General features: G+C 70.6%; 42 protein-coding genes (1 of these 42 running past the window's edge). 32 read left to right on the forward strand and 10 right to left on the reverse strand.

Annotated elements, in window-relative coordinates; translation table 11 throughout:
- Window positions 1-1,152 (forward strand): transporter substrate-binding domain-containing protein (locus ACGFH9_RS27125; protein WP_393224578.1); only part of this gene is annotated, 1,152 nt, incomplete at its 5' end.
- A 232-nt stretch (window positions 1,153-1,384) separates the two neighbouring features.
- Here ACGFH9_RS27125 and ACGFH9_RS27130 read toward each other — a convergent pair.
- On the reverse strand, window positions 1,385-9,721 hold the full coding sequence (locus ACGFH9_RS27130) for a hypothetical protein (RefSeq protein ID WP_393224580.1): 8,337 nt from the start codon (window positions 9,719-9,721) through the stop codon (window positions 1,385-1,387).
- A gap of 243 nt (window positions 9,722-9,964) precedes the next feature.
- Between ACGFH9_RS27130 and ACGFH9_RS27135 the strand changes: the two genes are divergently transcribed.
- The 3 genes from ACGFH9_RS27135 to ACGFH9_RS27145 all read left to right on the forward strand — a co-directional run bounded on the left by ACGFH9_RS27135 (window position 9,965) and on the right by ACGFH9_RS27145 (window position 12,910).
- Complete coding sequence (locus ACGFH9_RS27135) at window positions 9,965-11,194, forward strand: cytochrome P450 (protein ID WP_393224583.1); 1,230 nt, start codon at window positions 9,965-9,967, stop codon at window positions 11,192-11,194.
- Window positions 11,191-11,418 (forward strand): ferredoxin, encoded by a 228-nt coding sequence (locus tag ACGFH9_RS27140; RefSeq protein WP_393224586.1) that lies wholly within the window; start codon window positions 11,191-11,193, stop codon window positions 11,416-11,418. The genes ACGFH9_RS27135 and ACGFH9_RS27140 overlap by 4 nt, the downstream gene beginning before the upstream one ends.
- 178 nt (window positions 11,419-11,596) lie before the next feature.
- Window positions 11,597-12,910: a M48 family metallopeptidase gene (locus ACGFH9_RS27145; RefSeq protein ID WP_393224589.1), complete on the forward strand. Its 1,314-nt coding sequence runs from the start codon at window positions 11,597-11,599 to the stop codon at window positions 12,908-12,910.
- Window positions 12,911-12,963: 53 nt separating this feature from the next.
- Here ACGFH9_RS27145 and ACGFH9_RS27150 read toward each other — a convergent pair whose 3' ends face one another.
- Window positions 12,964-13,638 carry a response regulator transcription factor gene (locus ACGFH9_RS27150; RefSeq protein ID WP_393224592.1) on the reverse strand — a complete coding sequence of 225 codons (675 nt, stop codon included), beginning with the start codon at window positions 13,636-13,638 and terminating at the stop codon, window positions 12,964-12,966.
- Between the two features lie 253 nt (window positions 13,639-13,891).
- Here ACGFH9_RS27150 and ACGFH9_RS27155 point away from each other — a divergent pair, with 253 nt between their 5' ends.
- From ACGFH9_RS27155 to ACGFH9_RS27220, 14 genes are all read left to right on the forward strand, one after another.
- Window positions 13,892-15,655 (forward strand): acetyl/propionyl/methylcrotonyl-CoA carboxylase subunit alpha, encoded by a 1,764-nt coding sequence (locus tag ACGFH9_RS27155; RefSeq protein WP_393224693.1) that lies wholly within the window; start codon window positions 13,892-13,894, stop codon window positions 15,653-15,655.
- 158 nt (window positions 15,656-15,813) lie between these two features.
- Window positions 15,814-17,277, forward strand: coding sequence for an FAD-dependent monooxygenase (locus ACGFH9_RS27160; RefSeq protein ID WP_393224595.1), 1,464 nt, complete (start codon window positions 15,814-15,816; stop codon window positions 17,275-17,277).
- 47 nt (window positions 17,278-17,324) lie between these two features.
- Entirely contained in the window at window positions 17,325-17,654 is a 330-nt protein-coding gene (locus ACGFH9_RS27165; RefSeq protein ID WP_393224598.1) for a TcmI family type II polyketide cyclase, read from the forward strand.
- Complete coding sequence (locus tag ACGFH9_RS27170; RefSeq protein ID WP_393224601.1) at window positions 17,651-18,922, forward strand: beta-ketoacyl-[acyl-carrier-protein] synthase family protein; 1,272 nt, start codon at window positions 17,651-17,653, stop codon at window positions 18,920-18,922. The genes ACGFH9_RS27165 and ACGFH9_RS27170 overlap by 4 nt, the downstream gene beginning before the upstream one ends.
- Window positions 18,919-20,136, forward strand: coding sequence for a ketosynthase chain-length factor (locus ACGFH9_RS27175; protein ID WP_393224604.1), 1,218 nt, complete (start codon window positions 18,919-18,921; stop codon window positions 20,134-20,136). The genes ACGFH9_RS27170 and ACGFH9_RS27175 overlap by 4 nt, the downstream gene beginning before the upstream one ends.
- Window positions 20,137-20,193: 57 nt before the next feature.
- Complete coding sequence (locus ACGFH9_RS27180) at window positions 20,194-20,439, forward strand: acyl carrier protein (RefSeq protein ID WP_393224606.1); 246 nt, start codon at window positions 20,194-20,196, stop codon at window positions 20,437-20,439.
- A gap of 26 nt (window positions 20,440-20,465) precedes the next feature.
- The gene (gene fabG / locus ACGFH9_RS27185; protein ID WP_393224609.1) at window positions 20,466-21,248 is read left to right on the forward strand and encodes a 3-oxoacyl-ACP reductase FabG; all 783 of its coding nucleotides are present in this window, start codon (window positions 20,466-20,468) and stop codon (window positions 21,246-21,248) included.
- Between the two features lie 15 nt (window positions 21,249-21,263).
- Complete coding sequence (locus ACGFH9_RS27190; protein WP_393224612.1) at window positions 21,264-22,199, forward strand: aromatase/cyclase; 936 nt, start codon at window positions 21,264-21,266, stop codon at window positions 22,197-22,199.
- A gap of 2 nt (window positions 22,200-22,201) precedes the next feature.
- Window positions 22,202-24,457 carry an SDR family oxidoreductase gene (locus ACGFH9_RS27195; protein WP_393224614.1) on the forward strand — a complete coding sequence of 752 codons (2,256 nt, stop codon included), beginning with the start codon at window positions 22,202-22,204 and terminating at the stop codon, window positions 24,455-24,457.
- A gap of 34 nt (window positions 24,458-24,491) precedes the next feature.
- Window positions 24,492-25,706, forward strand: a complete 1,215-nt coding sequence (locus ACGFH9_RS27200) for an MFS transporter (protein ID WP_393224616.1) — start codon at window positions 24,492-24,494, stop codon at window positions 25,704-25,706.
- A gap of 4 nt (window positions 25,707-25,710) precedes the next feature.
- The gene (locus tag ACGFH9_RS27205) at window positions 25,711-27,276 is read left to right on the forward strand and encodes an acyl-CoA carboxylase subunit beta (protein ID WP_393224618.1); all 1,566 of its coding nucleotides are present in this window, start codon (window positions 25,711-25,713) and stop codon (window positions 27,274-27,276) included.
- Window positions 27,273-27,512 carry an acyl-CoA carboxylase subunit epsilon gene (locus ACGFH9_RS27210; RefSeq protein ID WP_393224620.1) on the forward strand — a complete coding sequence of 80 codons (240 nt, stop codon included), beginning with the start codon at window positions 27,273-27,275 and terminating at the stop codon, window positions 27,510-27,512. Before ACGFH9_RS27205 ends, ACGFH9_RS27210 begins: the two co-directional genes overlap by 4 nt.
- On the forward strand, window positions 27,509-28,375 hold the full coding sequence (locus ACGFH9_RS27215; protein WP_393224622.1) for an NAD(P)H-binding protein: 867 nt from the start codon (window positions 27,509-27,511) through the stop codon (window positions 28,373-28,375). The genes ACGFH9_RS27210 and ACGFH9_RS27215 overlap by 4 nt, the downstream gene beginning before the upstream one ends.
- Window positions 28,376-28,386: 11 nt before the next feature.
- Window positions 28,387-29,037: an antibiotic biosynthesis monooxygenase gene (locus ACGFH9_RS27220; RefSeq protein WP_393224625.1), complete on the forward strand. Its 651-nt coding sequence runs from the start codon at window positions 28,387-28,389 to the stop codon at window positions 29,035-29,037.
- 30 nt (window positions 29,038-29,067) lie between these two features.
- On the opposite strand, the gene soxR is transcribed toward ACGFH9_RS27220, so the two are convergent.
- Entirely contained in the window at window positions 29,068-29,514 is a 447-nt protein-coding gene (gene soxR / locus ACGFH9_RS27225) for a redox-sensitive transcriptional activator SoxR (RefSeq protein ID WP_355236350.1), read from the reverse strand.
- A 132-nt stretch (window positions 29,515-29,646) separates the two neighbouring features.
- On the opposite strand from soxR, the gene ACGFH9_RS27230 reads away from it, so the two are divergent.
- The 6 genes from ACGFH9_RS27230 (at window position 29,647) to ACGFH9_RS27255 (ending at window position 34,505) form a co-directional block, all read left to right on the forward strand.
- Window positions 29,647-30,867: a cytochrome P450 gene (locus ACGFH9_RS27230; protein WP_393224627.1), complete on the forward strand. Its 1,221-nt coding sequence runs from the start codon at window positions 29,647-29,649 to the stop codon at window positions 30,865-30,867.
- The gene (locus ACGFH9_RS27235; protein ID WP_393224630.1) at window positions 30,864-31,121 is read left to right on the forward strand and encodes a ferredoxin; all 258 of its coding nucleotides are present in this window, start codon (window positions 30,864-30,866) and stop codon (window positions 31,119-31,121) included. The genes ACGFH9_RS27230 and ACGFH9_RS27235 overlap by 4 nt, the downstream gene beginning before the upstream one ends.
- 3 nt (window positions 31,122-31,124) lie before the next feature.
- Window positions 31,125-31,895, forward strand: a complete 771-nt coding sequence (locus ACGFH9_RS27240) for a class I SAM-dependent methyltransferase (protein WP_393224633.1) — start codon at window positions 31,125-31,127, stop codon at window positions 31,893-31,895.
- Between the two features lie 83 nt (window positions 31,896-31,978).
- Window positions 31,979-33,256: an MFS transporter gene (locus ACGFH9_RS27245; protein ID WP_393224636.1), complete on the forward strand. Its 1,278-nt coding sequence runs from the start codon at window positions 31,979-31,981 to the stop codon at window positions 33,254-33,256.
- Window positions 33,246-33,878, forward strand: coding sequence for a DsbA family protein (locus ACGFH9_RS27250; protein ID WP_393224638.1), 633 nt, complete (start codon window positions 33,246-33,248; stop codon window positions 33,876-33,878). The genes ACGFH9_RS27245 and ACGFH9_RS27250 overlap by 11 nt, the downstream gene beginning before the upstream one ends.
- Before the next feature lie 48 nt (window positions 33,879-33,926).
- Window positions 33,927-34,505 carry an NAD(P)H-dependent oxidoreductase gene (locus ACGFH9_RS27255; protein WP_355236053.1) on the forward strand — a complete coding sequence of 193 codons (579 nt, stop codon included), beginning with the start codon at window positions 33,927-33,929 and terminating at the stop codon, window positions 34,503-34,505.
- Between the two features lie 3 nt (window positions 34,506-34,508).
- Here the strand turns inward: ACGFH9_RS27255 and ACGFH9_RS27260 are convergent, their stop codons facing one another.
- Window positions 34,509-35,180: a response regulator transcription factor gene (locus tag ACGFH9_RS27260; protein WP_393224641.1), complete on the reverse strand. Its 672-nt coding sequence runs from the start codon at window positions 35,178-35,180 to the stop codon at window positions 34,509-34,511.
- A 281-nt stretch (window positions 35,181-35,461) separates the two neighbouring features.
- Between ACGFH9_RS27260 and ACGFH9_RS27265 the strand changes: the two genes are divergently transcribed.
- Genes ACGFH9_RS27265 through ACGFH9_RS27280 form a run of 4 tightly spaced genes read left to right on the forward strand, consistent with a single transcriptional unit; the run spans window position 35,462 to window position 40,160 of the window.
- Window positions 35,462-36,799: an NAD-dependent epimerase/dehydratase family protein gene (locus tag ACGFH9_RS27265; RefSeq protein ID WP_393224644.1), complete on the forward strand. Its 1,338-nt coding sequence runs from the start codon at window positions 35,462-35,464 to the stop codon at window positions 36,797-36,799.
- A complete protein-coding gene (locus tag ACGFH9_RS27270; RefSeq protein WP_393224646.1) occupies window positions 36,796-37,992 on the forward strand; it encodes a hypothetical protein in 1,197 nt (398 codons plus the stop codon). Before ACGFH9_RS27265 ends, ACGFH9_RS27270 begins: the two co-directional genes overlap by 4 nt.
- The gene (locus ACGFH9_RS27275; RefSeq protein ID WP_393224649.1) at window positions 37,989-38,672 is read left to right on the forward strand and encodes an HAD family hydrolase; all 684 of its coding nucleotides are present in this window, start codon (window positions 37,989-37,991) and stop codon (window positions 38,670-38,672) included. The genes ACGFH9_RS27270 and ACGFH9_RS27275 overlap by 4 nt, the downstream gene beginning before the upstream one ends.
- 6 nt (window positions 38,673-38,678) lie before the next feature.
- The gene (locus ACGFH9_RS27280) at window positions 38,679-40,160 is read left to right on the forward strand and encodes a trehalose-6-phosphate synthase (RefSeq protein WP_393224652.1); all 1,482 of its coding nucleotides are present in this window, start codon (window positions 38,679-38,681) and stop codon (window positions 40,158-40,160) included.
- Window positions 40,161-40,206: 46 nt separating this feature from the next.
- Here the strand turns inward: ACGFH9_RS27280 and ACGFH9_RS27285 are convergent, their stop codons facing one another.
- Together ACGFH9_RS27285 and ACGFH9_RS27290 are read right to left on the reverse strand one after the other, a co-directional pair.
- Window positions 40,207-40,839, reverse strand: coding sequence for an NAD(P)-dependent oxidoreductase (locus tag ACGFH9_RS27285; RefSeq protein WP_393224655.1), 633 nt, complete (start codon window positions 40,837-40,839; stop codon window positions 40,207-40,209).
- A gap of 3 nt (window positions 40,840-40,842) precedes the next feature.
- Entirely contained in the window at window positions 40,843-41,808 is a 966-nt protein-coding gene (locus ACGFH9_RS27290; RefSeq protein WP_393224657.1) for an NAD-dependent epimerase/dehydratase family protein, read from the reverse strand.
- Window positions 41,809-41,894: 86 nt separating this feature from the next.
- Here ACGFH9_RS27290 and ACGFH9_RS27295 point away from each other — a divergent pair, with 86 nt between their 5' ends.
- On the forward strand, window positions 41,895-42,539 hold the full coding sequence (locus ACGFH9_RS27295; protein ID WP_355236077.1) for a ScbR family autoregulator-binding transcription factor: 645 nt from the start codon (window positions 41,895-41,897) through the stop codon (window positions 42,537-42,539).
- A 5-nt stretch (window positions 42,540-42,544) separates the two neighbouring features.
- Here the strand turns inward: ACGFH9_RS27295 and ACGFH9_RS27300 are convergent, their stop codons facing one another.
- Window positions 42,545-43,432, reverse strand: coding sequence for a ScbA/BarX family gamma-butyrolactone biosynthesis protein (locus ACGFH9_RS27300; protein WP_393224661.1), 888 nt, complete (start codon window positions 43,430-43,432; stop codon window positions 42,545-42,547).
- A gap of 485 nt (window positions 43,433-43,917) precedes the next feature.
- Between ACGFH9_RS27300 and ACGFH9_RS27305 the strand changes: the two genes are divergently transcribed.
- Window positions 43,918-44,613, forward strand: a complete 696-nt coding sequence (locus tag ACGFH9_RS27305) for a response regulator transcription factor (RefSeq protein ID WP_393224664.1) — start codon at window positions 43,918-43,920, stop codon at window positions 44,611-44,613.
- A gap of 243 nt (window positions 44,614-44,856) precedes the next feature.
- Here ACGFH9_RS27305 and ACGFH9_RS27310 read toward each other — a convergent pair whose 3' ends face one another.
- Together ACGFH9_RS27310 and ACGFH9_RS27315 are read right to left on the reverse strand one after the other, a co-directional pair.
- Window positions 44,857-52,773: a hypothetical protein gene (locus ACGFH9_RS27310; protein WP_393224667.1), complete on the reverse strand. Its 7,917-nt coding sequence runs from the start codon at window positions 52,771-52,773 to the stop codon at window positions 44,857-44,859.
- Between the two features lie 339 nt (window positions 52,774-53,112).
- Complete coding sequence (locus ACGFH9_RS27315; RefSeq protein WP_393224669.1) at window positions 53,113-54,348, reverse strand: PQQ-dependent sugar dehydrogenase; 1,236 nt, start codon at window positions 54,346-54,348, stop codon at window positions 53,113-53,115.
- A gap of 404 nt (window positions 54,349-54,752) precedes the next feature.
- On the opposite strand from ACGFH9_RS27315, the gene ACGFH9_RS27320 reads away from it, so the two are divergent.
- On the forward strand, window positions 54,753-56,213 hold the full coding sequence (locus ACGFH9_RS27320; RefSeq protein ID WP_393224671.1) for an endo-1,4-beta-xylanase: 1,461 nt from the start codon (window positions 54,753-54,755) through the stop codon (window positions 56,211-56,213).
- Window positions 56,214-56,359: 146 nt separating this feature from the next.
- Complete coding sequence (locus ACGFH9_RS27325; RefSeq protein WP_393224674.1) at window positions 56,360-57,133, forward strand: hypothetical protein; 774 nt, start codon at window positions 56,360-56,362, stop codon at window positions 57,131-57,133.
- A gap of 156 nt (window positions 57,134-57,289) precedes the next feature.
- Here the strand turns inward: ACGFH9_RS27325 and ACGFH9_RS27330 are convergent, their stop codons facing one another.
- On the reverse strand, window positions 57,290-57,671 hold the 3' portion of the coding sequence (locus ACGFH9_RS27330) for a copper resistance protein CopC (protein ID WP_393224676.1). It continues 167 nt past the right edge of the window; the window shows 382 of its 549 coding nt (coding positions 168-549); its start codon lies off the right edge, out of view; the stop codon is at window positions 57,290-57,292.

A 57,671-nucleotide genomic window follows, 5' to 3' on the forward strand; every position in this document is an offset into this window, starting at 1 on the left:
GCATGCTCCGCCGTCTCACCCGAGGCGAACCCGCCACCCGCCAACAACGCCGCACCTTCAACACACCCGACTGACAGCAATGTGAAACGCGCTCTCAGCAGGCAACTCTTCTGGCTGCTTCCCGTCGCCCTGGCTTCAGTGGGAATCTGCGTGTTGCTGTTCCAGAAAGAGGCGTGGGGTGCAAATGCCGCGGCCATCATCAGCGTTCCGATCAACATCGCGGCGATCGTGGTGACGATCCTGGTCGACCGGGGCGCCTTCAAGACCCCCGCCCTCCGCAGGCCACGTGGCAAGTCGTGGAGGATGAAGGTCGCTGTCTACTTCACCGCAGGTGCCCTCGTCCTCAGTGCCGCGTACTGGTGGTTTCAACGGGAGCCCGACCCGTTCGACTACCTGTCCGGTGAGGTCCGTAGCGGTTACACCGCGTTCCAGTACGAGGGCTGGCACACCGAAGGCAACGCCCGGACCGGGTTCGATGTCGCCCTGGCCAACGAGATCCAGTCGCATTTCGAGGACGCACACCTCACGTGGGTGGACCTGGGCACCCTGGACAACCGGATCAACGCGCTACGCGGAAAGTGGCGTGCTTCTGACCAGGGTCCGCTCCAGGAGCCTGTCAAGCTCGTGATCTCCAATTTCTCCATGACTCCGGCTCGGGCCCAGGTGATCGACTTTGCCGGCCCCTACTTCGTCGACACTCAAGGCTTTCTGAGCCGGAGCGATGCCGAGAACATCGCGGAAATCCCAATTGGCAAGGTGTGTGCCATCAAGGGCTCGACCACCTTGTGGAAACTGAAGCAGATCAACTGGAATCCGGTCGAGGCGCAGTCCATCGCCGAGTGTGTCAGCAAATTCACGAGCGCCAGGGTTGATGCGGTGTCGGGTGACCGTTCGGTCCTCGCCGGATACGCGCGGGCGGTAGGCGTGCAACCACCGATCTGCCTGGGGTACGGGCAGGAGAGATACGCCGTCGGTATACCGAACAACATGCCACGGCTGTGCAGGGCGATCAGCAAGGTGATCACCGACTACCTGGATTACAGCTGGCAGGACAACTTCAAAGCCACCCTCGCACCCCTGGGCCTGCCCGAGTCGTCCCGACCGCAAGCCGTCGACCCCTGTCAGCCGGCAGCGCCGTGGCTGGACCGTTAGCACCACCCCGCCGTACGCCTGCCGTCGCTGGTGGACGTCGGGCGAGCACGCCGCGATCCCGTGGAGTTTGCGCCGCCGACCACGATCGAGCATCCGTACGAGTTCCGGCAACTGCGGTCGTGCGTCCTCGGCCAGGACCGAGGTCACCGGACGCTGTCCACAGCCCGTACCCGAGCGGACCAGCGCGTGGCAGACGTGAGCTCGGCAGCGAACGCACGGCAGGTCACGGAGCTCAGGCCGCGTGCACAGCGGATCCCCGCGGAGGGCAGTTGTAGACAGCCTCGGACAGGAGCTTCAGGTGCGGCAGGTGATGTGCGGGCAGGACGAGCTGCAGGTCGGCGATGGCATTGACCCACTGAGCCTTCTGGTCCACGCTGATTCTGCCCCTGTTGGTCTCGATGAACTTCTGCGCGTCTTCGAACTGCCCGGTCTTGATGTCGTTGATCAGTTCGAGCAGATGGACGGTCACCGACACAGCGTCCGGTTCACCCCCGACCGCGGTGACCATCGCGGTCAGCCGGGCGGTGCTCAGGCCGCCATCGCCCGAGGTCGCGAACTGCCCAGCGGCCTCCAGCCGCCCTACCGAGCCGAGCAGCGTGGCTGGGCGATCCGCCTCGGTGGCGGCGGCGTAGTCGAAGGCGATGTCGGCGTGACCCGATACGCCGAGATCCAGGACGGGAACGAACACACCCAGCGCCGGCTGATCAGGCACCCGTTGGACCATCCGCTCGACGTGCGCGCGGTTGGCGGCCATCTGCTCCGCCGACCAGCGCTCCCGCAGCCGGCCGAAGACGTCGCGGCTCGCCCGTAGATCGGCCGCCCAGACCAGCTCGCCGAGGTCGTCGTCGACCCGGGCGACGGCGTCCGTGGGGCGGGCCAGTGCGCCTGCGGCATCCAGGGCAGCGGCGGAGATACCCGGCCAGATCTCACCTGACGTGACGGTCTGGCCGTCGGGCCGTACGGTCGTGGCCTTCCACCGGTAGTCGAGATGAACGTCGACGTCTCCGGTCTTTTCCAGCGTCGGGTGCAGCACCGCGGCGCCGTACCTCTCCACCACGCCGAGCACCGAGTCGATCGAGGCGAGGGTGACCACGAGCGGTAGCAGGTCACGTTGGGCGAGCTGCTCCAGGAGGTTGTTCAGGATGGCCAGCCCGGAGGCGAGCGCGGGCCGGCCGATCTGTGGACCGTCCAGCAGAATCACCGGGCGTTCTCCGGTGGCGGCGCCCTCCAGTTCCGCGAGCAGCGATGGCGACGCCTTCCCACCATGCTCGGAGATGACGTAGAAGTCGCCATGCCTGGTGACGGTGTGGGGGAGCCGCAGCGACCACCGGGGCGCGGCGAGCGGGGCGGCCTCGACGACATCCAGCGCGTGCCGTGCCACCGTCGCGTCGGTGACCTGCTCAGCGCCCGCGTCGACGCCCGCGTCGACGGCGACCGTCGGCAGCATGTCGGGAACCAAGCCGGCCAGCTCGGCCACGATACTGTCCAACGTCAGCTTCCGTGCGTACCACTCGCGCTGGGCCCGCACGTACCGGGCCCCAGCGGTGGTGTTGTGGCCGTCCGCGACCTCCTCCTCGGAGGGCCACGCGGGTGCCGTCGCGGGCCCGATCTGCCCGGTGTCGCGTCGCCGCTCCACCTCCGGGTCGAGTCGTTCCAACTCCAGCTCACGGCTGACCTGCTGCCAATGCTGGAACGCCTCATGCACGGCGAGCGCGGCCGAGTTCGCCTGGGACAGCCGGGCCAGCACCGTGGCGTCGTCACCGACACCGAGGTGCCGGGCGGCGTCCAGCAGATCCATCAGCACCTGCGTCGACTCGGGCAGGGTGACCTTCACCGCAGCGTAGCTGTCGCCCCAGGCGTGCGGAACCTTCGCCACGACGACGATCTCCTCGGTCCACTCGACCAGCGCGCCCGGTGGAGGCCCGTACGACAGGACGGTCTCGCTGGAGCCGCCGTGCGCCGCGCCGGCAGACGACCCCGCCGGCCCGCCACTCCACCACGCCGCCTCACCGCCCATCCGGTACGACGTCGGATTCCGCACGTCGGCGGCTCCGAACGCCTCGGCCACCCGCTCCCTGTCGGTCGGCGTCTGTCTGGGCGCCGAGTCCTGGGTGTTCGTGCCGACCTCGGCTGCCTCATCCTGCACGGCGCCGAACTGGTGGGCGCCGGCTCCGGCGACCGCGATGGAATCCACCCGGTTCGTGGCGTCGCTGACGCCGTCCATGCTGACCCGGAAGCGTCGTACGTCGCGGTAGTACGGCGGGACGACGTGTGCGAGGCGGGCGTGACCGACCCGGCTGTAGACCGTGAGAGTCAGGCGGCTCCCGGCGATGTGCGGATCCTCGATCGGGATCTCGATGGGGTTGGCGATCCGCCGACGGGTCATTCCCCACAGCGCGGTCTGTCCGAGCGCGGTGACCAGCTGATGAGCGGTGCTCCCACCGAGCCTGGTCACCCGGCCGGGGGCGCCGGCGAGGTGCAGTGCCCGCGCCGCCGCGGCCTGAGTCAGAGCCGCCCCGCGGAAATCGACCACCTGGTACTGCTCCGGAAGCGTCATCGGGGTGCGTTCCCCGGGGATCAGCACCGCCGTCCCTGCCTGCCAGCGCAGCAGTTCCGCCTGTGCGGGTGCGCGCGGCAGGGCCACGATGGTGGGATCCGGCAGCGGCCACTGCGGTGCGGCCATCGTTGTCAGGTGGCTGGCGAACTTCTCGACCTTCAGGTCATGCCCGATCCGGAGTACGCCCAACTGCTTGCCGGCGTGATAGGCGCGAAGCTCGATGGTGACCCGTTGACGTAGCTCGGCCCACGGACCGACCAGTTCGACGATGGTCAGATGCTGGTCGGTGCGGGACTCGATCTGGTTCACGCTGGTCGAGGCACCACTCCACCCGCCGACGTCGCCCGTGCCGCTCCGCTCGCCCTCTCTTCCACCCTGGCCCCCAGGCTGAAATCCGTACAGGTCGGTCCGGCTGTGGGCGACGGTGGCCAGCTTGCTGTGCGTGTAGGCGCCGGCCACGTCCATCTCGTGATTTCGCTGATTCGCCAGGACCCGGTGGACCGACGGCTCGGTCACCGACCCGTCGTCATCCGACGCCAGCACCTGCACCAGCACCTGCACGTGGTCGCGGCCGACCACGCCCGGGTAGGTGAGCAGGACGGAGATGGAGCCGTCGGTGGCCGCTCCCCAGTGGCCGGCCATGAATTCGACGCTCGTCTCGTCCAACACCGCCGAGGTGTTCGTCAGGCCGGCCTCGTCGTCCTGGATGACCCGGAGCCCGTCGCCCCACTCGACGAACTGCGGGAGATGAAGCCCGCGTAGCCATCTGATGATCGTGGCGCCCAGCGGCGGAAGGTCCACGTTCCGGCCCGCACCGAGGTTGCGGGGCGGCACCGGAAGTGGGCCCGCGGGCAGGGTGAATGGTGGTTGGAACACGCTGTTCGCCAACAGCGGCGCCCGCAGTGCCGGTTCGCTGGCGGTAGCCGTTCGCGGCCGGTCGAGAACGCCGCTGTGTCGGGCGTTGTCCTCCATGACCAGGCCGTGCGCGGCACCGCCGACGATCAGGCGGCTGGCCGCGTACCGCTTCGACGGCCCGATCGCCTGCGGGTTGATCAGCACGGCATGCACGACGAACCGGACCCGCGCCACCAGCGGCACCGCCAATCCGGCCCCGGGGTCCCACGAGTCGACGCGTTCCACCCCGGCGCTGAACGCCACCGCCTTGGCGTGGGTACGCCGCTTGGTCAGTCGCCGGACCGCCTGGCCTCCGAGGGAACTGGTGCCCACCTCCCCACTGCCGCCCACGCCGGTGGAGGCGGCGAGTGCACCCCCTGTCATACGGGACGCGCTGACACTGGTCAGACCGGTGACACTGTGCTCGCCACCGTGGTTCACCACGCCCAGAGGACCCGGGCGGGCCTGGTCGACGACCGCCTGGAGAAAGACCGCGCCGTGGACCGTCGGGCTTCCGATGATCTCGCCGAGGTCGTGCAGACGGATCGCCCGGCGGGAGATGCTGGGCAGGATGGCCGCCAACCGGTCCGGGTTGATCTGCCGGTACAGCTGCAGGTGCGACTGACTGCCCGGCGTGATGACGCCTACGCGGGTGCCCCGCTCGTACGCGCCGTCCTCGACCATCAGCCGGCGAGCTTCCACAACGGCTTGCTGGATCGCCAGCACCAGTTCCTCGGAACCGTGTACGTAGGAGACACTGTCCCAGTCGAGGACGCGGTGACCATCCACGTGCAGGTCGGCGAGCTGGCCGGCCAGTTCCTGCGGTGCCAGCGTGAAATCGCTGATCGCCGGCGTCGGTAGCGAAGGCTCCGTGGCCAGGTGGAGTTGGTCGACGCCCAGCGTCAGATCCTTGGAGACGGTGAACGCCAGCCACTGCTGGAAGGTCCCCAGATCACCCTGGACCAGTGACCGCGTGCCGGGCGTGCTGTCCCTCGATCGGCGCCACAGGTTCCGGAGCGCGCCGGTCGCCTCGTCGAGCGCGTGCAGCTCGACGGTGAACCGGAGTTCGTCGGCGAAGAGGGCCTGCGCGTTGTCGCCCAGATCCAGCCACACCTCCTCGCTGCCGCTGCCCAGTTGAATTCGGCGATGTCGCACGTATCGAGCGCGGACACCCGAGTGGACGACCCGGGCGGCCCGGACGTCGAGGTCCGGGCCGAGACTCGTGGACATCTCCGTGCCGACACGGGTTCCGGCCTCCATGGCGTAACGTCGGCGTACCGGGGTCTGGGGAAGCTTGCGCGCCCGGTGGAGCACGCTCCGCGACGGCGGGGTCGGCCTGGGCGTCTCCGTTGCGATCTTCGCGTCCGCCGACTCCTCCACGATCGTGTCGAGGTGCTCCTCGGCAGGATCCTGGGCGGTACGGTTCTCATCCCGCACGCCGAGGTATTCCGGCTCGTCGTCCGGCCGGACCCGTTCTGCCCGGATCATCAGGGTCAGATTGAGTCGCCGACTGCTCTTCGGCAACTCCAGTCGGATCACGACCTGGCCGGCGGTGAGGCTGAGGAACTCGGCGGCGAGGCGACTCTGTCCACCTTCAACGGCGAGGCTCTCCTCGTTGACCAGGGCGTCCATCACCTGCTGGATGATCGCCTTCTTGGTGCGCGGCGCGCTCCAGTCCGGCAGCACGGCACGTACGTCGGCGTTCTCGGGCAGCGCGAGGATCCGCCGTATCTCCCCCCCGACGCGGTCTGCGATCATCTCGGCGCCGAAGATGGTGGCTTGGCCGGTCCGTAGGCGGCCGCCCTCCCACATGTATTTCTGCAGGTGCCGGATCTCGCTACGCTCCACCATGGTCCGCAGCCGGGCGATCATCTGTGTGTCCGGTCGCTGCGCCCCCGCGAGGACGCTCGGATCGGCCGCGGGCATACGGTCCGCTGTCGCCACACCCTCGGCGACGGAGGTGGGCGTTGCGGCGGTAACCGCCCGGTACACGCCGGCGGGCACCTCTTCGAGCGCTGTGACGGTCAGCGTCTGGCTCGGGGGCGTCTTCCCACGGGTGACCCAGAAGCGGAGTCCAGCCCGGTACGTGGCCCGGGAGAGTGTCATGTCGTAGCTGGTCTCGACCAACACCGTCGGAACCGTGAGTTCCTGTCCCACCCGGGCGTTGGTCATCAGCGACGAGACGGTGGTGGCGGTGCTGGCACGGGTGAACGTCGCGGGCGCCACGTTCACCCGTGTGAAGGGAAGCCGGATTCCGATCGCCGGCCGCAGGCGTAGACCGGAGGTCGTCTCGCTGGTTCCGTTGGACTCGGCGAGGAACGTGGGCTGTTGTCGCAGTCGGGCGTCGCCGTCCGGTGTGCCGACCAGGCGCATCGAGGCCAGGCGAGGCTTCGCGGCCAGGCCAGCGGCGGCGGCAGGCATACCGATCCACTCCCGGCTCGCCACGGTCTGCGGTGCCCTGGTGCCGATGAGCAGCCGGATCAGTTCGGACGGGGACCACTTGTCGCGGACCGCCTGCCGCGTCCTGCTGCCCGGCTCGACCACCGGTACGTCGTGCAACAGGTCGACCGCGTGCTGCGCGGCGTTGCCGTCGCCCACCACCTGCAACGGGAACCGGTTCGACGACAACAACGCCCGGCCGCCGTCATCCAGGGTGAGCGTCGAGGCGTCCTGATCCGCGAGTTCCATCAGCGCGAATCTCCTGGTGATCCGGAACCAGTGGGGCCCGAGATCCTCGTCGACCGGCGTCGCGGTCGGCTGATCCAGCCGTAGCCGGAGAGTCACTCCGGCCGCTGTCAGGTAGGCCTCGGAGTCTCCGTACACCACCTGGTAGTCGACGGCGGTGCCCGACGTGCCGCCACTCTGGCTGGGCCGGGCGTCGAAGACGCCGGCCGACACCGACACGGGAACCCCAGCCACCTCGAACGGCACCGTCGCGTGCCACAGCCCACGCTGTCGAGACTGGCGGTTCCGGTCGCTGGTCACCCGGTCCCGGCGGGACTGGGTCATCTGGTTGCCCTGCTCTCGACGAACCTCGTCAGTGATCACCGGCGTGGGCACCAACTCGACCCAGACCGTTCGGTACTGCTTCCGGCGCCACCAGGATCTCCCCGCGACCTGGAGGTCGAACGCGCGGTGGGAGTGCAGGAAGGTGGCCGGCTGCTCACCCAACGCCCGCAGCAGCGGGTCATTCTCCGCCACGCGCAGTCCGAGTCTCGTCAACGCGTCGGTGGCCGCCCTCGTCAGTGCCGTGGACCAGGCCTCCGGATCGGCAGGCGTGGCCGGGGTGCTGAGCAACTGCGGGATGCGCGCGATGACCTTCCGGACCCTGACCGCCGTCTCCGCGTCGACCTTCTCGACCGACGACCAGATCGGGTTGGGCCCGGGCGGTGCGCCGTCGGAGACCGTGCCCACCTGCGCACCGACCAGGTCGATCGGCGCGGTGGCGACCTCGTCGACGGCGGCCGGCGCTCGGACCGGCGGTGTCGGTGTGAGGTGGGGGCGGCCCAGCGCCGGCATGCCATCGGCGAACGCGCGAGCCGGCAGACCAGGACGCGAGGTGGTCGCCATTCCGGCCGGTCGTCGGTCGAGGCGGACCGGATCGAGTTGAGCCTGCGCCGGCCGGCCGCCCCGGTCAGGAAGCCCTCCTGGTTCGAGCGCACCGTGCCTGCCCGGTGGGACAGTCAGCAGTGCCTCGGGGGTGGTCGGCCGGCCCTCCGGATTCAGCAGCAGCACGTGCGTGCCCGGCGTGGCCAGTGCCTGGGCCCAGGCGTCCGCACCCACGCCCACGGCAGCGGCGGGCCGGAGCATCGGTCCGGCCACGCCGAGGTCGACGTACCGGGGCACGATCACGCCATCGCGGTCCTCGTTGACCAGCCAGAACACCCGGTCCGGCTCGTCCGGCACCCGAAACAGGGCGCTCGATCCCGACACCCGGTGGACCGCCCGATAGATCGACCCGGCGTCAGCCACCGGAGTGAACGTGCCGTTCAACGCGGTCGCCAGCCCGGTCGGATCGGGCCGAACGAGGAAGTCGGCGGGGATGTGCCCGTTCGCGACCCGACCGTGCAGGACGGCGAAGACGGCGAGGGCGGCGACCAGGCGGTCCGGGGCGCTCATCGGTGCGGTTGTTGCCGAAGGCTCCACAGTGGCCATCCATCGTGCCAGCCGGGACACCGACGGCTCCGGGGTCGACGTCCGCGCGACAAGTGCCTCCACTCCCGCCGAGCGCAGGACCTCCCAGCCGCGCTCGGAGAGACCTGCCGGGTCTTCCGGGGCCTGTGTCCGGAGCAGCGGCGGTACCGAGCCGGCGGGGACCTCGACCACCCGCCCTGCGGTGTCCGGTCCGGCCAGGCCGACCTCCTGCAACGTCTCCAGATGCGCGTTGAGTAGGAGCGTCAGCTCCGTCCGGGCTATCCGAACTGCCCTGCGTTCCCGGTACCGCCGCCGCGCTGGCGGACGTTGACCGTCATCGGACGGGTGTAGTGACGCCCAGGCCGCCGTCAGGCCCTCACCCGCCGTGGTCGGTCGGATCGCCTCCCAGGCGAGCGTCGCGGCTACGCCCGCCAGCCCGTCGGACCAATCGGGCGACGTCGGCACCACGGCGTCGTCGAGGGTGGTCGTATCGGTGCTGACCGCCGCGACAGGGTACGGCGTTGCTACGTTCGTCGGCAGGGCCGCCGGATGGTCGGTGACGAGATGACGAGCCGGTGTCACCAGTACGTACTGCGCAGTGCCCGGAGCGGCGCGGTGACCCTGGCGATCGATCGGAACGACCCGATCGCTGTCGCTATCGGCGACCGCAGCGGCGGGCAGGCGCACGGGCAGACCGAGCGCGTCCGCTCGGGCGATCGCTCCGGCCAGGTCGAGACCGGCCACGGTCGCCGCCGACGGCGCTTCCACCATCTGCGCGACGACCGCTGGCGGCTGTGCCATCAGCGCGGCCAACGCTGCGGGGGACGTGAGCACGTCCGAAGCTACGTGGACCAGGTGCACACCCGGCAGCCGCTCAGCGGCGAGGACCTCGTCCGGCACCCGACCGGAGTCCAGGCTGAGGTATTGGCCCGATGGCAACCAGGTTGTGCTGAATTCGGGACACACCGCGCCGGTAGCTGCCACGAACACCTCCTGGCCGGGAGGTTAACGGCTCATCTTTTCGATCTCATGACGGAGTTCGGGCGAGGCGGACCCGGACAGGGCGGCCGCCCTGGCGATCATCGACGACGATCGCTACTATCCGACATGGCTGAATTACTGAGCGTCAATAGGTGCTGGTGGCGGGCCCCGGACGCCGGCGATCCGACGTCGCCACGAACCGGGCACGGGCCTGTGGATCGCGCCGCCTCGACGAAGGGAAGCCGGATGACGGAGAGCGTGCAGACCACCGAGAGTCGAACCGTTCCGCCCGCACGGGCGTACCCGTTCAGTGTGCCGGACCGCCTCGTCGTCGATCCCACCTACGGCGAGCTGCGCGAGAAAGAGCCGATGACCCGGGTCAAGCTTCCCTACGGCGAGGAGGCGTGGCTCGCGACCCGGTACGAGGACGTCCGTACGGTCCTCGGGGACGTGCGGTTCGGTCGGGCCCCGGCCGTCCAGCGCGACGAGCCCAGGCTCACCCCGCGCCAGCAGTACAGCGGCATGCTGACCATGGACCCGCCCGACCACACCCGGCTGCGCCGACTGGTGGCGAAGGCGTTCACGGCACGTCGGGTGGAGGCGCTACGACCCCGGGCGCAGGAGATCGCGAACGCGCTGGTGGACGACATGGTCCAGCTCGGGCCACCGGCCGACCTGGTGGAGCATGTCGCCACGCCGCTGCCGATCCGGGTGATCTGCGAGCTGCTCGGGGTCCCGTACGCCGACCGCGACCGTTTCCACACCTGGTCGGAGGCGATCGTCTCGACCACGTCGCTGCCGATGGAGACGATCCAGGAATACCTGAACAGTCTCTGGGGCTACATCGGTGGTCTGGTCGCCGAGCGCCGCCGCGACCCGGGGATCGACGACCTGCTCGGTGCGTTGGTGCGGGCCCGCGACGAGAATCAGGATCGGCTCAGCGAGACCGAGCTGGTGGAGTTGGCCGGGGGTCTGCTCGCGGCCGGCCACGAGACCACGGTGACCCAGATCCCCAACTTCGTCTACGTCCTGCTGCACAATCCGGACCAGCTCGCTCGGCTCCGGACCGATCCGTCGCTGGTGCCGGCCGCGGTCGAGGAGTTGTTGCGGTACGTGCCGCTGGGTGTCGGTTCGTCCTTCGCCCGGTACGCCAAGGAGGACGTCGAGGTCGGCGGGGTGCTGGTCAAGGCCGGTGAGCCGGTTCTCGGCTCACTCTCCTCGGCGAATCGGGACAGTACCGTCTTCGCCGACCCGGACCGCTTGGATTTCGGCCGCGAGCACAATCCGCACCTGGGCTTCGGGCACGGCGTACACCACTGCGTCGGCGCGCAGCTGGCCCGCATGGAGTTGCAGGTCGCCGTCGCCACCCTCGTGACTCGCCTGCCCGGACTGCGGCTCGCCGTACCGGAGGCCGAGCTGGAGTGGAAACGCGGCATGTTGGTGCGGGGTCTGCTCGGCATGCCGGTGGCGTGGTGAGCACCGCCTGGCGGATCGGGGTGGACGCGGGCCGCTGCATCGGCACGAGTATCTGCGCCGGTACCGCGCCCGAGCACTTCCGCCTGGTCGGTGGCCTGTCCGCGCCGTTGGCCGACGTCGTCGACCCGGCCGAGGTCATCCTCGACGCGGCCGACTCGTGCCCGGTGGAGGCGATCACGGTCCGCGACGCCACCGACGACCGGCTGCTCGCGCCGGGGGAGTGACCCGAGATCGATCGTGGCAGGAGCGGGGCCTCGGCGCAGGCGTTGGCATTGCCGCAGGTGCCGCCTATGGTGGGGACATGTCCCTCGTGACGTTCCGCTCTCCTGCCGACGGGCAGCGGGACCATGGGGACCGGCGCGAGCCGAGGCGAGTGGATCAGGCGCTCTACACTCCACCCTCGTGCCGACCACGACGACGACGCCGACCAGGTGCCCGGCCTGTGCTGGCGAGCTGGTCCTGCTGGATGCGGTGACGCAGGCCTGGTGCCCTGCGTGTCTCTGGAACCTGGACGTGTACGACCCCGCCCTGTCTCCGTGGCGCGGCACGACGGTTGTCGGACGGTGGGGGTTCCGGCGCGGGCTGGAGGTGGACCGGGCGACGCAGCAGGACCTGCTGGCCGACCCGGACGCGCGCCCGACTGGGACGTCGCCGGGTGAGGCCTGGCTGTTGGCGGTCTCCGTGGCGCTGGGCCTGCTGGGCGTGGCGGCGGTGGGCTACCTCGTCTGGCTCGTCGTGGCGAGCGGCCTGCCGCCGGGGGTGCGGCTGGCTCTGGCGATCCCCGCTGTGCTCGTCCTGCTGCTGGTCAAGCCGTCGATCGGGCGGCTGCCCAGGCATGGCGTGATCGCCGAGCGCGACGCCCCGCAGTTGCACCGTCTGGTCCGGGAGGTCGCGGATGCCGCCGGCACACCGGTTCCCGACGTGATCTGTGCGGACTTCGGCATCAACGCCGGTGTGGCGCGGCTGGGCTGGCGCCAGCGGTCGGTGCTCGTGATCGGGATTCCCCTGTGGGTGATGCTGTCGCGGCCGGCCCGGCTTGCGCTCCTGGCCCACGAACTGGGACACCTCGCCAACGGCGATCCACTGCGGGTACGCAGGACCCTGCTGGCGAGAACGTTCGGGGCCCGGGCGGTAGCCGCGACCGGAGGGCGGAACCCCTGGCGGCGGGCCATTCACTCGACCGAATCGCTGGCCGTGGAGGGAGGCGCCGGCGTCGTCCTCTTCGGGATGATCGTCCATGGGATCGTCGCCCTGGTGAACGTCGCCGGCGCGACCGCGCAGCTGCTCGTCGACAGCGTGGCGATGCCCGACAGCCGCCGCGCCGAATATCGGGCCGATCTGGTGGCCCGCCGCGTCGCCGGCAGCGCGGCCTTCCTCCGGTCCTCCGAGACGGTTGTGGTCGCCGACCGCATCTGGCAGGACCTGTGGCATCTCGCGCCGCGCATCGACGCCGAGCAACTGGAGGCCATGGCCGCCGAAGCCCAGCAGCGACTGGCTCCTGAGGTGCCGCTGGCCCGCCAGGTCAGCCGGCGAACCACCGATCTGTGGAGCACCCACCCGGGCGAAGACCAGCGGATGCGGCTGATCGAGGCTCTGCCTCAGGTCGACGGGGCCCTCGGTGTCGACGACATCCGTTGGCCGGAGGTCGACGCCGAACTCGCGCCGTGGCGGCGTACCGCACACAACGTCCTGCTGGGCACGCGGGACCGGTTCTGACGAGCACGCGTCACCAGGGCAGGCCCGGACGGCCCGCGCCGAGCCTGTCGTAACTACCCGGTCCGCAGCACGGCGAAGCGGAAGCCGACGCCGCGCATCGTGACGATCCAGTCGTCGTGGCCGAGTTTGCGTCGGAGGCTGCCGACGTGTGTGTCGACCGTGCGACTGCGCCGGTTCCACGGATCGGCCCAGACCCGGGCCATGATCTCGTCGCGGGGAACGACCGTGCCGGCCCGGGCGACCAGAAGTTGCAGCAGATCGAACTCCTTGCCGGTCAGACCGAGGTCGCGGTCGCCGATGCCTGCCTGCCGGGTCACCGGGTCGAGACGCAGCCGCTGATCGGGCACGGTGAGCGGAACGGGTCCGGCTCCGCTCATACTGGCGCTGGCGCGGCGGACGATGGCTTCCACCCGCGCGACCAGCTCGCGGAATCCGTACGGCTTGTCGATGCAGTCGTCGGCGCCCGCCCGCAGCGCCCCGACCCGGGTGGCCTCGGTGCGATCGCTGCTCAGCGCCAGCATGGGCACATCGCTGGCGGCTCGGATGTCCGCGCACAGCCGCAGGCCGTCCCGGTCCGGCAGGTCGAGGTCGAGCACGACGACGTCGGCCCGGCGCGAATCTCGTACGGTTTCGGTGCCGGTCGTGACGCGGTGCACGTCATACCCCTGCCGGCGCAGGCTGTGGGCCATGCCGGGGGCCTCGGCCCGCTCGGCGAGAAGCACCCGCATGCTCGCTCCCTTGCCTCGTCGTGCGGTGTCGTTCCGGGGAAATAGTGTCACCGCAGCTTCGGGCCAACACATACTTTGCAAAGGTCTGACACAGATTTGGGCCGGAACTTCTCCGCCTTGACGGGCTACCCGTGGGTGAGCATTATGGAGAGTACCGCCAACCCTTTCCGACGCAATCATGCGCGCTTCGGCTGCGCCCGTAAATTGCTCGATGCAGAGACGCGGAATTCCCCGAGAAAGGACTGTGCCGATGCTGCGCAAGATTCTTGTCGCGAATCGCGGTGAGATCGCCGTCCGGGTGCTGCGGGCCTGCCGGGACGCCGGCCGTACGGGGGTCGCCGTCTACGCCGACCCCGACCGCGACGCTCCGCACGTGCGCTGCGCCGACGAGGCGTACGTGCTGCGCGGGGACGTCCCGGCCACCACCTATCTCGACGCCGACAAGATCCTCGCCGTCGCGCGGGAGTGCGACGCCGACGCCGTCCATCCCGGATACGGGTTCCTGTCCGAGAACGCGGACTTGGCCCAGGCCGTGGTGGACGCCGGGCTGACCTGGATCGGCCCACCTCCCGAGGCGATTCGCCGGCTCGGCGACAAGGTGACCGCGCGGCAGGTCGCGCAACAGGTCGGGGCCCCGCTGGTGGCGGGCACCCCAGGCCCGGTGGCCGGCGTCGACGACGTGCTCCGGTTCGCCACCGAGCACGGGCTGCCGATCGCGGTGAAGGCGGCCTTCGGCGGCGGCGGTCGTGGCCTCAAGGTGGCGCACACGCTGGACGAGGTACCCGAGCTGTACGAGTCGGCGGTTCGTGAGGCCGTCGTCGCGTTCGGGCGCGGGGAGTGCTTCGTCGAACGTTGTCTGCCCCGGCCCCGGCACGTGGAGACCCAGTGTCTGGCCGACTTGCACGGCGGCGTGGTCGTGGTGTCCACCCGGGACTGCTCGCTGCAGCGACGGCACCAGAAGCTGGTCGAGGAGGCGCCGGCGCCGTTCCTCACCGACGCGCAGGTCACGCAGCTCCGGGAGTCGTCGAAGGCGATCCTGCGCGAGGCCGGTTACGTCGGCGCAGGCACCGTGGAGTTCCTCGTCGGCGCCGACGGCGCCGTCTCGTTCCTCGAGGTCAACACGCGGCTGCAGGTGGAGCATCCGGTGACCGAGGAGGTGACCGGCATCGACCTGGTCCGAGAGCAACTGCGGATCGCCGAGGGGGAGTCGCTCGGCTACGACGACCCGGTCCCGCACGGGCACGCCATGGAGTTCCGGATCAACGGCGAGGACGCGGGCCGCAACTTCCTGCCCGCGCCGGGCACGATCACCCGGTTCGCGCCGCCTTCCGGGCCCGGCGTGCGTCTGGACAGCGGGGTGGAGACCGGCAGCGTGATCGGGCCGGCCTGGGACTCGCTGCTGGCCAAGCTGATCGTCACCGGGCGCACGCGCGCCGAGGTGCTGCAGCGGGCGGCGCGGGCGCTCGCCGAGTTCGAGGTGAAGGGCCTGCCCACGGTCATCCCGTTCCATCGTCGGGTCGTCGCCGACCCGGCCTTCGCCCCCGAACTGACCGGCTCCGACCGGCCGTTCACGGTGCACACCAGGTGGATCGAGACGGATTTCGCGAACGACATCCCGCCGTACGCGGGCGGCGTCGAGGCCGCCGAGCCGCCGGACCGCGAGACGGTGGTGGTCGAGGTGGAGGGCAGGCGGCTGGAGGTGACGCTGCCGGCGGTACCGGTCAGCGCCACGGCGCCGGTCGCGGCCGGGGCGGTCCGGGTACGGCGAGGCCAGGACCGCCCCGCGAGCCGGGCCGGGTCCGGCGACGCGGTGACCGCGCCCATGCAGGGCACGGTCGTCAAGGTCGCGGTGGCCGACGGGCAGGCCGTCACGCCGGGGGAGGTACTGGTCGTCCTCGAGGCGATGAAGATGGAACAGCCGGTGACCGCGCACCGGGCCGGGGTCGTACGCGATCTGCGGGCCACCGTCGGGGACGCGATCGCGACCGGTGCCGCGATCTGCCGCGTCGTGGACTGAGCGGTCCGGGGCAGTTTGCATTCGCCGACGCGACCTTGCAGTTATCTGCACATGTTCCCGTTGACCCACGCGGTCAATCTGGTGACGATGAAATGGCGTCACGAATAGTCGCTCTCACCATTCTTGCCCGATATTCATCAACCGATGAGGGAGCATGCATGGATTCCGAAGTAATTGTCGTGGGCGCCGGTCCCGCGGGGCTGATGCTGGCCGGGGAACTGCGGCTGGCCGGGGTCCCCGTGACCGTCCTCGAACGGCTCGCGGCGCGCACCGGGGAGTCCCGAGGGCTCGGGTTCACCGCACGCACGATGGAGGTGTTCGACCAGCGCGGCCTGCTGAGCCGCTTCGGCGACGTCGACATCAGCAACCAGGGCCACTTCGGCGGCCTGCCGATCGACTTCGGGCTGCTCGACGGCGCGCACCAGGCTGCCAAGACCGTGCCGCAGTCGCACACCGAGAGCGTGCTCGAGGAGTGGGCCGTCGGGCTCGGGGCGGACATCCGCCGAGGTTGGGAGGTCACCGCGATCGCCGACGAGGGCGACGTGGTGACGGCCCAGGTCCGCGGACCCGACGGGGAGCAGCGGCTGAGCGCGCGCTACCTGGTGGGCTGCGACGGCGGCCGCAGCACGGTCCGTAAGGCGGCCGGGTTCGACTTCCCCGGCACGCCGGCCACGATGGAGATGTTCCTGGCGGACGTCAAGGGCCTCGACCTGGCCCCGCGCATGATCGGCGAGACGCTCCCGGGTGGGATGGTGATGGTCGGCCCGCTGCCCGGCGGCGTCACCCGACTGATCGTCTGCGAGCGCGGCGCGCCCCCGCAGCGGCGTACCGCTCCGCCCGAGTACGACGAGGTCGCCTCCGCCTGGAAACGGCTGACCGGCGACGACATCTCGCACGGCGAACCGGTGTGGGTCAGCGCGTTCGGCGACGCCACCAGGCAGGTCACGCGTTACCGCAAGGCTCGGGTCCTGCTGGCCGGCGACGCCGCGCACATCCACCTGCCGGCTGGTGGCCAGGGTATGAACGCCAGCATCCAGGACACGATGAACCTGGGCTGGAAACTGGCCGCGGTGGTCCGCGGCCGCGCGCCCGAACGCCTGCTGGACACCTACCACGACGAGCGGCACCCGGTGGGTCAACGGCTGTTGCTGAACACCCGGGCCCAGGGCCTGCTGTTCCTCAGCGGCCCGGAGGTCCAACCGCTGCGCGATGTCATCACCGAGCTCATCAGGTACCCGGAGGTCAGCCGGCATCTGGCCGGCATGGTCAGCGGCCTCGAGATCCGGTACGACGTCGGTGGCGGCACCAACCCATTGCTCGGCGCACGGATGCCGCACGTGGCGCTCGTCGGCGACGTGGCCAGCAGTACCGCCGCGTTGCACGGAGGCCGGGGCGTGCTGCTGGCCACCGAGGACAACGCCGCTCTGCGCCGCCGAGCCGCGGGCTGGCGGGACCGGGTCGACATCGTCACCGTGACCCCTGCCGGGGAGGCCGACATCCGGCGGCTCGCCGGCAGTACGGCGGTGCTGGTCCGGCCGGACGGCTACGTCGCCTGGGCCGCGCCCGGCAGCCACAGTGACCTGCCGGCGGCCCTGGACCGCTGGTTCGGCCCGTCGCGATGACCCGCCACGGCATCGCCGGCAGTCATCAGGAACAGCCAGGAGGAGACATGTACAGCGCGCTCATCGTCGCCCGGATGGACCCGGGCAGCTCCGACGCCGTCGCCGAGGCGTTCGGCGCGTTCGACCGCACCGAGATGCCGCATCTGATGGGTACCCGGCGACGGCAGCTGTTCACCTACCGCGGGCTCTACTTCCACCTCCAGGACTTCGCGTCCGAGGAGGGCGACCGGCGGATCGAGGAGGCCAAGACGGACCCCCGGTTCGTCGCGATCAGCACCGACCTCAAGCCGTACATCCAGGCCTTCGACCCGGCCACCTGGCGCTCGCCGGCCGACGCGATGGCCACGCGCTTCTACCGGTGGGAGGCCTCGGCATGAGCCAGCGGCGTGTGGTGATCACCGGCATCGGCGTGCTCGCGCCCGGCGGCCTCGGCACGAAGAACTTCTGGAGCCTGCTCAGTGAGGGCCGTACGGCCACCCGCGGAATCACGTCCTTCGACCCGGCGTCCTTCCGGTCCCGGGTCGCGGCCGAGATCGACTTCGATCCGGAGGCGCACGGCCTGAGCCCGCAGCAGATCCGCCGCATGGACCGCGCCGCCCAACTGGCCGTGGTGGCCGCGCGGGAGGCCGTCACGGACAGCGGGCTGGAACTGTCCGAACTCGACCCGCACCGGATCGGCGTCACCGTGGGCAGCGCGGTCGGGGCCACGATGGGACTCGACAAGGAGTACCGGGTGGTCAGCGACGGCGGGCGGCTGGATCTCGTCGAGCACGAGTACGCGGTGCCGCACCTCTACAACTACTTCGTGCCCAGCTCGTTCGCCGCCGAGGTGGCCTGGTCGGTGGGCGCCGAGGGACCGGGCACGGTGGTGTCCACCGGCTGCACGTCCGGACTGGACGCGGTCGCCTACGCGGTCGAGTTGATCCGGGAGGGCTCCGCCGACGTCATGATCGCCGGGGCGACCGATGCGCCGATCTCACCGATCACGCTCGCCTGCTTCGACGCGATCAAAGCCACGACACCGCGCAACGACGACCCGGAGCACGCGTCCCGCCCGTTCGACGGCACCCGTAACGGGTTCGTGCTCGGTGAGGGCTCGGCGATCTTCGTACTGGAGGAGCTGAGCAGTGCCCGGCGGCGGCGGGCGCACCTCTACGCCGAGATCGCCGGCTACGCCTCGCGGTGCAACGCGTTCCACATGACCGGCCTGCGGCCCGACGGCGCCGAGATGGCCGAGGCGATCCGGGTGGCGCTCGACGAGGCGCGGCTGGACGCCACTGCCGTCGACTACGTCAACGCGCACGGCTCCGGCACCAAACAGAACGACCGGCACGAGACGGCCGCCTTCAAGCGCAGCCTGGGCGACCACGCGTACCGCACGCCGGTCAGCTCGATCAAGTCGATGGTCGGCCATTCGCTGGGCGCCATCGGCTCCATCGAGATCGCCGCGTCGACCCTGGCCATGGAGCACAGCGTCGTCCCGCCCACGGCCAACCTGCGCACCCCCGACCCGGAGTGCGACCTCGACTACGTGCCCGTGACCGCCCGCGACCAGCGCATCGACACCGTCCTGACCGTCGGCAGCGGCTTCGGCGGCTTCCAGACCGCGATGGTGCTCACCAGGCCGGATCGGGGGCGGGCATGAGTGCGACCGCGGTGATCACCGGCCTCGGCGTCGCCGCGCCCACCGGTCTGGGCGCCGAGCGGCACTGGGACGCCACCCTGCGGGGCGAGAACGCGATCAGCACCATCGAACGGTTCGACGCACGCCGCTACCCGACCCGGCTCGCCGGCCAGATCACCGGCTACGCCGCCGAGGACCACCTGCCCAGCCGACTGCTGCCGCAGACGGACCGGATGACCCGGATCGCCCTCACCGCCACGGACTGGGCGCTCGCCGACGCCGGCGTCCGCCCGGAGGAGTTCGACGACTACGACATGGGTGTGGTGACGGCCAGTTCGGCCGGCGGCTTCGAGTTCGGTCAGAACGAACTGCAGAAGCTGTGGAGCAAGGGCAGCCAGCACGTCAGCGCGTACCAGTCCTTTGCCTGGTTCTATGCGGTCAACAGTGGCCAGATCTCGATCCGCAACGGCATGAAGGGCCCCAGCGGCGTGGTCGTGAGCGACCAGGCGGGCGGGCTGGACGCGCTGGCCCACGCCCGCCGGCAGATTCGCCGCGGCACCCCGGTCCTGGTCACCGGCAGCATCGACGCCTCGGTGTGCCCGTGGGGGTGGGTGGCCCAGATCGCCGGTGGCCGCCTGAGCACCGAGGCTGATCCCGACCGCGCCTACCGGCCGTTCGACGCGGACGCGTGCGGGCAGGTGCCCGGCGAGGGTGGCGCCGTGCTGATTCTCGAGGACCTCGGCGCGGCCCGGCGGCGCGGTGCCCGGATCTACGGCGAGATCGCCGGGTACGGTGCCGCGCTCGACCCGCCGCCGGACAGCGGTCGCGGGCCGAACCTGCGCCACGCGATCGACCTGGCCCTGGCCGATGCCGGGGCCGCTCCCGCCGACATCGACGTGGTCTTCGCCGACGCCTCCGGACTGCCGGCCGAGGATCGCGCCGAGGCGGACGCGATCGCCGCCGTCTTCGGCCCCCGGGGTGTCCCGGTCACCGTCCCCAAGACCATGACCGGGCGGCTCAACTCCGGCGCGGCACCGCTCGACCTGGCGACGGCCGTGCTCGCCATCGCCGAGGGCCGGATTCCGCCCACGATCAACGTCACGCCGGCCACGGAGTACCGGCTCGATCTGGTCACCGGGGAACCGCGTCCGGCGCTGGTGCGTGCCGCCCTGGTGCTCGCCCGCGGCCACGGCGGCTTCAACGCCGCGATGGTCGTCAGGGCCGTCGCTTCCTGATCTTCTTCCCGCTCAGAGCCGGCCCGCCGGGCCAGCTCCCGCACGACGGAGGACATCTTGCAGATCAATCTGGACGACCTGCGGCGCATCCTGCGCGAGGCGGCCGGCGCCGACGAGGGCACCGACCTCGACGCGGAGATCCTCGACCACACCTTCATCGAGCTCGGCTACGACTCGCTCGCCCTGCTCGAGACGGCCGGGCGCATCGAGCGCGAGTACCACGTCGCCCTCGACGACGCCGTGGTGGTCGAGGCCGAGACCCCACGGGCGTTGCTCGACGTCGTCAACGCCCAGCTCGCCTGACCCACCCGCCCGCGAAAGGAACCACCATGTCGCAGCAGCAGCGCGTCGTGCTCGTCTCGGGCGCGACAAGCGGTATCGGCCTCGCGATCGCCCGTAGCCTGGCCGCGCGGGGCCACCGGGTCTACCTCGGCGCCCGCAACGCGGAGAACGTCGCCACCACGGTCAAACAGCTGACCGAGCAGGGTCACACCGTCGGCGGCAGCGCGCTGGACGTGCGCTCCGGGGAGTCGGTAGGGGCGTTCGTGCGGGCTGCGGTCGCCCACTTCGGCCCGGTCGACGTGCTCGTCAACAACGCCGGGCGCAGCGGTGGCGGTGTCACCGCCGACATCACCGACGAGCTGTGGGAGGACGTCGTGGAGACGAACCTCACCAGCGTCTTCCGGATGACCCGGGAGGTCCTCACCACCGGGGGTCTGCGCGACCGGTCGTGGGGCCGCATCATCAACATCGCCTCCACCGCCGGTAAGCAGGGCGTGGTGCTCGGCGCCCCGTACTCGGCGTCCAAGCACGGGGTGGTCGGGTTCACCAAGGCGCTGGGAAACGAGCTGGCGCCCACCGGCATCACGGTCAACGCGGTCTGCCCGGGCTACGTGGAGACCCCGATGGCCCAGCGGGTGCGCCAGGGCTACGCGGCCGCGTACGACACCACCGAGGACGCGATCCTCAGCAGGTTCGAGGCGAAGATCCCGCTCGGGCGCTACTCCACCCCCGAGGAGGTCGCCGGGCTGGTCGGATACCTGGTCTCGGACACCGCCTCCTCGATCACCTCCCAGGCCCTGAACGTCTGCGGCGGCCTGGGCAACTTCTGAGCCACGGAGGACGACATGACCACCCGTCAGGTAGAGCACGAGATCGTCGCCGAGGCACCGGCGTCCACCGTCTACGACCTGATCGCCCAGGTCGGGAACTGGCCGCGGCTCTTTCCGCCGACCATCTACGCCGAGCAGGTGGAGGCCGGCGACGGTGCGGAGCGGATCAGGATCTGGGCGACCGCCAACAACACCGCCAAGACCTGGACCTCGCGCCGGACCCTGGACCCCGAACGGCTGACGATCGGATTCCGCCAGGAAATCTCGGCGCCGCCGGTGGCCGCCATGGGCGGCACCTGGACGATCGAGCCGCTGACCGCCACCCGCTGCCGCATCCGACTGCTGCACGACTACCGCGCGGTCGACGACGAGCCGGACTCGCTGCGCTGGATCGACGAGGCCGTGGACCGTAACTCGCGCTCCGAACTGGCCGCGCTACGGGCCAGCGTCGAGGCGACGGTCGCCGACGCCGGACTGTCGTTCTCGTTCGAGGACACGGTCCGCGTCGACGGCTCGGCCAAGGACGTCTACGACTTCATCAACGAGGCCGGGTTGTGGGAGCAGCGGTTGCCGCACGTCGCCCGGGTCACGCTCACCGAGGACACTCCCGGGCTGCAGGTGCTCGAGATGGACACGCGGGCGCGAGACGGCTCCACGCACACCACCAAGTCGTACCGGGTGACGCTGCCGTACCACCGGATCGCCTACAAGCAGGTGACTCTGCCCGCGCTGATGACCCTGCACACGGGCGTGTGGACGTTCACCGACGACGACCAGGGCGTGACCGCCTCCTCGCAGCACACGGTCGTCCTCAACCCGGCCGCCATCGCCCGGGTGCTGGGCGAGGACGCGACCGTCGACGACGCCCGGACGTACGTCCGCGAGGCGCTGAGCGCGAACAGCCGGGCGACGCTGGGGCACGCCAAGGATTACGCCGAGAAGAAGCGCTGATAATGACCACCCCCGGACGGGAGTGCGAGGTGCTCGTCGTCGGCGCCGGCCCGGTCGGGCTCATGCTGGCCGGGGAACTGCGGCTCGCCGGCGTCGAGGTGGCGGTCGTCGACCGGCTGCCCGCGCCGACCAGCGAATCCCGGGCCTCGACCCTGCACGCCCGCACGATGGAGCTGCTGGACAACCGGGGCCTGCTGGCCCGCTTCGGCACGTTGCCCAACGACGTGATGGGCCACCTCAGTGGCATACCGCTGAGCCTGGACCTGGACACGCCGTACCCCGGGCAGTGGAAGGTGCCGCAGACCCGGACCGAGGCGATCCTCGGGGAGTGGGCCGGTGACCTCGGCGCGTACGTCGCGCGGAGCCGCGAGCTCGTCGGGTTGACCGAGCGGGCCGGTACGGTGGAGGCCGTCGTCACCGGTCCCGCCGGCACCGCGACCGTGCGCGCCCGTTACGTCGTCGGCTGCGACGGTGAGGACAGCACCGTGCGCCGCCTGGCCGGGATCGACTTCCCTGGTCACGGCACCGCGCGGGAGATGATCCGGGCCGACGTGGCCGGCATCGACATCCCGAACCGCCGGTTCCAGCGTCTCCCGGCCGGGCTGGCGATCGCGGCGCGTTCCCGCGACGGGGTGACCCGGGTGATGGTGCACGTCTTCGGCCGGCGGGACACCGGCCGGCGGAACGCGCCCGACTTCGCCGATGTCTGTGCCGACTGGCAGGCGGTGACCGGCGAGGACATCAGCGGTGGCACACCGTTGTGGGTGAACGCCTTCGGTGACGCCTGCCGGTTGGCAGCCCGATACCGGCGGGGCCGGGTGCTGCTCGCCGGGGACGCGGCCCACCAGCAGATGCCGATCGGCGGACAGGCGTTGAACCTGGGCCTGCACGACGCTGTCAACCTCGGCTGGAAGCTGGCCGCGGTGGTGCGGGGCCGGGCCCCGGATCGACTGCTGGAGACCTACCACGACGAGCGGCACGCGGTTGCCGCCCGGGTTCTCACCGGCATCGAGGCGCAGGCGGCGCTGCTGCTCGGCGGTCCCGAGGTGGAGCCGGTGCGGGAGGTACTCGCCGAGCTGGCTGCCTACGAGCCGGTCCGACGGCACCTGGCCGCCACGATCTCCGGATTGGACGTGCGCTACGGCGCTGACAGGGATGACCAACCGCTGCTCGGTGGCCGCCTGGCCCCCGTCGCCCTGCGGACCGCATCCGGCCCCACCACCTCGGCCCGACTGCTGCGCGACGGCCGAGGGCTGCTGCTGATCCCCGCGTCCGACGACGACCGACAGACCCGTCTGGTCCGGGCCGTCCACGGGTGGCGGGACCGCGTCCAGGCGGTCCCCACCGAGGCGGCCCCTGGTCTGCCGGACCCGGTGCTCGTGCGGCCCGACGGCCACGTCGCCTGGACCGTGCCCGACGGCACCGCCGGGCTGACCGGGGCCCTCGAACGCTGGTTCGGGCCGTCCACGCCCGATCACCTCAGGAAGGGAACCACAATGGATCGACTGGCTGGCATGACAGCCCTGGTCACCGGTGCGAGTCGGGGTATCGGCCGCGCGATCGCGGTGCGCCTGGCCGCCGATGGAGCCCTCGTCGCGGTGCACTACACCGCCCGCGCCGACGCCGCCGAGGAGGTCGTCGCGGCCATCGAGAAGGACGGCGGTCGCGCTTTCGCGGTCCGCGCCGAACTCGGGGTCAGCGGCGACGTCCACGAGCTGTTCCTCGCCCTGGAAGAAGGCCTCAAGGAGCGCACCGGCGACACCCGACTCGACATCCTGGTCAACAACGCCGGCCAGATGGGCGGGGTGGCACCCGAGGAGACCACGTCCGAGCAGTTCGACAGGCTGTTCGCGGTCAACGCCAAGGCGCCGTTCTTCCTCATCCAGCGCGCCCTGCGCAACCTCGCCGCCGGTGGCCGCATCGTCAACATCTCCTCCGGGCTGACCCGGGTCGCCAACCCCTCGGAGATCGCGTACGCGATGACCAAGGGCGCGGTCGAGCAGCTCAGCCTGCACTTCGCGAAGCACCTGGCACCACGTGGCATCACCGTGAACAGCGTCGCGCCGGGCATCACCCGCAACGGCAACCCGGTCTTCGACATCCCCGAGGCGGTGGAGCAGATGGCGCAGCTGTCGGCGTTCCAACGGGTCGGCGAGCCGGAGGACGTGGCCGACGTGGTGGCCTTCCTGGCGTCCCCGGACGGCCGCTGGGTGACCGGTGCCTTCCTCGACGCGACCGGGGGCACGCTGCTCGGCTGAGCCGCCCCGCCGCCCTCCGTTCCGGGAGCCTCCGATGCGAACCTCTGCCCGCTGGGCCCTTCTGCTGGTGCTGGCCGGCACCATGCTCATCGACTCTCTCGAGGTGTCGATGATGGTCGTGGTGCTGCCCTCGGCCGGCCGCTCCCTGAACCTGGCGGTGACGCAGGTGCAGGCCCTGGTCACCGGGTTCGCGCTCGGCTTCGCCGCGCTGTTGCCGCTCGGTGGCCGGGCCGTGCACCGGTTCGGCCGACGGCGGGTGTACCTCGGCGCGCTGTTGCTGTTCGCCGCCGCCTCGATGCTCGGTGGCCTGTCCGCCGACTTCCCGCTCATCGTGGCCACCCGCGTGGTCAAGGGGTGCTGCGCGGCGCTGACCGCACCGGCAGGGCTCACCATCATCGCCGCGGCCTTCCCGCCGGGACGGGAGCGCGACCGGGCGATCTCGGTCTACACGATCGTGGCCGCCACCGGCTTCACCGGTGGGCTGCTGTTGGCCGGGGCCGTGGGCGCGGCGGACTGGCGCTGGACGCTCATCGCTCCGGCGCCGGCGGCGCTCCTGCTGTTCCTGCTCGGGCTGGCCGTCCTTCCGGACGCCGCCGCGCCCCCACCGGTACGCCTCGGCGCGGGTGCGGTCGCCGCCGCGCCAGGGCTGCTGCGCGCGATGGCCGGGGCGGCCACGCTCAACGGCTCGTACCTGGGTCTGCTGCTACTGGCCACGGTGTGGCTACAGACCAGTGCGGGCTGGTCGCCGCTGCGGACGGCAGTGGCGCTCCTGCCCGTCAGCGTGCCACTCGCGCTGGCCGCGCCGTTCTCGGGCCGGGTGGTCAGCCGGTTCGGTGTCCGCTGGCCGATCCTGGCCGGGGCAGTCACCGTCTGTCTGGGTTACCTGGTGTTCGGGCGGGTCCTGCGGCCGGGGCCCGTCGACGCGTCCGCGGTTCTGCTCCCGCTGCTGCTCGTGGGCATCGGGTTCGCCCTGAGCTTCACCGCCCTCAACGTGCAGACGGCCACCGCCGTGCCGCCCGAGCAGCGCGCCGCGGCCACGGGCCGGTACCAGACCGCGGTGCAGGCGGCCGCGGTGGTGGTGCCGTTGGCGGTGGCCGTCCTGCTGAGCTGGTCCGCCCCGCAGGCGCTGTGGCTCGTGATCGCCCTCGGCGCGCTCGGTGTGGCGGTTGCCGTCACAGGACTGCTGCGACCGGCCAGGGCCGCCGGATACTCCCTGCCCACCCCCATCCGTACCGAGCACAGGAGTTAGCCGTATGACAACCGCCATCGATCCGGTTCGTCCGGGCGCGGACGAGCTCTCCCGGATGAAGGACGAGATCCGTCGTGGCCCCGACCCGGCGGCCACCGAACGCCAGCACGCCAAGGGCAAGCTGACCGCGTACGAGCGTATCGACCTGCTGCTCGACCCAGGGTCGTTCCACGAGGTGGAGGCGCTGCGCCGGCACCGGGCCACCGGCTTCGGTCTGGAGGACAGACGCCCGTACACCGACGGGGTGGTGACCGGCTGGGGCACCGTGCACGGACGCACGGTCTTCGTCTACGCCCACGACTTCCGCATCTTCGGCGGTGCCCTCGGCGAGGCGCACGCGTCCAAGATCCACAAGATCATGGACCTGGCCCTCGCGGCTGGCGCCCCGCTGGTGTCGCTCAACGACGGTGCCGGCGCCCGCATCCAGGAAGGGGTCGCGGCGCTGTCCGGGTACGGCGGCATCTTCGAGCGCAACACCCGGGCTTCGGGCGTCATCCCGCAGCTCAGCGTCATGCTGGGGCCGTGCGCGGGCGGGGCGGCCTACTCGCCGGCTCTCACCGACTTCGTGCTCATGGTGCGCGGCACCGCGCAGATGTTCATCACCGGCCCCGACGTCGTGCAGGCGGTCACCGGCGAGGTCATCACCCACGACGGCCTCGGCGGCGCCGACGTGCACGCCGGGTCGTCAGGGGTCGCTCACCTGGCGTACGACGACGAGCGCGCCTGCCTGGCGGACACCCGATACCTGTTGTCGCTGCTGCCGTCCAACAATCGCGTGCTCGCACCGGCGGTGCCCTGCGACGATCCCGGGGATCGCCCCAACGACGCCCTGCTCGACCTGGTGCCCGACGATCCCAGTCGCGGTTACGACATCCGGTCCGTGATCGAGGAGATCGCCGACGACGGCGAGTACTTCGAGGTGCATCCCGACTTCGCCGGCAACGTCGTGTGTGCGCTGACGCGGTTCGGCGGCGAGGTCGCCGGCGTCGTCGCCAACCAGCCGGCCGTGCTCGCCGGCGTGCTCGACATCCACGCCAGTGAGAAGGCGGCGCGGTTCGTGCAGTTCTGCGACGCGTTCAACATCCCCCTGGTGACGCTTGTCGACGTGCCCGGCTTCCTGCCCGGCGTGGACCAGGAGCACGACGGCATCATCCGACACGGGGCGAAGCTGCTGTACGCGTACTGCAACGCCACCGTGCCGCGCATCTCGATCGTGCTGCGCAAGGCGTACGGCGGTGCCTACATCGTCATGGACTCACGCTCGCTCGGCGCTGACCTCGCCTTCGCCTGGCCCGGCAACGAGATCGCGGTGATGGGCGCCGAGGGGGCGGCCAACGTCATCTTCCGGCGCGAGATCCAGGCCGCCGACGACCCGGAGGCGGTACGACAGCAGAGGGTCAAGGAGTACCGGACCCAGCTCATGCACCCCTACTACGCGGCCGAGCGCGGGCTGGTCGACGACGTGATCGACCCGCGTCAGACCCGGCAGACCGTCGTCCGCGCGTTGGCGATGCTGCGCGACAAGCACCGCGACCGGCCGTCGCGCAAGCACGGCAACCCGCCGCAATGAGCACCCGAAGCACCCCCACCCACGTCCGTGTCGAGCGGGGGCGGCCGAGCCCGCAGGAACTGGCCGCCGTGGTCGCGGTCCTGCTGACGCGTCGCGTCGCCTCCCCGGCTCCCGCCCCGGCGTCCCGTGACCGGACCGCGGGCTGGCACCGGCACGGGCTGATCGCGGAACAGTACTGCCCGCGGAGCTGGCGCACCGCCGCACGGGCCTCGGACCGAGAAGGAGAACTGCGATGAACGATCAACGGACCGTGCTGGTGACGGGGGCGACCGGCAACGTCGGCCCACACGCCGTCAGTCAGTTGCTGGCGGCCGGCGCCCGGGTGCGGGCGCTGGTGCTCGCCGACGACCCGAATGTGGATCGCCTTCCCGCCGGCGTGCAGCTGTGCACCGGCGACCTGGCGGACCCGGACAGCCTCGACGCGGCCCTGGACGGGGTGGACGGCGTCTTCTGGATGTGGCCGTTCTTCTCGCTCAGCACCGCCACCGCCCCGGCGGTGCTGAAGAAGATGGAGCAGCAGGTCGACCGGGTGGTGGTGGTCTCCTCGGTCGGCGTCCACATCGGACTGGAGCCGGTCGACAACAACTGCCACGCCTACCTGGAGCAGCTCCTCGAGCAGAGCACGCTGACCTGGACCTTTCTGCGCACGACCGGCTTCATGGCCAACGCCCTGGGCTTCGCGGCACAGATCCGCGGCGACGGGCAGGTGGTCCGCTTTCCGTACGGGGACGCCGCCCGCACCTCCGTGCACGAGGCCGACCTGGCCGCGGTCGGGGTACGGGCGCTGCTCGACGACGGGCACGAGCACCGTAGATATCTGGTGTCCGGCCCGGAGGTGCTGACCCAGCGCGAGCAGGTCGAGATCATCGGTGAGGTCGTCGGTCGTCCGCTCCGGTGGCAGGACGTACACGCTGAGGAGGCCCGGCGGCAGATGGTGGCGACCGGCTGGCCCCCGTCGTACGCCGACGGCGCCCTCGACTACTTCGCCATGCTGACCAAGGAGTCGGAGGTCGGGTCCACAGTGGTGGCGGAGGTGACCGGGCAGCCCGCCCGGACGTTCCGCCAGTGGGCGCACGAGCACGCTGCGGCATTCCGCTGAGCGGGGCGGACATGGGACACTTCGCCGCCTTCGGCATCTTCCGCCTCGCCGAGCCGGCGGACGCCGGGGAGTTCGTTGCCGCGCTGGCCGCCGTCGTGGACGCCCGCGCGCGGACCACCCCCGGATTTCTGCTCTCCCGGGTGCATCTGACCCTCGACGGCTCGACGTTGGTGCACCACACCCGGTGGACCAGTGAGCAGAACTACCGCCTCTGGTGTCCCGACGACGCCGCGCTCGGAGAGCCGGGCCCCCCGTACCGGCACGCGGCGGTGCGTACGGCCGTCACCGTGACCGGCATCGCGGCCGGCGGAATCCGGGGTCCGGCCGTCGGCCAGCCCCCACGGGTGGCGGCGGTCGCGATCCGACACTTCGCCGGCCCCGAACCGGCGGCGGCGGTGCTCGGCCTGCTGCACCGTTCCGGGCAGTGGAAGCGCGATCATCCCGGGTTCATCGCCGCCGACGTCTGCCTCAGCGCCGACGGCCGGACGTTCGTCAACTATCCGGTGTGGACCGGGCGCGGCGCGTACGAGGCGTGGATGGCCGATCCGCGCATCAGTGCCGGTCAGGCCGAGGTCGCGCGGCTGGAGCTGGCACCCCCGCAGTACTTCGTGTGCACAGTGGAGCACGACGTGGTGGGGCACCACGTCAGCCCGCAACGGTGACCGCGAGGGCTCCACCGGTAGAGGGGCGCCTCACTCGATCTGCAGGCGGCGCGGGCCGGCACCCTGCCGGCCCAGCACGTCGTACGGGTTGACCAGGACGCACCTCTCCAGGGTCAGGCAGCCGCAGCCGATGCAGTCGATCAACTCGTCGCGCAGTTTGAGTAGCTGGGCGATGCGCCGGTCGAGGTCGGTCCGCCACTCCTCCGACAACTGCACCCACTGCTCCTGACTGGGCGCCCGGTCCGTCGGCAGGATGCTCAGCGCCTCGGCGATCTCGGTGAGCGGGATGCCGACCCGCTGGGACACCCGGATGAACGCCACCCGGCGCAGCGTGTCGCGCGAGTAGCGACGCTGATTGCCCGGGGTGCGCCGGCTGCGGATCAACCCCTCGCGTTCGTAGAAGCGCAGGGCGGAGGTGGAGACGCCACTGCGTCGGGCCAGCTCGCCGACCGTCAGCTCCTTGGCGATGGGGGACATGTGCGTCATGCCCGCCAGCGTATGCCCTGTCGATTCTTTGCATTTCTTGACGTGGCTCTGGCACGGGTGCCGTTGCTGGTGCCGGAGTCGACAACCAGACTCGGTCCGAATGGTTCCGGAGGGACGTAAACAATGGATACCTTGCCTGCTCCGCTGTTCAGTGCGACGTATTTCCAAGACCCCTATCCGACGCTCGGATGGCTGCGCGACACCTCGCCGGTGCACGAATTCGCGTTCCCGGTCGGCGGCGTGCGTACCTGGATCGTGACCCGCTTCGACGACGTGCGGACGCTCCTGGCCGACCAGCGATTCAGCTCCGAGGGCGGCACCTGGGGCAACCCGGAGTTCCAGGCGGCGGGCCTGGTCAGCGGGGCCGGCAGTGTGCTCGAGAAGGCGGTCACGGTGGTCGACCCGCCGGCGCACACCCGCCTGCGGCGGTTGGTGATGAGCGCGTTCACGCCGAGCCGGATCGCCCAGTGGCAGACCGTTGTCGAGAAGGCTGTGGCTGCGGCGCTCGACCGTTGCGAGGCGCGCGGCTCGTTCGACGTGATGGAGCACTACGCCGGGCCGGTCTCGTCCGCCGTGATGGGCGAGATCCTGGGCCTGCGCATCGACCGCCACGAGCAACTCGTGCAGGCGCTCGCCCAGGCGTTCCCGTCCGACGACGCGCAGATGGCCCAGGTCGCCGAGGGCTTCGCCCGGATCTGTGACTACGCCGCCGACCTGGTCGCCGAGAAGCGCCGGCGGCCGGACGACGACCTGACCACGGCGCTGCTGCAGGCCCGCGAGGACGGGGACCAGCTCTCCGAGGAGGAACTCGTCGCCACCGTCGCGGCCATGATCCTGGCCGGCAGCGACACCATCCGGGCCTTCGTCGGCAACGCGGCACTCGCCCTGCTCGACCACCCGGACCAGCGCGACCTGCTGGTCGAGCGGCCCGGCGTCGAGGAATCGGCGGTCGAGGAACTGCTCCGGTACGAGGGCGCGCTCAGCACGGCGCTGTTCCGGGTCACGACCGAGGAGCTCACGTTCGCGGGCACGGTACTGCCGGCCGGCGCTCCGGTGATCGCCGCCCTCCTGTCGGCCAACCGCGACCCACGCCAGTTCGACGAGCCGGACCGTCTCGATCTGACCCGGACCCGGCTGCGCCACGTCGGGCTCGGCCACGGCCTGCACAACTGCCTCGGTGCGGCGCTGGCCCGGCTGGAGGGACGGATCGCCATCCCGGCGCTGTTCCGCCGCTTCCCCCAGCTGGACCTCGCTGTTGCCCGGCAGGACCTGCGCTACATCGAGAACTGGGCGATGCGCCGCCTGGTCACGCTGCCGGTACGGACGACGGGCACGCAACGGTGATCTCCGGCGACCGGGAGACCGAAGCCACCGTGCACGTGGACCCGCGGCTGTGCCGCGGCACCGGGCTGTGCCAGGCGATGTCGCCGGCGCTGTTTCGGCTGACTGCGGCCGGTCATGCCGTGGCCGTCGAGGCCCGGTTGACCGGCCCGGAAGAACTCGAAACCGCCCGTTCTGTCGCGGACTGCTGCCCGATGGGAGCCGTCGAGCTCACCGTCGGGCCAGCCACCGGCGGATCGGGCCGACCGGAGAGGTGAGCCATGACGTTGACCCAACCGACGGCGCAGGAGGCCGAGGCCATCCTCGCGGCGTTGTGGGAGCGTAACTACGACCCCCTGACGACCGAGTTGATCGGCCGGTTGCCGCTCGGGCCCGGCGCCCGCTGCCTCGACATCGGCGCCGGCGCCGGCTCGATGACGAAATGGCTCGCCGCGCGGGTTCCGCAGGGGTCGGTGCTCGCCGTCGACGTCGACACCGATGGCCTCGACGACGTGCGCGTCCCCGGGGTGACGGTGCGGCAGGGCGACATCGAGACCGAGCAGTTCGCGCCCGGATCGTTCGACTTCATCCTGGCCCGCGGCGTGTTCTCGGTCCTCAAGAGCCCCGACGAGCTGCTGAGCCGGGCCGTGCGGTGGCTGGCTCCGGGCGGTTGGGTGCTTGTCGAGGACTTCTACTTCATGCCGGCCGAGGACGCGGCCACCCCGCTGGGTCACCGGGTCATCGAGGCCTACCTGCGTGCGTTCCGGGCACAGGGTGCAGACATGCGGTTCGCCCGCCGGCTGCCGGCCCGGCTGGCCGCCGAAGGGCTCGCCGGGGTGGACTTCCACCTGCGGCCGCTCGGCCCCGGTCAGGGGCAGTACGAGAACGAGCTGATGCGTCGCCGGCTTGAGCTGCAGGGCCAGCCGCTGGTCGACAACGGCTGGGTCAGCGCGCAGGACCTGGCCGACTTCGTCGCCTCCATCGAGGAGCCGGCGTCCCGGGATGTCACGACCCTGCTCTTCTCGGTCTGGGGCCAGCGACCACCGGTCTGACGGAACTTGACTTCATCCTTGGTTCAGCTTCTACGGTGTGAATGTCCGTGATTGCACTGCGAGACCGAGGAAAGGAACCTGGCGTGCACCCTTCCGACAGCCCCGGCCGGACGGCGGGACCGGCCCCGGGCGCGCAGGCAGCGGTCCTGGTCCTCGCGGGCATGCTGACGATCATGGCGGGAGCGGTCGTGTCACCCGCCATTCCCGGCATCCGGGCCGCGTTCGCCGACACGGCCGACGCCGACCTGCTGTCCCGCATGATCACCAGCACCCACGCGCTGGCGATCGTGGTGTTCGCCCCGTTCGCTGGCGCGCTGTCCGAGCGGATCGGGCGGAAGCGGGCTCTGGTCATCGGCATGCTCGCGTTCGCCCTGGGCGGCAGCTCCGGGTTCTACCTGCCCGACCTCTACAGCATCCTGGCCGGTCGGATCGTGCTCGGCCTCGGGGTCGCGCTCGTGATGACCACCAGCGTCGCCATGGTGGCCGACCTCTACGAGGGGTCCCAGCGGCAGCGGTTGCTCGGCCGGCAGACCTCCGCCGGAGCGTTCGGCGGAGTGCTCCTGCTGGTCGGCGGTGGCGCGCTGGCCGGGCTGGGCTGGCGCAGCGTCTTCCTGGTCTACCTGCTCGGCGCGGTGCTCGCCGTCGCCGCGCTGCGCTATCTGCCCGGTGGTGCCCGCCCGCCCGGCTCCGCCGACGGGGACACCGGCTCCGGTGTCCCCGCCCGGCGCTGGTGGCCGGTGGGCATCACCGCGGCGCTCGTCGCGATGCTGCTCGGTCAGGTCGCGTTCTACTCGGTACCGGTGCAGGTGCCGTTCCTGGTGGAGAACGACTTCCACGCGACCTCGATCGCCACCGGCGCGGTCATCGCGGTGCAGACCCTGACCACCGGCCTGGTGTCGCTGCGTTTCGCCGCGATCCGGCGGCTGGCCGGTGAGTACGTGCTCGTCGCCGTGGCCTTCGCCGCGATCGGAGCCGGTTATCTGGTGCTGTTCGCGGCCCCGCACGTCGTCGTGCTGGGCGTGGGCACCCTGGTCATGGGCGTCGGTCTGGGCATCCTGATGCCGACGCTGAACAACTGGGTGGTCAACACCGCGCCGGAGGACTCCCGTGGCCGGTACGCCGGCTTCCTGACCACCGCCCTGTTCCTGGGTCAGTTCCTGGCGCCGATCGTGACCCAGCCGGCCGTGAGCCGCCTCGGCATCCAGCCGCTGTTCCTGATCATCGCGACCGGCGCGCTGATCGTCGCCGCCGGCTACCTCGCCGTGTCCCGGCGCCGTGCCCGCGCGGACGCCGAACCCGACACCGACCGGGCCGGCGTGCTCGCGTCCCGACTCGACCAAGGATCTCCCCATGTCCGCTGACGCCGACCGCTCGACCCCTGTCGAGTTCGTCCTCGACCTCATCTGCGTGCACTCGTACCTGGCCTTCACCCGCTTCGAGAAGGCCGCCGCCCGCCGGCGCGCGGACGGCCGGACGATCGAGGTGACGTTCCGGCCGTTCCAGATCGACGCCGGCGCCCCCGAGGAGGGCGAGCCGCTGACCGAGCGCCACCGCCGGGACTTCGGTGCCGCTGCCCAGGAGATGGTGCAGCGCATGACCGGCACCGCCGCCCGCGACGGCCTCAGCCTCGACTTCGGCCGGGCCATCTTCGTCAACACGTTCCGGGCCCACCTGCTGCTGGCGACGGCGCAACGACAGGGGCGGGCGGAGGCGGCCGCGGAACGGCTGTTCCGGGCCTACTTCAACGAGGGTCGCAACATCGGAGATCCGGACACGCTGGACGAACTCGCCGCCGACGCCGGTGTCACGCCGGTGACGGCCGGCGGGAGCGGTCCCGGACCGGACGAGGTCGCCGCCGCCCTTCTCACCGTGCGGGAGCGGGGCGTCACGTCGGTGCCGCTGGTTCGGGTGGACGACGGCCCGGAGCTGTCCGGCGCCCGCTCGGAAGACGAGTACCTGGACGCGCTGTCGCCGACCAGGTGACGCGCGTACCGCCACCGATCACGCCCCCAACGAAAGGAACACCCGCACATGGCTTCCCTGCGGCTCGCAGTGATTTGCGGCAGCGTCCGCGACGGCCGGTTCGGTCCCACGGCCGCCCGATGGATCGCCGACCAGGCCGGCAGTCGTGACGATCTCGAGGTCGACTACATCGACCTGATCGACCATCCGCTGCCGGTGGGACTGACCCAGTCGCCGGACCCGGACGTCGCCGAGACGCTCTCCCGGATCGGGCCCCGGCTGGCCGAGGCGGACGCGTTCGTCGTTGTCACGCCGGAGTACAACCACAGCTACCCCGCGTCGCTCAAGTCCTTCATCGACTGGCACTACACCCAGTGGCAGGCCAAGCCGGTCGCCCTGGTCTCCTACGGTGGCATGGCGGGTGGCCTGCGCGCCGCCGAGCACCTGCGGCTCGTCTTCGCCGAGCTGCACGCCATGACGATCCGCGAGCAGGTGAGTTTCCACATGGCGTGGGAGAAGTTCGGCCCGGACGGCAACCCGGTCGATCCGGAGGCGGTCGGTGCGGCCGTCAAGACGATGTTCGACCAGCTCGTGTGGTGGGGCGAGGCGCTGCGCGCGGCACGCGAACGGCACCCGTACGGCAAGTAGCGCTCACGCCGCAGCGCTGAAGCCGCGGCCGAGCTGGAAACCGACACCCCGTACGGTGACGATCCACCTGGTGTCGCCCAGCTTGGCCCGCAGGCTGTTGACGTGGGTGTCGATGGTCCGGCCGGTGGCCGTGGCGCTGTCGTGCCACACCCGGGCCCGTAGCTCCCGCCGGCTGAACACGACCCCCGGGCGGGCGGCGAGCAGCTGCAGCAGGTCGAACTCCTTACGGGTCAGCGCGAGCGCCCGGTCGCCGAGCCGGGCCTCACGCCGGGCCACGTCGATGTGCAGCGGGCCGTGCGAGATGGTGCGGGCGTCCGGGGCCGGGCGCAGCCGCCGCAGCACGGCATCGACCCGGGCCAGCAGTTCCTCTGCGCCGAACGGCTTGTCGAGGCAGTCGTCGCAGCCGGCCCAGAAGGCCAGCACGCGTTCGACCTCGGTGCCCCGGCCGGTAAGGGCGATGATCGGGGTGTCCGACTCGCGGCGGATCTCGGTGCAGACCAGCAGACCGTCGATGTCGGGTACGTCCATGTCGAGCACCACCAGATCCACCCGGTGGTGCTGTTGCAGGGCCGACTTGCCGGTGCCGGCGCTCCATGCCTCGTATCCGTGCTGTTCCAGCCGGTGGAGGAGGTGACGGCGGCCGGCGAGGTCGTCCTGTACGACGAGGACGCGCATGTCGAAAGACCTTCCAATGGTGATTGGCATCGATGAACCGTCACTGAGTATGCCTCGAATCGAGGGGGGCGGCATAACAATGTGATTCGGTTCCGACGCGTTCAGTCATTGGTGTGGGCAATGCAAAATGAGCGTCAATTGACTGCAAAGTTCACCAATTTGGCTTGATGGATGAACATTGCGATCGTAGCGTTCCCCGGGGGCGATCAGTCGCGTTGTCGCGACGACCGGCTGCAACGGGGAGGATGATCATGCAGAGTGCGTTGGACACGCTGTGCCGGATGACTCAAGTCGCACCGCCCGGGCGGACGCCCGCCGGCGAGGAGCTCGACCGGCTGCGTCGGCTGACGGGGCAGCTGATGGCGTCGCAACCGGACAGCCACACCGAACTGGCCCGCTATCTGTGCGTTCAGGAGCGCGGCATACCGGTACCCGAACAAGAGGCAGGGGCAGCGATCCGCGGCCGCCGGGTGCTGGTGACCGGTGGCAGCGGCTGCATCGGCACCGAACTGCTGCGTACGCTGGCAGCCCTGCAGCCGTCGGTGCTCCTGAGTACCGCCAACACGCCGCCGGCCCACAGCGTTCCCGGCGTCCGCTACCTGCACCTCGACGTCGGCGACCGCCGGCGCACCGAGGAGTGCCTGCGGGCCCTCCGGCCGGACGTGGTGTTCCACCTGGCCGCCCAGCGTGACCCCGGGCGGGCCGAGGAGGAGGCCGCCCTGACCGTGTACTCGAACGTGCTGGGCACGCGCAACGTCGCCGAGGCGGCCGAGCGCGCCGAGGTCCCCGACCTGGTCTACGCCTCCACCGGCAAGGCGCTACGACCGTGGACCAACGACGTCTACGCCGAGTCGAAGCGGATGGGCGAGTACGTCCTGAGCCGGGTGGCCGCGCGCGGTCGCATGCGCTGCACCGGGGTGCGCTTCACACACGTGGTGGACAACTCGATCGTGTTGAACCGGTTCCGTAGCGCCTGTCACCTCGGACGGCCGCTGCGGCTGCACTCCGCCGAGACCGTGTTCTACGTCCAGTCGGCCAAGGAGTCGGCCCAGCTGATGCTTGTCGCCCTCGCCGAGTCGACGCACCAGCCCAACCGGGAGATGCGGATGTTCATGATCCGCGACCTCGGATGGCCGGTGAGCCTGCTCGACCTGGCTCTCGGCATCATCGAGGAGTCGGGCAGCGACTCACCGCTGTACGTTGCCGGTTACGACCCCGGCTACGAGCAGGCGCCCTACCCGGGCCTCTACGATCCGGCGCTCGCGGGCGACGTCAGTCCACTGATCAACGCGATCGAGGCCCACGAGGCCAGGGAGAGCCTCTCGCCGGCCGTCGACATGATCCCGGTACGCGCCGCCAACAGCCCGGCCTTCGACGCCTTCCTCGCCGAGGCGGAACGCGGTTGCGCCACGAACGACGATCAGGCGGTGCGCGAGGTCTTCCAGTCGGCGGCGTGGGCGCTGCTCGAGGCGACCGTGCAGACGGTCTCCCCGGCGATCCTGCACCGCATCACCGGACTGACCGCAGCCCACCGGCCGGTGATGGGCCCCAACCACCTCCGGATGGACGACATGTTCCGTCGGTTCGCGGGATTGGCCCAGCCGGTGTCCTTCTCGTGATCGTCGATACGCGACAGCCGTCCCGTACCGGAGCACCCGTTCTGCTCTACGCCGCCCAGGCGGTGGCCGCCGTCGGCATGGCGGCGGGCGGCTCGGCCGGTGGCTTGCTGGCCACCGACCTCACCGGCTCGGCCGCCGCGGCCGTGCTCCCGCTGGGCGCGATCGCCGTGGGGGCCACGGTGGCGGTCCTGCCGGTCGGCGCGACCATGCGCTGGCGCAGCCGAAAGGCCGGGCTCCTGCTCGGGCTGGTGGGGGCGGTCGCCGGTGCGGTCGCCGTGGTGGCGGGTGCCCGACTGGCCGACCTGTCCCTCGTCCTGGCCGGCAATGCGCTGCTCGGCGCTGGCAACACTGCTGTCATGTTCGGCCGCTACGCGGCGGCCGACTTCGTCCCGGCCGAGGCGCGGACCCGCGCGGTGGGCGCGGCGCTGACCGCGGCATCGGTCGGTGCGGTACTCGGACCGAACCTGCTCGGGCCCGCCGGTGGCCTCGCCGTGGCGGCCGGGCTGCCCGCCGCGGCGGGCCTCTACCTGCTGGCCGTGCCCGCCTTCGGCATCGCCGCCCTGCTCGTAGCCCGAATGCCGGCGCCTGCGGCGCTGCCGGTGGCAGCCCGATCCGATCCGACCCCCACAGCCCGGATCGGGCTGCCACCCCTGCCGGTGCTGGTGCTCGGTGGCGCGAACGCGACGATGGTGACGACGATGGCGGTGGTCCCCCCGGCCATGCACCACCACGGGTGGGGCCTGGGGATGGTGGGCGCGGTGGTCAGCGCGCACGTGGCGGCGATGTTCGGCTTCTCCTCGGTAACCGCCCGGCTCTGCGACACCTTCGGGGCGGTCACGGTGGCCGCGGCGGGCGCGATGCTGTCCGCTGTCGGCGCGCTCGGCGCCGGCCTGACCGCTGGCCGGCCGCACAGCGGCGCGGCGGCAGCCGGGTTCCTGCTCGTGCTGGGGTTGGCGTGGAACGTACAGCTGGTCAGCGGCACCGCGCTGCTGCTGGCCCGCACCCGCGAGTCCGCCCGGCGGCGGGCCGAGGACCTCGGCGAGATCATCATGGGTACGGCCGCTGCGGCCGGCACGCTGCTCGCCGCGCCGCTGCTCGGCGTCGCCGGCCTGACCGGCGTGGCGGTCGCCGCATTCGCCCTCAACGCCGGCACGGCCCTGGTCCTGAACCGCTCCCGAGGTGGCCTGCCGTGACCATCGAGACGGTGCTGTTCGACTTCTCGGGCACGCTGTTCGACCCGGCGCGGGTCGTCGACGGCCCAGCTTTCGCCGCCTGCGCGAAGCGACGGGGCAGGGAACTCGCGGAATCGCGGGCACACACCCTGGGGCACCGGATCCTCGAGTACGGCGAGAGCCCGGCCGGCCTGCGGGAGCGCGTGCGGTGCGACCTGTCCGCGGCCGAGCACCGGGCCGGCTGGGTGGCGACCGCCGTCCTCGTGCCGGGCGTCGACCCGGTCCTGGCCGAGGCGTTCCACGACTGCATCACCGACCCCGCGCGCTGGCGCCCCTATCAGGACACGGGACCGGTGCTGCGGGCGCTGCGCGACGACGGCGTACGGGTCGGTGTGGTCTCCAACTGCGGCTGGGATCTGCGGGGGTCGTTCGAACGGGCCGGGCTCGCCGACCTCGTCGACGCCTACGCGCTGTCCTTCGAGCACGGCTGCGCCAAACCGGGCCCCGAACTCTTCCGCGTCGCCCTCGACGCGTTGGCCGCCGATCCTGCCCGGACGGTCATGGTCGGCGACGATGCCCGCACCGATTCGGGCGCACTGTCGGTTGGTATAGCCGTACGCCTGCTGCCCGCCGCCCCATCGCACCCGGCGCCCCGTGGCCTGGGCCGGGTGCTGTCGGCCGCGACTCTCCTGAGGGAATGATCATTCATGTCGCACGCACTCGTCATCGCCTGCAACCGGGGTCCGGTCGACTTCCGTACCGACCCGAGCGGGACGATCAGCTACCGCCGGGGCGAGGGCGGGCTGATCGCCGTGCTCACGCCGGTGCTCGCCGATGGCGAGGGCGTCTGGATCGCCGGTGCGCGCACCGACGGCGACCGGATCGTCGCCCGCCGCGCGACGTCGTCCGGTGAGCCCACCGCTGTCGACCTGCCGGACGGGGTCGTGGCCGTCCGCTATCTCGACCTCGACCCCCGGGCCTACGCCGCCTACTACGGGACGATCGGGACCGAGACTCTCTGGTTCCTGCACCACCACCTGCCGATCCCGGCGTCCGGTCCCGCGTTCGAGGCTGCCTGGCGGGACTACGAGCGGGTCAACGACGAGTTCGCCGCCGCCTGCGCCGATGCCGCCGCCCCGGGCGCGACCGTGCTCCTGCAGGACTACCACCTGGCGCTGGCACCGTCGCAGGTGCGGCGGCGGCGTCCGGACGTGCGGACCGCCCACTTCACCATGTGCCCGTGGGCCGATCCCGCCCACTTCCGGCAACTGCCGGAGCACACAGCCCGGTCGCTGATCCACGGCATGCTCGGCGCCGACCTGCTCGCCTTCCTGACGCCGCGTTGGGCACAGGCGTTCCTGGCCTCCTGCGCGGACCTCGGGTACGCCGTCGACCCGGCGCGGCGTGAGGTGCGACTTCCCGGGCGTACGGTGTCGGTGCGCGTCTATCCGGTCGGGGTCGACGTTCCCATGCTGCGGGAACGCGCTGCCGCCGGTCCGGCCCGCGTCGAGGGGGAACGGCTCGACGAGGTGGTCGCCGGGCGGACGCTGGTGGCCCGGGTCGAGCGGATGGAACCGGCGAAGAACGCCGTGCGTGGCATCGAGGCGTTCGGGGAGCTGCTGCGTGCCCGCCCGGAGCTGGTGGATCGGGTTGTCCACTACGTACTGGCGTACGAGTCACGCAGCTCGCTTCCGGCCTATCGGGAGTACGCCGCGGCCGTTGCCACGGCCGTGAGCGCGGTCAACGCGCGCCATCCCACCGCCGCCCGTCCGCCGGTCGTCCTCGACACGCGCAACAACCTCGACCGTGGGCTGGCGGTGCTGACCCGCGCCGACGTCCTCGTGGTCAACTCGTGGCGTGACGGGATGAACCTCGTCGCGAAGGAAGGTGCCGCGGTGAACGCGCGTGACGGCGTTCTGATCCTGTCCCGGGACGCGGGTGCCGCCGACCAGCTGTCGCCGTACGCCCTGACCGTCGACCCCGGCGATGTCGGGCAACTGACCCGGGCGCTCGCCGCCGCGCTCGACCTCCCGGCGTCGCGTCGCCGGGAGTGGCTGCACGGCCTGCGTCAGGCCTCGGGTGCGATGGCGCCCCGGGGATGGCTCGAGGCTGTGCTCACCGACATGGCCGCGCTGCCCGATCATCTGGACACCAGTGTCGGGTCCCACGCCGGCTCGTCGTCGGCCTGACGCATCCGACAGCGCAACGGCACCGGACGCCGCGGTGTCTGCCCTCTCAGGCCGCCACGTTAACCGCGTGACGGACGAGCTGGTCGTCGCTCGTCGCCGCCAGCATGGCGGCGGCCAGGTCCGCGCGGCGCAGTGTCCAGGCGCGGGGCAGCGGGGCGTCGACGGCGCTGCGCCAGGTGCCGGTGGCCGGGCCGTCGCGCAGGTACGGAGGGCGGAAAACCGTCCAGTCGCTGTCGCTGGCGGCCAGGACGGCCTCCATCCGGCGCATGTCCTCGTACGCGCCGCCGAAGAACCGGTGCAGGAGCGGATGCACCAGCCGGCGCTGCAGCGCGTCCTGCTCGGCGACCGGGGCGATCGGCAGGGCCGTGATGGCCACGAGCCGTCGGATGTCGAGGTCCCGCATCGCCGCCAGGACCGCGCTGCCTCCCGCCGAGTACACCCGCGTGGGTCTGCCGGCCTCGGCGGAGCCCAGCGCGGAGAGCACCGCGTCCGCCCCGTCGAGCGCCGGCGGCAGCGATCCCGGGTCGAGCACGTCCGCGACAACTACCCGTAGTCGCGGGTGGTCTGGGCCGGGCCAGCCCCGCCGGACGACCGCGGTCACCGCGTGACCGCCGGCCAGCGCCTGTCCGACCAGCAGGGTTCCGGTCCCTCCGGTCGCACCGAGAACGGTCAGTCGCATGTGTCAGCTCCTGGGTGGGGGGGTGGGCGCAGCGGCGCGGGCAAGGTCCGGGTACCACTGGGTCGCCCTGGCGAGGTCGTTCGGGAAGGCGGCGCCGGGGCGGCAGCCGGTGGCAGCCCACACCCGGTCCGAGTCGTACCAGTGGTCCATGGAGATCAGGTCGAGGTGCCGCCGGCGCAGGCCGGGCGGGAGTGTCAGGTCGGCGAGCGCGGTCGCCCGCACGTCACCGGTCGGGAGCCGGACTCCGAGGTGCCGGGCCAGCGCCTCGCCGGCGGCGTGGACGGTGACCGGGTCGGGATGGTTGGCGTGGTAGACCGTTCCGGGCGGGCCCGGTGTGACGACCAGCGCGACGACCAGGCGCGCCAGGTCGTGGACCCCGATCATCGACAACCGGGGTCGGCCGCCGTCCATCCAGCCGGGCAGCCAGCCCAGCAGGGCCGCGAGCGTGGGTACGACCCATCGGTCGCCCGAACCGTAGACGAGGTGGGGGCGCAGGACGTTTCCCCCGCGGGCGAGAACCTCCGTCTCGGCGGCGGCCCGGCTGGCGCTGGTCGGGGAGACCGGGGCCGGGTCACGGACTCCCTCGGTCAGGCCGCGGTGCGGTCCGGCGCCGTAGACGGCCGCCGTGCTGATGTAGATCACGTGTCGGACGTCGGCCCGTGCCGCCTCGGCCAGGAGGTGGCACGTGCCGAGGTGGTTGACCTCCCGGCAGCGTCGCGCATCGGCGCCGACGTGGGAGGCGGCGTGGACGATCACGTCGATGTCGTCGCAGCTCCCGCGCAGTGAGGCGGGGTCGGTCAGGTCGCCGCGGAAGGGCCGAGCCGGGCCGGCGAGCCCGGTCGGGGCGTCGCCGCGCATCAGTCGACGGACGGCCGGCAGGCCGGCTCGGATGAGGCTGTGGTGTACTGCCGAGCCGATGAATCCGGTCGCGCCGGTGAGGAGTACACGGCTGTTCCTGCCGTTCACCATGCTGTTTCCGGTCGATTAAGTCTTGCGGGCAAGACACCTGTCCGAGAAAATACCGAACGACCGGTTTTTTTGGAGGAGGCGTACACATGGCGAGGCAGGCGCGTGCCGAAATGACCAGGTCCACCATTATCAGGGCTGCGGCGGACCTCTTCGACCGTTACGGATACGGTGCCACCAGCCTCGGCGACATCATCGCCCACGCGGGGGTGACCAAGGGGTCGCTCTACTTCCACTTCTCGTCCAAAGAGGACCTGGCGCACGCGGTGGTGCAGGAGCAGCACGCCATCTGGACGGAACACTCCCGGTCCTTCGTCGATGGTGATCCGGCCCTGGAGTCGCTGATCCGGATGTCCTTCAGCCTCTCCACCCAGCTCGTCGAACATCCACTGGTACGCGGCGGGATTCGGCTCACCCTGGAGCACGGCACCTTCCAGCGTCCACTGCCCGACCCGTACCTCGACTGGATACTGATCGTCACCGGTCTGCTGGAACGTGCGACGGCCGAGCGCGACGTGCGTACCAGCGTCGAACTGGACCGGTTCGCCAAGTTCATCGTCAGCTCCTTCACGGGTCTCCAACTGGTCGCGCAGGTCCTCAACGAGCGGCGCAACCTTCCGGACCGCATGGTGGATCTCTGGCAGATCGTCCTGCCCGGCCTGGTGCTGTCCAAGCGGCTGCACTACTACCTGAACTATGTGGTCGCCGTCCGCAAGGAACTCACCGACGGCTGAACCGGTCAGCGGGAGAGGGCCACTTCACCGCGGACAGCAACGGCGCCGTCCTGCACGAAGTGGAGGTTGACGAGCTGCCGGTCAGGTGCGGTGGTCACCGAGTGCACCACCAGATCACACTCCCGGTCCAGCTCCAGGAAGGCGGGGAAGGTCGCGTCCGCACCGACCACCAGGGCGTCGGGTCGACCGACGGCCGCGAGGGCGGCCTGCCGCATCGCCTCCAACGCCAGCATGCCGGGGACGTGGTCCAGGGGATGATCGAAGAGGACTGGATGGTCCAGGGCGACCCGGAGCTGGCGGATGCCCTCCGGGCCCGGCGGGCCGACCACCACGTCGGCGGGGAGTTGACGTCCGACCGAGGCGGGGTCGGCCGGGGCCACCAGCGGCGGGGCACCAACCGCTCTGGCCGCGCCGCCCCAGCGCAACCGCTCGTACGTCGACGGGGAGATGCAACGCAGCCACCCGCTGCCCTCGCCGACCATGTCGTCGTCGTGTCGCAGCGTGACGTCGATCCGCATTCCGCCGATCGTGCACGCCCGGCGGATGACCCCGCCGACCTCGACAGTGACGACCAGATCGAACGGCTCGTCCGACGCGTGCAGCTGATCCGGTGCGCAGTCGAAGGCCAGTCGCTGCATGAGGAAGGCGCAACTCTGCGGTACCTCGAAGCCGACGTGCGCCAGCAGGATCCCGACCTGACGGATCGTCTCGGCGGCCAGCAGCGGGTCGAACCGGCCGCCGCGGACGCCGTAGAGCGAGTGCCCCCTCGGCCACTGCGCGGCCACGATGAACATGTCCGGGCCTGTCTGCCGCCAGTCGGTGAGCAGGACCTCGGCAACGGCTGATCGGTGTACCAATTGACGGGAAACCGTGAAGTCATAGGAAAGTTTCATCGACTCGCCACCCTGCCTTCGCGAAGCCCTGCAGCAGACGAATCAGACATGACCGGACCCCCGTCGTCGGTCGGCTGGCAGGAGAAAAAGGTACCAGATGGGCTGTTATAGATAATGTGACGATTGTCACCGTCGATGCCTACAGTTCCGTAAGGCGCGGACGCTACGCCCGTTCTGCCCGCATTTATCCACACGAATTCGACGACCTGTAACGAACTCGTCGCCTGATGGGCATGACGAAGAGTCACCATCGTTTAACGAATGCGGTTTGACGAAACGGGTCGGTCGGTTTCTTATTGAGGTAGTCGGGGTCGTCGGACCGTCGTGCGGGACGGAACGGGCAGGGCGTACCTGATCGAGGCCCGTCGATCAATGTGGTCTACGCGGCACGGACCGTCGATCCCTGACACGGTCGAGGTTCCATCGGCGCGCCGATGGGCGGCCGAGGCCACCGAGTTGCCGTTCTGAAGACGCGGGGGAGCCACATGCACGTACTTGCGGTTGAGCACGACGGTTTCGCGGCGGAGCGACTCATCGGCTGCACACGCCGCCTGGGCTATCGCGCCACGCTGGTGCACAGTGGCAGGGAGGCGCTCTCCTCGTTCGACGACAGCGACCTGATCCTGCTCGGCTTGGACCTGCCCGACATCGACGGACTCGACGTGTGCCGGCGCATCCGCGCGGCCGGCGACCTCCCGATAATCGCCTTCTCCGCCGGCAACAGCGAGGCCGACCGCGTACTCGGCCTCAAGGCCGGCGCGGACGACTGCATGGGCAAGCCGTACGGCCTGCGCGAACTGGCCGCCCGCATGGAGGCACTGCTTCGCCGAACCGGAACGGCGCGAGACGGCGGCACTCTGCAACACGGGGCACTGCGGATCGATCCGGCCCTTCGGCAGGTCGCCGTGGGTCGGCGCCCGGTCACACTGACCCGTAAGGAGTTCGACCTGCTCCACCTGCTCGCCTCCAATCCGGACCGGGTGTTCACCCGGGAAGAGTTGATGGCTCGGGTCTGGCAGGACACCGGCGCCGTTGCTCGACGGTCGTCGCGGGCCAGCCGGACGCTCGACACCCACGTCGGCACCCTGCGGCAGAAGATCGGGTCGGGTGGTTCGATCATCACGGTGCGGGGTGTGGGGTTCCGGCTCGGCTTCGACGAGTCGCACGCGCTCGCCTCCTGAGCGGCCTGCCGGCCCGGCGGGTGCCCGGTCCACGACGGAGCGAACCGCTGGGCGGGCTTCGGCCCAGGCAGCCGGGCAGGGGCGATGCGGCGATGTCGGATCCCGCCAAGCGCGGCCATCAGAGGGTCTGCCGATGCTGCTGTGGGCAGCCGTGCGTGCGGCCGCCGCCCACAGCGGTCGGTGCTACCGCCGCGACGCGCAAGTATCGTCTTCGGAGTTGAGACCGAGGCATTGCCCGTCACGTCAGCATTCCAGGACGGCGTAGACCAGGAGTCGCAACTGCGCGTTGTGGTCAGGCATGATGCTCTGCAGGCCCCTGATCGCGTCGACCCACGCCCCCTTGTGTCCGACATCGAACGTGCCGCGGTTCTTGACGATGAAGTCCATGGCGCTCGGGAACTCCCTCTTCTTGATCAAGCCGAGTGTCGTGACAATCGACGTGGTGAAGCGGTCGTCCTCCTCGACGCCCGCCAGGTCGATCATTTCGACCAGGTCGTCGGGGGTGATGCCGCTCTCGACCGGGACGTTGCTGAACTGTCCGGCGGCCTCCAGCCGGCCGATCGACGCGAGAAGCGTCGTCGGCCGGTGTTCCGGCTGGGCAAGCGTGTAGTCAAAGACGAGGTCGGAGTGGCCGGCGGCGGCGAACCGCAGAACGGGGGAGTAGACGCTGAGAGCGCTCTGGCCGGGTACCCGTTTGATCATTTGTTCGACCTGGGCCAGGTTCGCCGTCGTCTCTTCGGGAGTCCAGCCGTGCTCGCGCAGGACCTCGCGGGCTGTCGTGAGGTCTGCCGCCCAGACCAGCTCGCCCAGTGCGTTGCCGACTCGGGAGATCGCCCCGGTTGGCCGGGCCATTCTGCCGGCCGCGTCGAGGACACCGGCGGTGATTCGATCCCAGATGTCGTCGGAGGTGGTCCAGGTCTCGCCCGCGGCACCGGTCGGGCGGGAGTCGCCCAGTGTGTTCGCGGTGGCCTCGCGATCCGGTGGCAACGCCACGCTGGCTGCCCAGCGGTGGCCGGTCTGGAGGCTACGCAGGCCGGTCCCGTCCAGAGCCTTTGACAGCGTGGGGTGCACCACCGTGGCGCCGTACCTGCTCGTCACCTCGCTCAGCTCCCTGGTGAGCCTGCCCCGGGTGACCACGGTGGGCAGTATGGCCCGTTGGGCGAACTGTTCGAGTAGGTAGTTCAGCGTGCCGACGTCGGCGGGGTGCGGAGCGTGGTTGATGGTCGCGACGCCCAGCAGGATGATCGGATGCTCCGCGTCGGCCGCCTCGATCAGTTGATCAACGAGATCTCTGGGTTCACTCCGTGTGTTCGAGGAGACGACGTGCACGTGGGAATACGCGCTGACGGTGTGGGGGAGCCGCAGTGACCAGGTCGGTACGTCGAGCGGCTCGGCCTTGGTCGCCTCGATGTTCCCGACCCGCGAGCGCGGCGGCGGGCCAGTGCGTTTGGCAGCGGGGGTGCGATACCAGGTGGTGATGGCGGTTGCCGACGCGCGCAACTCGGCGTAACGCCGGGCTTGCTGTTCGGCTGCCACTCGCGCCGCCGTCATCTCCCGCTCTGCGGCGGCAGCCACCTGGCTCGCGCGCCCGAGTCCCTCCTGTGCAATTGCGGGCGTCGGGGTGTCCGGTACGCCTTGCGGGTGCTGTGCGGCATCCGTCTCGGCCTGGTAGAGGGCCTCCCTGGTGTGTGCCAGGGCTGCATTGGCGGTGCCCAGAGAATCGCGCAGGTCTCGGAAGGTCTGATCGGCGCGGAACCAGTCCTTGCGGGCGTTCGCGACGGCGTTCCACTCCTTGGCCGCCTCGGGCGGAAAGAGTTCGTCGGTGATCAAGCCGAGGGCGCGTGCCTCGGCTTCCATGAGTCGAATCCAGACGCCCCGCTCGACGAGATGGTCTCCCGGACCCCGGGGCGCTGCGCCGTTCCCCCTGAGAGCACGATGGGCCCCGCGCCAGGCGGGGCGGGTGCCCGTAGTCGTGAACTGCCACGCCACCGGAAACCGGAAGACGAACGAGCGCCGGTACATCGGCTTGACCAGGGCACGCTGCGAGGTGTCGAGCACGGCGCTCATCCCGTCGGCCTGGGTCTCTCCCCAGGCGCGTTCGTTGGGATTCGCGCCCGAGGTGAAGGCGGGCGACTGCGGGTTCCCGGAGTTCAATGCGGGTCCAGCGCTGAACGCGGTGCCATGGGCATCGGTCCGGCTGCCGCCGATCGCGACGTTGCGCCCGACACGTTGGGCGAGGTCGTACCGATGGTCGTCGCTGACGGAGACGAGCACGCCGCCACCGAGGTCCACCTGTGCCCGCACCGTGGCGTCAGCGGTCGCCCCACCGAACAGGTGGTTTTCGGAGAGTTGCGGGAGCTGGTGCCCCTCAGGTCGGGCGAACTGAGGGAAGAACGCGCGAAGCATGCCGCCGCTCAGGGAGTTCACCAATACTTCCGCCGCGACGTTGCCACCCTGGGTCAGCGGCGTTCGCCCCGTCTGATCACTCGGCGCGCCCTCCTGTGATGCGATCGACGCTGCGCCGGCCCGACGGATCCCTGGTATGTCGCCGATTTCCATGATCAGGGCATTGCGGGGCAGGTCGAGCGGCTTGCCCAGCTCCGGTGCGTCCGGCCGCAGGGCTTGCAGGGGTGCTCCCATCGCCCCGTCCGGCTGCGCGGCTGGCACGGTGAGACTCCACGGCACGCCAGCCACCAGGACGCCACCGTCGCCGGCCACCGTGTGCGTGATCGTGCCGCGCTCTTCCAGAGAGAGGATGACCTTGGTAGGGAAGGCCAGCTTCGCGGTCGGTCGGTTCACGTTGGTCGCGGTGTTGCGGAAGTTCACCGACCGCTTCGCCTCGGCATGCGTGTCGGTCGTGGTGCGGTAACCCGTGTCCGAAAAGCCCGCCGACGCGTCCGCGTGTGAGTCCCCGAGAGAGGTGCCCTCTCCGACCGACACCCCACCGCCTCGGGTACGGATGACCGACTGGACGTTCTGCGCGCCGGCCTGGCTGTTGGGGTACTCGTCGATCTCGTGACTGAAGCGTGCCTCGAGGAACCTCGGCCTGCCCAACTCCACGCCGATCCACAGCCGGGCCCTCTTGGTCCACGGCAGGTACGAGGTGCCACCCAGCAGGCGCACCGGCAGTCCGCCGGCGACCATCTGACCGAGCAGGGCGGACATGCCCAGCGTCGAGGTCGCCGACTGCAGGTGCCGTAGGTTGCTGTTGAGGTCCTCCAACTCATCGATGGGGAGCAGGTCCTTGTACCGGCCCTCGGGCTGCGCGGCGAACCACCGACGCATCTCACTCACAGCTCGTCTGGTGTCGGGCACGTTCTCGGGTGACCAGCCGATCGGGTTGGCCCGGAACTCCCGCGGAACGGTGACGCTGCCGTAGTCCGGCTTACCCCCCGGCGCGGCGGGAATGAGCCCCAACTCTTCGGCGTCGTCCTCCCGCATCACCATCCAGACGCCCTCGTGAACCTTCAGCCTGCCGGGTGTCGTCCGTCGTACGGTGACCCACCTCTTCAACGCCAGCTTTCCGGTGCGCCGCCCCTGTGCCTGAACGTTGTAGGTGACGTCGCCGGTCACTAGCACGAACCGTCCGTTGAAGACCGGGTCGACCTCGTGGACGCCGGTCATCCACGTCGCCACGTCCCTGGCGTGCAGACGCTCGTACACCGCCCAGTTGGGTCCGTAGCCGCCCGGCACGGAGGTGTGATCGACCTTCGGCGTCGCGAGCACTTGGGCCGAGAGGTTGAGCCCATGCCCCGTCGACCTGCCGACGACCTGGCTGACCCGTGCCTCCCCCTGGCGGTCGATGTCCAGTTCCATCTCGTCGCTGAACAGTCCGCTTGCTGCTCGCAGGTTGCTGACATGCGCGTGGATCGACAGAGCCCCGACGCGGTCCTGCACCGGCCGCTTCGCCACCAACGGTGCGAGCCGCCACCCGGTGGTCGCCATCCGCAGGAAGTTGGCGTTGATCGCGTCCGGGGTCAGGCCGTTTTGTACGATCTCGTGGACCGCCGTACCGGGCTGGGTGTACAGCCACGAATGCTGCTGTGCGTTGGCAAGCTGGCCGGTCACCTTGTCGTGGAGATCCTGCGCGCCCGTCACTCCGACCACGACGTGCACCCGTTCCCGCCAGTCACGACTGTCCATGGCTGTCCCCCGCCGGCCGGCGTCCGGGCGAGTCGGTGCCGGCACCGGCCCCTGCACGGCCGAGGTCAGGGCGTCCGGTACGCGGATGGTGAGCGTTCCGGTCGCGGGATGCTCGGTATCGGTCAGCACAGGTCGCCAGTCCGACCTCTGCACGAAGGGCTCCGCCGCCAGCACGCCGAGCGTCAGCACCCGCCACGCGTTGCGCGGTCGGGTGAAGCTGACCTCGGACAGGTCGTACTCGACGTCGTACGCGAAGGAGTCAGACCCTTCTGGTGCGATCACCTGGTCTTCACCGAAGACGGCTTGACCGAACCCGGTAGTCGACGTCCATTGCCAGAACCTGCGCCACGTCGTGCTGATGGCGACACCCAGCCCTGTCTTGGCCTGCGCCCGTCCGTTCGTGGTCCCACCCGCCGAGGCCCCCCGGACCACGCGCCGAACGGAATCGATACGGTCGCTCAGGCTACTGAAGACGCGCATGCCGACACCCTCTTCGGATCCGACGTACCGGCGTCCGGTGAGTCTCGCGCTGAGCTTGAGCGTCACGTACCTCTTGCGGAAGGTGTGGTATTCGGCCAGCCGGAGCCGCTGCCCGGTGCTGATCAACGTGTCCGTGGCGCCGGTCATCGCACCCACCGAGAGGAATCGACTGAGTTGGATGGTGTTGCGCAGCACGACGGTGTACGCGTCTCGCCGACCCACCCAGCGAGGCTGTTGTGGGTCGAGTTCCCGCCAGGGGGCGACGAGATCCGGATACCGCTTGCTCAACGACTCGATCGCGCGATGCCGTAACTCCGTGACGCCGGTCAGGGACCTCACGTTGTGCAGACCGAGTGTCCCCGGCTGATCCACCGCGAGGTACGGCGGTGCCGTCGGCTCAACTTTGGCCGGGGCCGGGGCCGGGGCCGATCCGGGAGGATCACCGAGTCGCTTCGCCTCCTCCTCGGACAACCGGAGCACGACCCGGCTCTGCACCGTCGTCGACCGACCACCAGTACGCTCCAGCGTGAAGTCGACGGCGACTTCGTACGTGGCGTTGCGGCCCCACGACACGGCCAGCCGCTTGCGGCTCGCCGTGCCGCCCGACAGGGCCGTCTCCCGCCAACTCCACGAGGCTGAACCGGTGAGGCCAGCCTGAATACGGGCCTTCACCACCCGAGTGGCCACGCTGCTCGACGCGCCGCCGATTCCCGACACCTGCACGCCGCTCGTCGCCGACATACCCATCTCGGCACGCACGCCGGCCGCTCGGCCCGCTCGGATCTCCTGCCCGTCCGTGGTGACCAGCAACGTCGCCCGACCCAGCCGGGCACTGACCCGGATGGCGCCAAGCGGCGCGGCGTTGCCCCCGCTCGTGACCTCCTGCAGCACGCCGACGCCGTCCACCGCATCGCTGAAACTTCCGGTGAGCCCACGCGTGCTGAAGGTCTGCCGCAACACGCTGTAGGCCGGCGAGCCAATCGTCGCTTCCGGGAAGAGGCGTAACGCGGCCTCGAAGACCCCGCCGGCCGAGCTGCCCTGTTCGACGGTATAGGCGTCGTCCGGCACCCGACCGTCGATCTCGATGTGCTTCGGCACCGTCAGCTCGGTCGGCTTGGTGACCAGATCGGGCACCCGAGCCTGCAGGCCACCTTGTACCGAGAAGCGCGCCTCACGTACCAGAGTGCGCTTCTGCGCCCGCTGTTGGTAGGCGTTGACCGTGAAGTCCACGCCGTCGACGTGCACGTGCGAGACACCACGTCCCGCGACGGAGGCAGGAAAGGAAATCCGTGTCTCCCGCTGATCGACACTGGACGAGCCGAATCCGTAGGCGTACGTCCGTTCGTTCCCGATGACCTCGAGACCTACCTGCCCGAAGCCGGCACCCGGGGCAGGCGCCGAGCCGAGCGGAACCGAGACCGCGATGCGGCGTGCGTCGCCTGTCGACTTGTCTGCTCTGAGGTCGGCTGTCCGCAGGGTCTGGTTCTCCACTCGATACGCGGCTCCGTCCGCATCCCGGAATCGGTCCCAGTTGCCACGGGGACGCGCCCGAATGATGATCTCGCTCGGGGTTCCGTCCGGCCCATGGACGATGAACGGCCGACCGTCGCCGAGGAACGACGCCGGCTCCTCCGCGAGCGCGGTCGTGATCTCATCCCACGTGGCTTGCGGAACGTCGAAGGGCGGCGCGGGCTGCGAGGGCCGCGGTCCGCCGGGCCGCACCGCGTCGCGGTGCTCGTCGCCCACCGCCGACATGGATCGGCGTATCCCTTGCAGCACCTCGGCATGTCCGCGTAGGACGATGTCGCTGTGCCCGAGGCCGAGCTGTGGGTCGAAGAAGTAGGACGGTAGCCGTGCGCCGTCCGCCCAGCGCACGTCCGGTTCCGGCGTGGACGGCGTGGTCTCGACGAGCCTGACCGGTCGACGCTGCTCGAGTTCATTGAGCGAGTACACCGGCCGCCGCTCCTCGGCAGGCGCGGGGGTGATGACCTCCGGATCGGACGAGACGCTCGCGCTGGTCGCTGTGAGGGGCTGCACCTCAAGGTCTGCGGTGTCGTCGAGCTCGTTCAACCCGACGCCGTGCCCGACTCCCCAACCCCACACCTCGGCAGGGGCCGACTGTGCGGCTGGTGTCAGCCGTACGCCGATCTCTTCGAGGACCGGTTCGAGATCACGACCGAGCGCGGTGAAACCACCGTCGGGCGTGTACCTGTTCCAGGTATCCGAGGCCGTACGCACCAGGACCGGACCGGGGGGCGCGCTCATGACCAGGCCCGCCGTCACACTTCCCGACGGCTGCCGGGCGAAGGTGCCCCACGCGCCGATCACCGTACGGTTCAGGCGCTGCGCCACCACGCTGGCGTACGGCCCGGCCTCGGCGAACAGCAGCACCACCGGGGCATCCGCCGCCAGCATGGCGAAGCCCGGTTGGTTGGTGACCCAGTCGGCCAGCCCTTCCGCCGTCACGTCGTGCCCCGCGACCTCCACCCCGCCCTCGAGCCGGTTCCGCCCCGTCACGACGAACGCGTCGCGACTCGTCCTCGGCAGGTACCGTGCCGTAGCAGTGACTGGTAGATCGTCGGCCTGGACGACCGACAGCGTTCCGCCGCGTACGTCGTCGTTCCCGGCCCCGTCGTCGCGGCGGGCCGGCAACCATGCCTGCGCCCGGTGCGCCTTGTCCCTGGCCGCCGGTTCGGCCGGGGTCACCGTCACGGTCACCGGGGTCAGGCTGAGTGTGGTGGAGACGCGGGGAAGGGTCGCGGCCTGGGCGCCTGTCGGTGTGTCGCGCAGCAGTGCGACGCCGTCGGGTGTCTGGATGGCCAGGAGATCATCGACCACGTCGCTTCCGGCCGTGGTCGTACGTACCCGCAGGGCCTGGCCGGTCGCCAGGTCGGCCAGCTCAGTCCAGAGTCCGAGGATCCCGTTCCGGAGGGCGCGCTCGTCGTCGAGCGCGGTGGTGGTGAGCGTGAGGCCGGAGAAGCGGGCCTCGACTATCGGCCGGGGTAAACCCAGCTCGACCCGCTCGTTGACCCACCGTAGGTGGACGGGCGTTGTGTCGCCGACGACTCGGGCCAGGTCGGGGTCGCGCCCCTCGGCGCTGTGCTCGGCGACGAGGTGCTTTTCGGGCAGTACGAGAAGGTGGGCCGCCTCAGCCCGGTGAGCCGGACGCCCCTGGTGGTCGATCGGTAGGACCCGATCGTCGTCCAGGTCGGCGAAGGTGTCGCCCGGTACGCAAACCGGCAGTCGCAGCGCGTTGGCGCGGGCAACCGCTCCTGGTAGGTCGAGCTGGGCGGTGACCGACGCCGGTGGGCGGTCCGCCATCCGCGCGATGACGCCGAGTGGCTGTTTCAGTAGAGCGTTCCTGGCCAGGGTGGACTCGGCGATCCGGGTGGCGGAATGGACCAGAAGCAGGCCGGGCACCGGCTCGGCGAGATGCACCTCAGCCGGTGCCGGGGCACGCTCCGGGTGCACGTACACGCCGGAGCGCACCCAGGTGATGAGGAACTCGGGACAGTCCTGGGTCAAGACGTCCGTCACCTACCGCTCCCGCTCGGGAACCATCGCGCCGCTACGCCCGGTCCGGCCCGCCTGCTTCCCGTGCAGGCCGCCGGTGAGGGCGAGAGGGTCGAGCCGATGAGGGCTGGCGCGGGTTGAGGTGGAACGACATCCGACACGGACCTACGATCTGAACCATTCGCGCGCGTGTCAGTGGTTTTGACGGCTCTCGCACGCGAAGCCCGGCATTCGGTACGCCGTTTTGACGCCCGGCTGGCCGGCTCTGGGTACCAGGTGGAGACCGGAGCTGCCGTGGACGGCCATGGTGTGCGGCCATCCACGGCAGTGCCCTCGACGTGCCCCCGGGGGCTCAGCGGTTCGTCAGTATCCGGTGCCAGCGGACGGCTGAACCCGCTCGAACCGCACCTTGCTCAGCCATCCCGGGAGGTCACTGAGCACGTACAGTTCGCCGTTCACATCGGCGCCGAACGCCGTCGGCTGAGTGGGGAAGGTGCCGATCTCGGCGGTCTCGTAGCTACCCGAGGACGTGGGGCGTACGGCGAACGCGCGGGTCGAGCAGTAGTCGCTCGCGATGTAGGTTCCCCGCGCCTCCGGGGTGACGGACCCCCGGTACACCAGGCCACCGATGATGGAGCAGTTCTCGGTCAGGTAGTGCTCGTACTCGGCGACCGGATCGGTGAGTCGCACGCCCGGCCGGCACTGCGTCTGGTCGAAGACCGGCGTGCCCTCCTTGCAGGACCAGCCCAGGTTCGCGCCACGCTGCGACGGGCGGATGTGGTTGATCTCCTCGATCAGGCCCTGGCCGACGTCGCCGATCCACAGCGAGTTGTCGACCGGGTCGATGGAGAACTTCCACGGGTTGCGCAGCCCGTAGACCCAGATCTCCGGCCGTGCGCCCGCCGTGCGGACGAACGGGTTGTCGACGGGTACGCAGTAGGGCTTGCTTCCGCAGCTGCGGTTGACGTCGATGCGCACGATCTTGCCGAGCAGGGTGCCGAGGTTCTGCCCGCTCTTGAACGGGTCGTTCGCGTTGCCGCCGTCGCCGGTCGACCAGTAGAGGTAGCCGTCGCGGCCGAAGGCGACCTGTCCGCCGTTGTGGTTACCGAACTCGGCGTGCTCCTGCGTGAGCAGCACCTGGAGCCGGTTGGGAGCGCCAAGGGGCACTCGCGCCAGGGTCAACGTGCCGGCCGGCAGGCTCGTGTAGGCCACGTAGAGCATCCCGGTGCGGGCGAAGTTCGGCGCGGGCGTGATGCCGAGAAGCCCACGCTCGTTGTCGGACGTGTCGATCCGGGCAGTCAGGTCGAGCACCGGCTCCGCCGCCAGACCGGTGTCGGGGTGGTAGGAGCGCACGGTGCCGTTCTTCTCCGCGATCAGCATCCGACCGTCCGGCAGTCCGGTGATCGCGATCGGCCGTTGCAGACCGAACGCCACCCGTTCGGAGACCACGGTCAGCTCGGTGAGTGGCGCCGCGCGGGTGTGGGATGTGCCGGCTGCCGCGGTGCCGGCCACTGATGCCGGTGGCAACAGAAGTGCGGACAGGGCCAGGGTGAGCAGACCGGCCAACATGGTGGCCGGGCGATAACGCCGTCGTCGCATGTTCAGCTCCTCGAGCAGGTGGGTGGAGGTGTGGTGTGGTGTGGGAGCGTTTCCACACTACATTGAGACGAGTCGATGCTAAACCCGTCGAACGCCCGTCGCGCCGCGTCGACGCCACCGGTTGCCGGTCGCGCAGATCGAACCAATTCGATATAGCATCGCACTAGGGCAGTGGCACTCCGCAGGGGCGTACGGCGCGGAGTGCTCGCCATCCATCGGGCGGACCGGGCAGCCCGCGGTGGCCACCGATTCGGGCACGGCTGGATTCGCGCCGGCTCGACGTCACCTGCGGCGTGCTGGCCCAACGGCGAGCGCGACGCACCGGTCGTCGGCCGTGCGGTGATCGTCTGTTCCGTGCCTCGCATCGGCAATGAACCAGCCAGAGCACCGAGGAGAACGCGCAGATGAACGACGTACCCGCTCGACCGAAACGCCGAACCAGGGGCGCCGCCAGGCTGCTCCTGGGTGGGGCCTGCGCCCTGGCGATCACCCTGTCCTCGATGGCCGGGGCGACCTTCGCCCGCGCCGATCTCCCCGGAGCGCCCGGGACCACCCTGAAGGCCGCCGCCGAGCGCAGCGGCCGGTACTTCGGCGCCGCGATGGGGGCGGACCGCCTCAACGACTCGGGCTTCCTGACCATCGCGAGCCGCGAGTTCGACATGATGACGGCCGTCAACGAGATGAAGCCCGACGCGACCGAACCCAACCCCGGTCAGTTCGACTTCCAACGCGGTGACGCGATCTACAACTGGGCCACCCAGCGCGGCATGCGCTTCCGTGGTCACACCCTGGCCTGGCACGCCCAGCAGCCGAGGTTCTGGGGGAGCCTCAGCGGCAGCGCCCTACGGTCCGCGATGATCAGCCACATCAACGGCGTCATGGCGCACTACAAGGGCAAATTCGCCTACTGGGACGTCGTGAACGAGGCCTTCGCCGAGAACGGCAACCGGCGGTCGTCGAACCTGCAGTCCACCGGGAACGATTGGATCGAGGTGGCGTTCCGGACCGCGCGCGCCGCCGACCCGAGCGTGAAGCTCTGCTACAACGACTACAACATCGAGAACTGGACGTACGCCAAGACGCAGGGCGTCTACAACATGATCCGGGACTTCAAGTCCCGGGGCGTTCCGGTCGACTGCGTCGGCCTCCAGACCCACTTCACCGGTGGCAGTTCGCTGCCGGGCAACTTCCAGCAGACGCTGTCCAGCTTCGCTGCCCTCGGGGTCGACGTGGCGTTGACCGAGGCCGACGTCACCAACGCCTCGACCAGCCAGTACCAGGGCCTGACCCAGGCCTGCATGAACGTCCCCCGCTGCGTCGGCATCACGACGTGGGGCATCCGGGACAGCGACTCCTGGCGCGGTAGCGAGAGCCCGCTGCTCTTCGACCGCAACAGCAACCCCAAAACGGCGTACACCGCCGTTCTGAACGCTCTCAACGCCGCCTCCACCACCGTGCCGGGCACGCCGCCGACCACGGCCCCACCGACGACGGCGCCACCCACGACCGCTCCACCCACGACCGCTCCGCCGACCACCGCTCCGCCGACCACGCCGCCACCGGGTGCCTGCACCGCGACGTACCGCATGGTCAACAGCTGGAACGGTGGCTTCCAGGGAGAGGTCACCGTGGCCAACAACGGTTCCGCCACCCTCAGCGGCTGGACCGTACGGCTGACGCTCGCCGGTGGGCAGACCATCGCCAACGTCTGGAACGGCGTCAACACCGGTACCAGCGGAACGGTCAGCGTCCGCAACGCCGACTACAACGGCTCTCTCGGCGCGAACGCCTCGACCACCTTCGGCTTCCTGGTCAACGGCAGCAGCAGCACCGCGCCCAGCGGTCTCTCCTGCACCAGTCCCTGACCGGCGACACGTACCGGCCCTGTCCGTCAGGGCGCTGACCGGGCCCGGAGTCACCGGCTCCGGGCCCGGGTGCCGTCGTGTTCGGACCGGTCCGCGACCGGAGTAGCCGCCTTCGCGTACCGCACCTCGTCGAATGGAGTACGACCATGCGCAGATTTCTCGCGGTGTTCAGCGCCGCCCTGATTCTCGGCACCTCAGTCGGCAGCGCTCCCGCCGGGGCGTCGGGTGCCTCCCGGCCATCGTGCCCCCGTGGCCTGCTCTTCTGTGAGGACTTCGAGCGACTGCCCGCCGGCGGGGCCAGCACGGTGAACTGGGGCGTCGACACCCGCCACGGCACGCTCACCGTCGAACGCGCCCGGCGCGGCAACCAGGTGCTGCACGTCCACACGGTCGACAACGGACGCGCCTTCCTGCGCGTCGACGACGTCGCCGCGCCCGGCAATCGCTTCTACGGCCGGATGCGCCTGCGGGTTGACGCGTTCCCCACCGCCCCGGACTGGGCGCACTTCACGCTTGTGGAAGCGACCGGCGCAGGCAGCACGGAGGTCGTTCGACCAATCGGTGGCCAGTACGCGCCCACCGTCCCCGGAACGTTCTGGGGCATCGGCGCCGACGGCGGTCCCACCGGCGACTGGACCACCTGGCGGGAATCCGCCCCGGTCGTCGAGGACACCTGGCAGTGCGTCGAGTGGAAGATCGACGCGGCGGACAACCACGTCGCCGTGTGGATCGACGGCGTGGCGAACCCGGAGCTGACCGCCTCCACGAACGACCACGGCGGCAACGACGTTCCCTTCGTCCTGCCGACGGTCGACACGGTGAAGATCGGCTGGCAGCTCTATCAGGGCGGGACGACGCCGGGCGAGTTCGACCTCTGGATCGACGACATCGCCCTCTCGACCAAGCGGCTCGGCTGCTGAACCGACGCCCGGTGGATGCGCGGGGGCGCCCGACGGGGCATCGCCGCCATCCAGGCCGGTGGGGGCGGGCGTAGCGCCCGCCCGCACCGGCCGGGGCGTCACACCAGTCGGCGGCGTACCCACCAGAGCGTCAGCATAGACAGTGGAGCGGCCCGGTCATCGACGTCTCGCCCGCCGCCACCGCAGCCCGACACCCGCGACGACCAGAACGGCCGCTGCGGCGCCGCCGGCGAGGACGCCCGCGCTCGTGCCGCGCTCGCGCGGCGCGGACGCCTCGTCGATCGTCGTGCTGACGACAGGCGCGACGCTCGAGTCGGGGTCGGCCACCGTGAACGGGTACGAACCCTGGGCCGGGTGCCCGTCGGTGGAGACGACCCGATAGGCGACGGTGTACGTACCGTTGGGTAGCGCCTGGGGCACCGGCACCGAGCCCTTCGCCCCGTCGAACACCGGGGCACCCGTGGGAACTCTCCGCTTGGCGGCGTCGGTGAGCACGATGGTGGCGAACGCGGGGTCGAGCCGCTGGGCGAATTCGAGC

This window comes from Micromonospora sp. NPDC049102, assembly GCF_043197485.1.
Taxonomy (GTDB): Bacteria; Actinomycetota; Actinomycetes; order Mycobacteriales; family Micromonosporaceae; genus Micromonospora.

What these genes read in the sequence shown, in the direction of transcription:
- ACGFH9_RS27135 (WP_393224583.1), top strand. Translation starts at nt 9,965, where the DNA reads ATGACGGAGAGCGTGCAGACCACCGAGAGTCGAACCGTTCCGCCCGCA.
- ACGFH9_RS27150 (WP_393224592.1), bottom strand. Translation starts at nt 13,638, where the DNA reads ATGCGGGTGCTTCTCGCCGAGCGGGCCGAGGCCCCCGGCATGGCCCAC.
- ACGFH9_RS27160 (WP_393224595.1), top strand. Translation starts at nt 15,814, where the DNA reads ATGGATTCCGAAGTAATTGTCGTGGGCGCCGGTCCCGCGGGGCTGATG.
- ACGFH9_RS27165 (WP_393224598.1), top strand. Translation starts at nt 17,325, where the DNA reads ATGTACAGCGCGCTCATCGTCGCCCGGATGGACCCGGGCAGCTCCGAC.
- ACGFH9_RS27170 (WP_393224601.1), top strand. Translation starts at nt 17,651, where the DNA reads ATGAGCCAGCGGCGTGTGGTGATCACCGGCATCGGCGTGCTCGCGCCC.
- ACGFH9_RS27175 (WP_393224604.1), top strand. Translation starts at nt 18,919, where the DNA reads ATGAGTGCGACCGCGGTGATCACCGGCCTCGGCGTCGCCGCGCCCACC.
- fabG (WP_393224609.1), top strand. Translation starts at nt 20,466, where the DNA reads ATGTCGCAGCAGCAGCGCGTCGTGCTCGTCTCGGGCGCGACAAGCGGT.
- ACGFH9_RS27190 (WP_393224612.1), top strand. Translation starts at nt 21,264, where the DNA reads ATGACCACCCGTCAGGTAGAGCACGAGATCGTCGCCGAGGCACCGGCG.
- ACGFH9_RS27195 (WP_393224614.1), top strand. Translation starts at nt 22,202, where the DNA reads ATGACCACCCCCGGACGGGAGTGCGAGGTGCTCGTCGTCGGCGCCGGC.
- ACGFH9_RS27200 (WP_393224616.1), top strand. Translation starts at nt 24,492, where the DNA reads ATGCGAACCTCTGCCCGCTGGGCCCTTCTGCTGGTGCTGGCCGGCACC.
- ACGFH9_RS27205 (WP_393224618.1), top strand. Translation starts at nt 25,711, where the DNA reads ATGACAACCGCCATCGATCCGGTTCGTCCGGGCGCGGACGAGCTCTCC.
- ACGFH9_RS27210 (WP_393224620.1), top strand. Translation starts at nt 27,273, where the DNA reads ATGAGCACCCGAAGCACCCCCACCCACGTCCGTGTCGAGCGGGGGCGG.
- ACGFH9_RS27215 (WP_393224622.1), top strand. Translation starts at nt 27,509, where the DNA reads ATGAACGATCAACGGACCGTGCTGGTGACGGGGGCGACCGGCAACGTC.
- ACGFH9_RS27220 (WP_393224625.1), top strand. Translation starts at nt 28,387, where the DNA reads ATGGGACACTTCGCCGCCTTCGGCATCTTCCGCCTCGCCGAGCCGGCG.
- soxR (WP_355236350.1), bottom strand. Translation starts at nt 29,514, where the DNA reads ATGTCCCCCATCGCCAAGGAGCTGACGGTCGGCGAGCTGGCCCGACGC.
- ACGFH9_RS27230 (WP_393224627.1), top strand. Translation starts at nt 29,647, where the DNA reads ATGGATACCTTGCCTGCTCCGCTGTTCAGTGCGACGTATTTCCAAGAC.
- ACGFH9_RS27240 (WP_393224633.1), top strand. Translation starts at nt 31,125, where the DNA reads ATGACGTTGACCCAACCGACGGCGCAGGAGGCCGAGGCCATCCTCGCG.
- ACGFH9_RS27250 (WP_393224638.1), top strand. Translation starts at nt 33,246, where the DNA reads ATGTCCGCTGACGCCGACCGCTCGACCCCTGTCGAGTTCGTCCTCGAC.
- ACGFH9_RS27255 (WP_355236053.1), top strand. Translation starts at nt 33,927, where the DNA reads ATGGCTTCCCTGCGGCTCGCAGTGATTTGCGGCAGCGTCCGCGACGGC.
- ACGFH9_RS27260 (WP_393224641.1), bottom strand. Translation starts at nt 35,180, where the DNA reads ATGCGCGTCCTCGTCGTACAGGACGACCTCGCCGGCCGCCGTCACCTC.
- ACGFH9_RS27265 (WP_393224644.1), top strand. Translation starts at nt 35,462, where the DNA reads ATGACTCAAGTCGCACCGCCCGGGCGGACGCCCGCCGGCGAGGAGCTC.
- ACGFH9_RS27280 (WP_393224652.1), top strand. Translation starts at nt 38,679, where the DNA reads ATGTCGCACGCACTCGTCATCGCCTGCAACCGGGGTCCGGTCGACTTC.
- ACGFH9_RS27285 (WP_393224655.1), bottom strand. Translation starts at nt 40,839, where the DNA reads ATGCGACTGACCGTTCTCGGTGCGACCGGAGGGACCGGAACCCTGCTG.
- ACGFH9_RS27290 (WP_393224657.1), bottom strand. Translation starts at nt 41,808, where the DNA reads ATGGTGAACGGCAGGAACAGCCGTGTACTCCTCACCGGCGCGACCGGA.
- ACGFH9_RS27295 (WP_355236077.1), top strand. Translation starts at nt 41,895, where the DNA reads ATGGCGAGGCAGGCGCGTGCCGAAATGACCAGGTCCACCATTATCAGG.
- ACGFH9_RS27300 (WP_393224661.1), bottom strand. Translation starts at nt 43,432, where the DNA reads ATGAAACTTTCCTATGACTTCACGGTTTCCCGTCAATTGGTACACCGA.
- ACGFH9_RS27305 (WP_393224664.1), top strand. Translation starts at nt 43,918, where the DNA reads ATGCACGTACTTGCGGTTGAGCACGACGGTTTCGCGGCGGAGCGACTC.
- ACGFH9_RS27315 (WP_393224669.1), bottom strand. Translation starts at nt 54,348, where the DNA reads ATGCGACGACGGCGTTATCGCCCGGCCACCATGTTGGCCGGTCTGCTC.
- ACGFH9_RS27320 (WP_393224671.1), top strand. Translation starts at nt 54,753, where the DNA reads ATGAACGACGTACCCGCTCGACCGAAACGCCGAACCAGGGGCGCCGCC.
- ACGFH9_RS27325 (WP_393224674.1), top strand. Translation starts at nt 56,360, where the DNA reads ATGCGCAGATTTCTCGCGGTGTTCAGCGCCGCCCTGATTCTCGGCACC.